The sequence below is a fragment of the Gilliamella sp. X-23 genome (genome assembly GCF_057063545.1).
In genome coordinates, this window is record NZ_JBXSQG010000009.1 from 1 (window position 1) to 57,671 (window position 57,671).

Here is a 57,671-nt window from a genome sequence, read left to right on the forward strand (position 1 = left end):
GAATTGTTTTTTGTTAAAAAGCAATGTAATTACATCCAAAAAGTGGTCAGGAAAGGTATTGATTTTATTGAAGTTTTTATTTTGCTGTTTTTAAGCTAAATCAATCACTTACACAACCTAAGCAAAGCGCCGACATACAACAAATCAACAAAACCACGAATAGCGCCCCAATAACAGCAATTTAACCGCTCCAAACCCTTTTTTTAACGACAATTTAAAATTAAATAAAATCAATATATTAAAAAATACCTCAAAAAAAGGGTTTTCAAAGACGAAATTGTTGTTTATCTTTATACAGCAAGATTTATCAAATCTTAAGCTCTACCTTAACGCCGTGTAGGCGGTTTAGAAATCTAAGCCCTTTATTTAATAAAGGGCCTTGTCCCTTAACGCCGTGTAGGCGGTTTAGAAATTCTCGCTGAAACCACATCAATGCCTAACGTTCCTTAACGCCGTGTAGGCGGTTTAGAAATTTTGCAGGTACGGGAACGGTGGCGCATGCGTGCCTTAACGCCGTGTAGGCGGTTTAGAAAAACAGTGGGGCGACTACCAAAAAAATCGTAACCCTTAACGCCGTGTAGGCGGTTTAGAAAAAGCTTTCACAAATAAAGTCTAATATTCGCTTCCTTAACGCCGTGTAGGCGGTTTAGAAAATATGCTATAGGGGCAAACTGATGAACTTCATCCTTAACGCCGTGTAGGCGGTTTAGAAATCGTGGTTCGCGTAAATATGATTATCATTATGCCTTAACGCCGTGTAGGCGGTTTAGAAATTTCCAGTTAAAACGCTCTAACAGAGACCACGCCTTAACGCGTGCAGGCGTTTAATTAAAATAAATCATATAATTATAAAAACATAATATCTTCCAAAAAAGATGGTTATGTTGTCTGTCTTATTCCGGCGTCAGAATGTGCCGACAACAGAGTGAGGTTAGCACGCCAAACAAGGATGTTTGGCGAGTTTGTGCTGCGTCTGGAACGCATCACAAACGGTGCGTTAAGACCGAGCGACGGCGGAGGGCAGCCGCAGGCCACATTCTGCAGCCAAGCGCGGGATTGCTAAGGGAATTCGCTCTAATTCCCTTAGCTCGGACGTGGTCACGATAGCTATTTTGTTGACCCAAGCTCAAAACGTCCGAAACCACCGCCCCCAATTTATTCTATTCACCAAAACAAAAAGGCCTGATTTTCCGCCCAAAAATCGGTCAGGAAAGGTATTGATTTTATTAAGTTTTTTTGGATGTTTTTAACAAAAAACGCCTTTTGCTCGGAATTAGTCACTACAGCTATTTTATTCACCCAGGTCAAAAAGTCCGAAACCACCACACCCAATCCATCCTATACACCAACCCAAACATCCCTAATCGTCACTTAAAAATAGTCTATTGATAATATTAATTTTTATGTTTTAGTCATTTTTGAAAATTACCAAACTTTACTAAACACGCTTTGCCAAAAAGTAAGGGGAGGTGCATAATATTATATAGTTAATAATGAATAAAAATAATCCACAATAGTGATTATGATAGATTATGATATATGAGGTATAATAAAAATGGGTTTAGTTAAACAGGCCGCTGTATTGAGTATGTTATTAGCATTAGCTGGCTGTGATAATAAAGATGTTAAGCAAACTGCAAATACTGAACAATCAACAACGCCATCGGCATCAGAATTTGTTGATAATAACCATACAACCGATCCCAATGATAACGAGAAAATAGATAACCAATCTAAGCCACTTTTTAAACCTACTCCAGAATTAGTCGAAAAATATCATGATAAAGAATTAAAGGTCATTGATAGTTCGGAAGTCATTCTTGATGGTTCAAGTACACTGGTTATTACCTTTTCGGTTCCTTTAAATCCTAATCTTAAATTTTCGAATTTGTTGCGTTTAGTCGATCGCCAAACGGGGAATGTTGATGGTGCATGGGAATTGTCTGACAATGGATTAGAATTAAGACATCGTTACCTTGAACCAAACCGCGATTTAGAACTCACTATCGATAAGATGTTAGCGGGCATTAATGGTAGTAATTTAGCCTCGGTCTATCAAGCTCATATTAAAACTCAAGATCGTAAGCCAATGGTTGGGTTTGCTAGCAGTGGTTATTTGTTGCCAAGCAAATCAATGAGTGGTTTGCCAGTGGTTACCCTTAACGTTGATAAGATTGATGTTAACTTTTTTAAAATTAAGCCTGAAAAGCTGTCCGATTTTATTGATAATTATGGCTTTATTAATCAATTATCATTTTGGGACTCTAAGGATTTACATCAGTTTGTTGATTTAGTTTATACGTCTCGATTTGACTTAAATCCAAAACGTAATTCGCAAGAAACCGTATTACTTAATTTGTCATCCGTTACACCATTACAACAAGAGGGTGTTTATTTTGCGGTGATGAATAAAGCTGGAAGTCATGATTATTCAAATTCTGTATCGATGTTTTCGATCAGTAATATCGGTTTTGCAGTGCATGCCTATGAAAACGGTAAATTATCAGTCATTACCCATGCATTAGATAATGGAAAACCTCTTTCCGATATCAATTTATCGGTTTTATGTAGCAAAAGTATTCGAGACAGTAATAAGAACTGTAAAACAGTTTCAGCCAAAACTGACGCTAATGGTTATGCCGATATAACTTTGCCCAAAGGTATGGAGTACTCTTTGTTGACAGCAAGCGATGGTAAGCAGATTTCTTTGGTTAATTTAGATCGTGGTGCGTTAAGTTTAAGTGAATATAATTTAATGGGTTCGGCTTTTTATCAAAAACAGTTGTTTGCCTTTGGCGCTCGCGACTTATATCGCCCGAAAGAGACGGTCTATTTTAATGCTCTTTTGCGTGATGCCGATGGTAAGCCGTTGCCTTTGCAGCCGATTGTGGTTGATGTTATGTCACCCGATAATTTAGTGGTTGAAAATTTTACAATCAAAGCGAAAACTGATTCAAACGGTTTATACCAATGGCAATATGCTATTCCAGCTAATGCAGAAACAGGCAAATGGGCTTTTCGTTTTAATTTAGGGGACGATAATTACCGTTATGCTTATTTCAATGTTGAGGAATTCTTGCCAGAGCGTATGGGGATGGAAATTACTACCACATCAAATAAACCCATCATGCTTGATAATGAAATTCGTTTTGATGTTAAAGGTTGGTATCTTTATGGTGCTCCTGCTTTGGGTAACCGTTTAGAAAGTTATGTTTATGTTAAGAAAATCGATACAATTCCGGAGCTTGCTGATTATAAAATTGGTAACGTGGTTGATAATGGGGTAGATCGTCAGCTTGATAATATTGATGCGCTTTTAGATAACAATGGTATTTCGCAAATTAAGATTAATACTAACGATTGGGGTAAGTTAAGTTCCCCTATTAATGTGGTTTTACAAGCCAGTTTGCTTGATTCTGGTGGTAAGCCAGTGACACGTTATGCCAGCCAAGCTATTTGGCCAAGTGAGCAAATGCCGGCTGTGCGTGCGTTGTTTTCTCAATCACCTTATTATGATTGGTCGTTAGATCGTTATCAAAGCAGTCCGACGGTTGATAAAGGCGCCAATGCTGAGTTTGAAGTAGCTTATGTTGACGTTGACGGCAATAAGCTGGCGGCAAGGCACTTGAAGGCAAGGGTTATTCGTGAGCGCCGCAATTATTATTGGAGTTGGTCTGACGATTCAGGATGGCATCAAGAGTACAATTCGAACGAATTTGTCGTGCAAGAGCAACCGCTTTCTATTGATGAAAATGGCACCGCTAAAGTAAGCTACCAAACCGATGATTATGGCTCTTACCGTATTGAGGTGATTGATACTAAAAATGGCGTGACCAGTAGCTTGCGTTTTAGAAGTGGTTACGATTGGGAAGATAATACTAATGGCACCCATTCTGTTCGCCCTGATCAGGTTAAATTAAGTCTTGATAAGACAGCTTATTCCGTTGGTGATACTGCTAAAATAAATGTTCAAGCTCCTGTTGCGGGTTCTGGCTATATTTCGCTCGAAACCAACGATGGTATGTTGTGGAAACAAGATATTACTGTTGATGAGCATGGTCTTGATGTCGAAATTCCAATTCAAGATTGGGGTCGTCATGATATTTATATTAATGCGATGATTATTCGACCATCAACCGATATCGAGCTGCAAACCATTAAGCGGGCTATTGGTTTACTTTATTTGCCAATTGATACGTCTGATCGTCAATTAAACGTAAGTATTGAAGCGCCCCAAAAGACAGAGCCTGAAAAGACTATTCCAATAAAAATCAAAATGGATAAAAATGCAATCCAGCAAGATCATAAGGTAACGGTATTGGTTTCGGCTGTGGATTCTGGTGTATTAAATATTACTAATTTTGTAACTCCTGATCCTTATAGTGCGTTTTTGGGTCGTAAACGTTATAACGTGGATCTTTATGATGTTTATGGTAAGTTGATTGAAGGTAAAGGGCGCAATGTCAATATGAGCTTTGGTGGTGATGCAATGCTTGGTGCTAGTGCTGGCGGTAAAAAGCCATCAAATGATGTTAATATTGTGGCTCAGCAATTGCAAACCATTCAGTTAAATGATGATGGCGAAGGTGTTGTTGACCTTGCTTTACCTGATTTTAATGGCGAATTGCGCATAATGACGCAAGCATGGGATGATACTCGTTTTGGTAAGGCTGAACAAACCATGCTTGTTGCATCACCAGTTGTGGCTGAACTATCGACACCACGCTTTTTATCGGGTGGTGATCAGGCTAATTTGGCGTTGGATTTGAATAATCTAACTGACAAAGCTCAAACGATGCAGATCGAGGTTTCTACTGATGGTTTGGTTTATCAAAATTCAGATAAGGTAGTAACATTAACGCTTGATAGCAAGCAAAGACAAATTATTCAAGTGCCAATAGCTGCTGATTATGGCTATGGGCAAGGCACGGTTACTGTTAATGTTAAGGGTATTTTGTTAGAAGATGGTTCTGATTACCAGATCAAACGATCTTGGAACATTGGCGTTAGACCTGCTTATGCCGCAACCACACGGTATTATTCTATAGCAATCAATGGTGGTGAAAGCTGGTCATTACCTGAAGGTAGTCTTGTTGATATGATTGACAATACCGTTGATGGTAAATTAATTGTATCAAATCAACCTCCGCTCAATATTGCTCAATATGTTAAAACGTTATTTGCCTATCCCTATGGCTGTTTGGAACAGACCATTAGTGGTTTAACACCGTTATTATATGCAAACCAAGAGCAGCTTTCTGCTTTAGGAATTAAAACCGAATCAGATGACAAACGACGTGAAAAAGTGCAATTAGGTATTTCGCGCATTTTATCGATGCAACGCAATAATGGTAGTTTTGGTTTATGGAGTAGAGATAGTTCTGAAGAACATTGGTTAACTGTGTATGCAACTGACTTTTTATTGCAAGCCAAAGAGCGGGGCTATAATGTCAATAATAATGCGCTTGATGCGGCCATTTCGCGTATTAGCCAATATGTTTACGATACTAATGCGTTTAATAGTTTACAAAATTACTATGACAATTCACAAGTGATTGATTATACAAATTTTGCTACTAAAGCTTATGCTTTAATGGTACTGACAAAGCAAAATAAAATCACGGTATCGGTGCGTAACGAAATTAATCGAATGTATCAACAGATTACGCAGGGTAATTTTAAGGTGTTTTCACCTCTGCCGATTGCTCAGCTGGCACTATCTGCGAAACTGGCTGGTTTTGATAATATCTATGATAGTTTAATGCCGCAGGTATTTACTACAAGTTATAATCATCAATATTCTTGGTTGGGTGAATATGGTAGTGCTATTCGTGATAACGCATTGGTACTATCTTTATTGGTTGACAACGGGCTCAGTGTTGATAAACAAGCGGATTATTTAATTCAGTTATCAGATTTACTCAATGATAGGCGTTATTTTTCAACGCAGGAACTCAATGCTTTATTTATGGCAGGTTGGTCGTTAGAACAACATAAATCCTCGCAAAAATTTGATGTTGTGATTAATAATCATACAAATAATGTTAATTCAGCACTATCGCGCTCTTTGGATTTTTCTGATTTGTCTAATGGCTTAACCATTTCAAATCCGGAAAATGCGCAGCCGCTTTATGTCAAATTCACTGTTTCAGGTTATGGCAAGAAGTCCCCAGCGCCAACAAGTGATAATAGTGAATTAACCATTAAACGTACTTATTATGATTTGAGCGGTAATAAAATCCAACCGAATCATATGAAAGTAGGCGATTTGATGGTGGTTTTATTAGAAGCTAATGCGCATAAAGAAGCTGTTCACGATGCATTAATTGTCGATTTTTTACCGGCTGGTATTGAGTTAGAAAATCAAAATCTAACTAATAGTAGCGTGAGCTTGCAGGCCATTCCTGAACTAGCCAATTTGCTGAAAGATGAAGACAGCAATGATGTTAAATATCAAGAATTCCGTGATGATAGATACGTCGCAGCTGTTGATATTAATCATTATGTGAGTGAGGGTACATATCGTACACGTGTTGCTTATTTAGCTCGGGCGGTAACGGCGGGGAATTATATGATTCCATATCCTTATGTCGAATCAATGTATCACCCTGAGCGGTTTGCCATTGGTCAATCCTTTGACTTGATATCTATTGTTGAGCGTAATGGTGAATCGAATATACCAGATCAGCAATAGCAGGTCTTAATTCGGTTTGATGATTAAAAATATAAACAAATAGATACCGCTAACATTCGTTAGCGGTATCTATTTTATATCAACTATAGCTTTTTGAAACTTTTGACAAAATGAAAAAGTGCCTGCGCAATATTCTGGCTTTCTTGTTTTTTTTCATCCTTGTATTATTAGGTGGCTTTTTTGTTGCCGATTATTTCTTTCCGCTCTCTATTACAAACAATAAAACCACACAAACCATTCTTGCTCAAGATGGTACACCACTTTGGCGCTTTGCTGATGAAAATGGTGTTTGGCGGTATCCGATCAAATTAGATGATGTGCCTAATGACTATCTTGATGTGTTATTGAATTATGAAGATCGTCACTTTTATGATCATGTCGGTATTAATTTTGCTTCGTTACTGCGAGCTGCTTGGCAAAATATTACTAATAAGCGCATTATTTCGGGTGGGAGCACTATTTCGATGCAGGTTGCAAGGCTGCTCGATCCACATGATCGTACAGTGATAGGTAAGTTGAAGCAAATATTTCGAACATTGCAACTTGAGTTGCATTTTACCAAAGACGAGATTTTAACTTTATATATTAACCGTGCACCATTTGGTGGCACTATCGAAGGCTTGGGAGCGGCGAGTTGGTCTTATTTTGGTAAAGCTCCAAAGGCGTTAACACGTAGCGAGGCGGTATTATTAGCGGTATTGCCACAAGCACCAAGCCGTTTGCGCCCTGATAGATATCCTAAGCGCGCCAAACAGGCTCGAGACAAAGTTTTAGCAAGGTTAGCCCAATACCAAGTATGGTCATCTGATATTATAGAGCAAGTCAAAAAAGAAGAGGTCTGGGTTTACCCACGTAAAAAGCCACAACTTGCGCCGCTGTTAGCTCGAAGATTAAATCAACAATACCCAAGTATTGATATTATTCATTCAACTATTGATCTATCTCTACAATATAGTCTTGAAGATATTGCCAATAATCGTAAAAACCAGCTACCCCAAAAAACTTCGCTGGCTATTTTAGTTGTCGATCATACCGATATGTCAGTAAAAGGTTATGTTGGTTCGGTTGATTTTAATGATAAAGAACGGTTTGGTCAGGTTGATATGATAAGTGCACTTCGCTCACCTGGATCGACATTAAAGCCTTTTATGTATGCACTCGCGATTGATGATGGTATGATTCATTCTGAATCGCTATTGCAAGATACACCTCGAATTAGTTCTGATTATCGGCCTACAAATTTTGATGAAGATTTTTATGGTCCAATCAGTGCTTCAGAAGCATTAAAAAATTCATTAAACTTACCTGCGGTTGAGTTAATTGAGCTTTATGGTCCTAAAAGGTTTGCTGGCAAGCTTGCTAGTATCGGCTTACCGCTTGAGTCTAACGGTAATAATCCTAATATATCGTATATATTAGGTGGTGCATCGTTAAGGATGGATAACTTGGTCAGCGCCTATAGTGCCTTTGCTCGTCATGGACAAGTCAGCCCTTTACGTTTTACACAAGATGAACCATTGTTAAATAGGCCATTTATTAGCGATGGCAGCGCATGGATCACAAGGCAGATGCTAATTAATAATCATCAACTTGTCTATAAAACAGGTACTAGTTATGGCTATCGTGATGCTTGGGCGGTTGGTATGAACCCTCGTTATTTAATTGGTGTTTGGGTTGGTCGTCCAGATGGAACCCCTGTTGTTGGACAATACGGCAGTATTACCGCGGTGCCGATTTTACAACAAGTTAACTCGTTATTATTAAATAAAGAGCGACGACTCAATCGACCATTACCTTTATTAACAAAACCGGCAACGGTGACTTCAGCAAAAATTTGTTGGCCATCAGGGCAAGTTCTGCCAGCAAACGATGAAAACTGTCACCGTCAGAAAAATGCTTGGATATTAAATAATATGATTCCTCCAACGCTTGATACGCTTACGGTGCTTAATAACAATATCTACCGCTCAGGGTGGGTCACTATTTGGGTTAATAATGAGGGCAAACGTGTATCTGCGGATTGTAACAATGCACACAAAAAACAGATTGCATTATGGCCAATAGCGTTAGAAAATTGGCTGTTACCGAAAGAACGCAGGCAATCGCTATTTCCTGAAATGGATAAAGATTGCCCCGTGTTTGGTAAAGATGTCTTTTCACCACTTAATATTATTGGCCTGCGAGATAAACAATGGGTAAAACGTTTACCTGGGCAACAAGATGTCACCATTGATGTAACACCTCAAGGCGGTTCAGGCGATAAATGGTGGTTTTTAGATGGTAAATTGATTGAGCAAACGCATGACGATCAAAAAGTTGCTTTAACGGTAACTCAAATAGGTTTACATCATCTATTACTATTAGATCAAAGTGGTCAAATTTTACGATTGTCATTTACCCTTGATTAACTAGGAGCAAGCATATGACTATTGAACGAACATTATCCATTATCAAGCCCAATGCCGTTAAAAAGCAATTGATTGGTGAAATTGAAACCTGTATCAGCCAAGCAAAACTTAACATTATTGCCCTAAAAATGCTTAGATTAACGAAAGAGCAAGCTGAGGGCTTTTATGCAGAGCATCAAGGTAAATCATTTTTTGATAAATTAGTTAACTTTATGATATCTGGCCCGATAGTTGTTCAGGTTCTTGAAGGCAATAATGCCATTAAACGTTATCGGGAATTGATGGGACCGACTGATCTATCTAAAGCAACCGCAGGCACTTTACGGGCTGACTTTGCTGATAGTATGACCGAAAATGCCGTACATGGTTCAGATTCTTTAACCTCGGCCGAAAAGGAAATTGCTTACTTTTTTGTTGATAGCGAGATAGTTGGGTAAATCAATTTTATAAAATAGCGGTTGTATTGCGTATTACCGTTATCCGAGGATTTTTTTTATAATGATTGATATAACTTTAAGTTATAACCATGTGAGTATTTGTTATTTATTCATTTGATTCTTTGTTGCTAGACTTTAACTGAAAATAACATAACCTTTATTAGGGAGAATCAGGATGAAATTGTTGACTAAATCACTAACAGTGGTCGCATTAATAAGTAGTTTGTTAGGTGCAAATTCAGCTTACGCAGACCGCCTTGATGACATCGAAAAACGCGGGGAAATCAAAATAGCCGTGTTTGATAGCAACCCGCCATTTGGATATGTTGACGAAAAAACCAATAAAATTGTTGGTCTTGATGTTGATTATGCAAATGAAATCGGTAAAGCACTCAATGTTAAAGTTGATCTTGTCCCAACCAATCCAGCTAATCGAATTCCATTATTAACATCTCAAAAAGCTGATTTAATTGTTGCGAATTTTACTGTTACAGATGAACGGGCAAAAACCGTTGATTTTAGTTTGCCTTATTTTGCGACTGGTCAAAAATTTATAGCAAAAAAAGGTGTTTTAAAATCAGTCGATGATTTAAAGAACCTTCGAATTGGTGCCGATAAAGGTACGGTCATGGAAATCACGCTGCGCGAAAAATACCCAACGGCTAAAGTGATTTCTTATGATGATACGCCATTTGCTTTTGCGGCATTACGTAATGGTGTGGTACAGGCAATTACTCAAGATGATGCCAAATTAATTGGTTTACTCGCTAATGTACCAGAAGAACAACGCGCAGCATTTGAAATTTCGCCATTTAGTATCACCCAAGAATATCAAGCAGTTGGTATACCAAAAGGGGAAGATCGCTTAAAAGAAAAAGTGAACCAAATTTTATTAACACTTGAAAAAGATGGTCAAGCGTTAACAATTTATAACCGTTGGTTTGGACCTGAAACCACATCAGCAATGCCTCGTGGTGACTTTAAAATAGGTAAAGGTCAGTAAGTTATGCACGAGCAATTACTTGAATCCCGTTATTGGTGGTGGTTATGGGATGGTTTTTTAGTTACGTTAGCTATCTCATTGCTTACTATTGTCTTTTCAACATTACTGGGTTTTTTATTAGTTATTGCTCAACAAAGTCGAATTAAGATTATTCAAGGGATTGTAATGGGGTATAACGCAATTTTTCGTTATTCCCCATTATTACCTCAACTCTTTTTTTGGTATTTTGGCGAATTTATTACCAGTTGAATTTAAGTTATGGCTATTTGATGAACCACAAATTTCGTTGTTCTTTTTTTCACTGAAAATGCCGTCCTTTGAATTTATAATTGGTTTAGTTGGTTTAACGTGTTATTCCAGTGCTTTTATTGCCGAAGAGTTTAGAGCCGGTATTGCTGGTGTAAGGCAAGGGCAAGGACAGGCTTCATTAGCATTAGGGTTAACTTGGTGGCAAAGTATGCGATTTATTATTTTACCGCAAAGCTTTCGTATTGCCTTTCCGCCTTTAATTGGGCAGTATATGAATATTATCAAAAATTCGTCATTAACAATGGCTATTGGTGTACTAGAGCTTTCTTATGTATCACGCCAAGTCGAAACCGAATCATTAAAAACCTTTCAAGATTTTGCCATTGCGACTTTATTATATATTTTGGCAATAGTGATGGTTGGAACTTTAGGTAATATTTATCAAGCAAAACGATTACAAATAGGTAAGGTGTAATCAATTATGGAACTTAAAGGTTTAGAGGTTATTTATAACAATTTAAGTTATATGATGTGGGGAAACTTTCCCGGAGGCATTTTTTTAACGTTGTTAATGAGTTTTGCTGCAATTATCGTTTCAACGCTGTTAGGTATTTTGGCCGGTGTAGGGCTGACAGTCTTAAAAGGAACAGTACGCTATTTATTAGTTGGTATACTTGGTTTTTTAAGAGCAATCCCTGTTATTATGCTTATTTTTTGGACTTACTTCTTATTACCTGTATTGCTTAATGTTGATGTGCCAGCTATTGCAACGGTGATATGTGCACTATCTTTAATTGGTGCTGCATATATTGGTCACTCAGTGCATGCCGGCATGATTGCAGTGGCTAAAGATCAATGGCAAGCAGCATTTTCATTAGGATTGACTAAAAAGCAAGTTATTCTATTTATCATTTTACCACAAGCTCTTAAAATGATGTTGCCGTCTTTTGTCAATCAGTGGGTATCACTTATTAAAGATACGTCTTTGGCTTATATTGTTGGGGTGGCGGAATTTACTTTTATAGCTACTCAAGTTAATAATCGTAGTATGGTTTATCCAACTGAGATTTTTTTATTTGTAATTATTGTTTATTTTATTATTTGCGCATCGCTTGATTTTGCTGTTTCGATTTTGCCAAAATGCCGATTATTTCATTCTAAATAATTTTCTATCTATCTGTATTAGCCTGTTTAGTAAATAAGAATTTTATTAAGGTTCTTTTAAGGTTTATGCGTTAAATTATTAATAATTTAAATAAATATAGGTAAATAGGTTATGTGGTGCGATTTTAATACCCAACTATTTCTATTAATTAACGCTTCGGATAAAGCGTCGAGCCTGTTTATTTATTTTGCTATTTTTTGTGCTAAATATTTAGTTTATATCCCTATTATTATTATGGCAGTATGCTGGTTTATCCGGCCTTTTTATCGGCAATTAGTACTAAAAACGGTAATTAGTTTAGGTGTGGCGTTGTTTGTCACTTTTATTATTCGTCATTGTTTTTATTCGCCACGTCCTTTTGCTGTTGAAGTTGGAACCCATTATTTTTTCCACGACAACACAAGCTCGTTACCAAGCCAACATGCGGTATTTGTATGGACAATTTTTTTCACTGTTTTATTCAATGACAAATGCCGCTTTAAAAGATTTTTATATTTATTTGCTCTAATTGCAGTACTTGTTAGCTGGAGTCGAGTTTATCTTGGTATTCATTGGCCATTAGATATTGCTGTTGGATTTCTTGTGAGTATTATTTCGGTGTATTTAATTAAAAAATTTTGGATAATCATTAATAAATTGCTCAATCGATGGTTTTCTTAGTAGAGACAATTTTCTGCTTTAGATATACCGAACACTGTATATAATGAGAAGTTGAGCATTTTGAGTAGTTTTAATATCCACATTAAGGTAGTCAACAATGAAGATATTAATTGTCGAAGATGATAGCTTGCTACAAAAAGGGTTATACGATGGTATAACATCAAATGGTTATGTCTGTGAAGTTGCATCAAATGGAAAGCAAGCTGAACAGTATATCCAATTTGGACAATTTAGTTTGATTATTCTGGATTTAGGGCTGCCTGATTGTGATGGACTCGAATTGCTGATCCGCTGGCGGAAAAATCATATCTCAACCCCTGTGCTGATTTTAACTGCTCGCGATACTATCGAAGATAGAGTCGATGGTTTAGATAATGGTGCTGATGATTATTTAATTAAACCTTTTGCCTTAACTGAATTATTAGCTAGAGTAAGAGCGCTAATTCGTCGAGATCAAGGTACCGCTGATAACCTTATTAGTTATGGCTCCATTACTATTGATATTAAACAGAAAAAAGTGACTCTTAAAAACCAAGAAGTGGTTTTAACGCCAAAAGAGTTTATTGTATTGTCTCGATTGATGTTAAAAGCTGGCGAAAAGGTGCATCGCGATTTATTGCAAAATGATCTTTATGATTGGCAAAGTGATCCTAGTTCTAATGTTCTTGAAGTTTATATACATGGATTACGCAATAAATTAGGTAAAAATTTGATTCGTACAGTACGAGGCTATGGTTATCAACTTAATCATGACTGTTGATAAGTCGATTAGTTTAAATTAGATAATTAAATTATGATTTCAAAATCACTGAGTAATATACGCCATAGTATTCGTTGGAACCTTTTTTTTACTTTGGGCTTTATTATGTTGGTTTGCCAAATTATAACTGTACTTTGGTTATGGCATGAAAGCAAAGAGCAAATTGATGTTCTAGTTAACTTAACGTTAAGTCAAAATAAAATCAATGAAGTCGTTGAGCATGAAGAACTTGAAGCTATTTTTGCTTTATTTTGTTCAGCTTTTTCAATGATGTTAGTGACACTATTTTTAGCATACCAAGCCATCAAGCGGATCACAAAACCGCTTGAAATTTTAGAGCAAGATCTCAATCAACGTACCGAAGAGAACCTCAAACCCATTATACCCATAAGTAATATGCGTGAAATTAAATCTATTACATCAGTATTGAATAATCTTTTTATTAGGCTCAATGCAACATTATCTCAAGAACGGCTTTTTACTGCTGATGTCGCGCACGAAATGAGAACACCTTTAGCAGGGATTCGTTTGCATTTAGAATTGTTAGAAAATAAAAATAAGATTGATTGTAGTGAATTAATCAGTCGTATAGATCGTTTAGTCAATACCGTCGAACAGCTATTAATGCTTGCACGAGCCAGTCAAAAATTTACAGTTGGACAATATCAACATATTAATTTTTATAATGATATTGTGATACCGTTGTCTGATGAGCTAACAGAATTGACTTCCCAAAAACAGCAAAAGCTTGAGTGGTATATGGCGAATAAAGATTTGATCTTTAATGGTGATGCAACTTTGATAAAACTTTTAGTACGTAATTTAGTCGAAAATAGTTATCGTTACAGTCCAGATAATACCAAAATCTTGGTAAGTTGTTATCAAGATAAAAAAGACATAGTTATTACGGTTGAAGATGAAGGAAACGGCATTGATGAATCTAAGAGCGAACAACTGACTCAAGCCTTCTTTCGCATGGATCGTAAGCATAATGGTATTGGGCTTGGCTTAAGTATTGTTAATCGTATTGCTAAATTACATCAAGGTCTATTTACCTTAAAAAATAGACCTAATAATGCGAAAGGTGCTATTGCACAATTTCGGATTACTGATTCACCTCGTCAACTAAACGAGTGATTAAATTATTGTGGCTATTTTCTTTAATAATTGAGGCTAAAAAACGTTGCCAAGTTCGTTCAATTTTAGCTTTCGCAAAAAAAGAAATATAATTAGCGATGGGAATAAGGGTTGAATTACCGATATTGTCGATAATAATCAAGCGGCTTTTATCTGCATTTAAATGCTGAAATAAGATATTCTTGCTTTTGATTGTCATTGTAATAATGCGGTCTTTTAATAAAGCTAATTTTAAATTTTTTAATGAGATAACTAAATCATCATAATATTGTTTAGTTAATTTATTATCAGCAAGATATTTTTCAAGCGGTATGGCTATTTCACCATTATAATCTCGAATAAGCTCGAAAACATGGCCTTTACCGTAATTGGTTGAAACTGAGCCATAATATTTTGCTAATGCATCAAATGCAATATTACGTCTAATAAGGTGTTTATAATAAGCTATTTCGCGGTTTGTTTCTTCTTCTGCACCGTCATTGTAATTAACTTTAATGCATTTATTAGGATCTATTGGATGATGATAGCATTTGCGGTGTAATCCTTTGCCTATATAATCATCTTTAGAAAGTAGAATTTTATTGTCCATTTATACCAATGTGTCGTTATTTAATGTTAAACCAAATTTTAACAGTAAGCGTTTCTTCTCGCCATGATTTTTTCTTTTTAACTCTAGCGCTTTTGTATTATTTCTGTATAATACTGCCACCCACGTTACGACAATGTTCTTCCCAACGTTGTTTGCGATTGTCGACATTAATATGGCCACTCGAAGGGGTGAGTTGATTAATAGAAACAATTAAAAAGTGTAAATAAATCAAAATGATTTATTAACGTGAGATTAATTACAAATTGGATAATTACGAATGAGTACTTTTTCAGCTAAACCAGAAACAGTTAAACGCGACTGGTATGTTGTTGATGCAGCAGGTAAAACGTTAGGTCGTTTAGCTACTGAAATCGCAAGCCGTTTGCGTGGTAAACACAAAGCAGAATATACACCACATGTTGATACAGGTGATTATATTATCGTTATCAATGCAGAAAAAGTTGCTGTAACAGGCAAAAAACGCACTGATAAGATCTATTATCGTCATACTGGTTACATCGGTGGACTTAAAGAAGCGACTTTTAAAGAAATGATTGAACGTCATCCTGAACAAGTCATCGAAATTGCTGTAAAAGGCATGTTACCGAAAGGTCCTCTTGGTCGTGCAATGTACCGTAAACTAAAAGTTTATGCTGGTAATGAGCACAATCATGCGGCACAACAACCGCAAGTATTAGATATTTAAGGGGATAAAAGATGGCTGATAATCAATATTACGGTACAGGTCGCCGCAAAAGTTCTGCTGCTCGTGTATTTATCAAACCAGGTAGTGGTAACATCGTTATTAACAAACGTTCATTAGAGCAATACTTTGGTCGTGATACTGCTCGTATGGTTGTTATGCAACCGTTAGAGTTAGTTGAAATGACTGACAAACTTGATCTTTACATCACGGTTAAAGGTGGTGGTATTTCAGGTCAAGCTGGTGCAATTCGTCACGGTATTACTCGTGCATTAATGGAATATGACGAAACTTTACGTTCTGCATTACGTCAAGCAGGTTTCGTTACTCGTGATGCACGTCAAGTTGAACGTAAAAAAGTGGGTCTACGCAAAGCACGTCGTCGTCCACAATTCAGCAAACGATAATTGTAACGTCGAAGAAACATTACAATTATATTTCAAAAAACCCAGCATTAGCTGGGTTTTTTTTATGCTAATTTTGAGTATTAGAAAAAATAATTTGTCGGTTTTCTGAATAAATTTAAATGAAAAATGGTTATTTATAAAAAAAATATTATTTAACTTAATGAATATAAATAATTTTATTTTATTCTATGTTCAAATATATGCTGTTTTGTGTTTTTTGCCAATATTTGATCTTTATGAAAAGAATGCAATAAAATTCATTTTTTTTAACAAATTTGTTATCTAATTTGTTAGAATAGTAATAATAAAAACTTATTTTAATTTTTGTATATTTGGAGTGGATATGGTTGTTGCTGTTAATAAGCGTTCTGTGATGACATTATTTTGTGATACAACAGATATTTACGGGCATCAGATCCGTTTTGTTCTGGCAGAAAAAGGGGTAACGGCCGAAATAGAGTTTGTAACGGCAGATAATTTACCTCAGGAATTGTTGGATCTTAATCCATATGCTTCAATTCCAACATTAATTGACCGAGATCTTACGTTATATGAGCCACACATTGCATTAGAATATCTTGACGAACGCTTTCCACACCCTCCATTAATGCCTGTTTATCCAATTGTGCGTGCTAATTCTCGGTTAACAATGTATCGTGTAAAAAAAGAGTGGTACAGTGCTTACGAAACAATTATTGCTGCGCCTAATAGTGATGAAGCTAAAATAGCACGAAAAAATCTTCTTGATGATCTTGTTTCAATTTCAATCATGTTTAAAGAAAAAGATTATTTTATGAGTGATGATTTTACATTATGTGATTGTTATTTTGCCCCATTACTTTGGCGTTTACCATTAATTGGTATTGAATTACCAAAAGTGGCTGAAAAGAATTATTTAGCTTATATGGCGCGAATTTTTGAACGTCCAGCTTTTGTTAGTTCATTAACCGAAGAAGAAAAAAGAATAAGAGCATAATCAATTAAATTTATCTTTATTTACGATAACTTTAGACAAGGTAGCCTTAATGGAACTCGAGCAAATGACTCCACGTCGTCCTTATATATTTAGGGCTTTTTATGATTGGATACTAGATAACGACTTAACGCCTTATATTGTCGTTAATACATCGGTATGCGGTGTATTAGTACCGCAAGAATTTATCCAAAACAATCAAATTATATTAAATATTGCTCCACAGTCGGTTGGTCAATATTTAGCGACTAATGAGCAAATTGAATTCAATGCTCGCTTTTCTGGTGTGCCTCAACATATTGTGGTGCCAATGGCAGCAATTGAAGCAATTTATGCTCGTGAAAATGGTGTTGGAATGGGATTTGAGGATGAACCACAATATCACGCACAGCGTGAAGCCTCATCTCAACAAACTGAACAAGTTAAGCCAAAAACCAACCCATTTCGTGTTGTAAAATAGTTATTTTTTGTTATCTAAAATTTTACGAAATCCAACAAACTATAAATATTATCGTTGTGCACTATTAGTGAGCAACGGTAATGTTTGTGTATAAAATTTAGTTGGCTAAAACAGTACGATAAGTAATAAAATATACATTGATATTTAGGTATAAAGTATTTTTAAATTGATATCTTTTTTAAGCTATTGAGTAGTGTATAAGCATAGACATAATGGTAGTATTTTGTTATCTCGGAGCTTGTTGTTGTAAGTATATACAGGCTAATTATATTAGTTACAACTAAAGGAAAGAATTAATTATGATAAATTTAAATCAAATCACGGTATTGCTTAGGGGATCATTAGGCATACTACCTATGATTCCTATGCTGGCTAATGCCACAGTGAATATTAATGATACTAATATTAGTAATTACCGTACTACAGGAATTAGCACTCTCCGTAGTAATGACGATATTTTGATAGAGACCTCTTCTGCCACTGGACCACATATTAACATAAGTACTAATGGAGGAATAGGACTTGAATCGAATAGAAGAAGCATAACTGTTGGAGCACCAGGTAGCACTGATAAATTTATTATTAAAGGAAATGTTGTTGGTAACCCGAATTCTTTTTATGGTATTGCTGTAAGACAATTGGGTCGAATAGTTTCTAATAGTGAACTCGAATTCAATATAGTTGATGGTACAGGTATTTATATCTCTAGTGGCTCGGAAGGATTATTCCAAAAAAAGGTCAGTATCACAGGTACAGGAACAGGTGGTTTCTACGGTATACGTAGTCACAATACATTATCAACATCCGAATCTAAAAGTGAGTTTAATGATAAAGTGTATATCACTTCTTCAGGTCAAAATAGTTCGGGCATTATTTCTATTAAGTCTAATAATCCTAATGCACTAGCCTCTCATTTAATTTTTAATGATAATGTTACTATTCATATGACGGGGCAAAATGGTATTGGTATTAACTCGGGATTCGAACCTGGAAGACCAAATGCTAATGTAAGCTCTACTGTTAATTTTAATAATGGATTAGATGTTATTACTGAACATGGTACAACGATTTATTCTAGTCAACAAAACGGTAAAGTGAACATTAGAAGTGGTTCAAATATAAATAATATTATTTCTCGTGATAATCAGCAATACAATTCAGTACAAGCCGATACTGGTGAAATAAATATCGATGGCAAAACAAATCTTGAAGGTGATATTTATGCAAGGACTACTGCAAATGGCAGGGGAATTATTAATTTCAACCTTACCGATGGTTCAACGCTATTAACTGCGATGGAAAATAATGTATTAACACCGTCAAGTAAAGGTGATATCAATTTATCTCTTCTAGGTAATCAAAGCCAATGGAAGATGACTGACAATTCATTCCTAGATTCATTAACGTTAGGCAATGATGCTAAAATTAGCTTTGGTTACAGCTATGCAACGCCAAGCTCAGTGGATGTTCTTAATAGCACTAATGCGATGAGATTAGTGACAAATTCATTAGCTGGTAACGGTGTGTTTGAAATGCGAACTGGGATTGGCCAAAACATAGCCAATGATTTACTTAAAGTAATTGGTACTGGCTTGGCTACAGGTAATCATAAAATTACGCTTATTGATGATAAAACAGGTGCAAGCTCGGTAACAGGAAATGAAAGAATAACACTTGTTGAGACCGAAGGTGGTAGTGCTGTTTTTGGTCTGTCATCACAGTCTTTTGATGTTGGTCCTTATCAGTTTAATACCTTAACTAAAGTTAATGGTACTCGTGGCGCAGGTACTGAAGATTGGGTTTTATCTGGAACACTACTTCCTCAAAATGGAAACAATAACAATAATAACAACAATAATAACAATAACAATAATGCTGGTGGTAATGGTAACAACCCTAACAAACCAATAGCTCAAAAACCGCTATTAACTCATACCGCGCAAAATGCCGCCAATATTCTAAATTCAAGCTATTTAATGAATTATGTTGAAACCCAAACATTATTGCAACGAATGGGTCAACTTAATATGAATAATGGCGCCAGTGGTGATACATGGGGGCGAGTCTATACAGGTAAATTAAGTTCATTTAATGATAGCCGTTTGTCTAATTTTGATATGAACTATTATGGTTTGCAACTAGGTGTTGATCGACAACTTGATAATGATAACTACGATATCTATTACGGTATTATGGGAGGCTTTAGCCGAGGTAACATTGATCATAACGTGGGCGATGGCAACACTAAAAGTTATTCTGCTGCATTATATTCTACAATGCAAACGCATAGTGGCTTATATGTCGATAGTTTAGTGAAGTATATGCGAATGGCAAATAAATTTAATAGTCGTACTGGTGGTGGTTATAACGTTAAAGGTGATGGCGATACAGACGGATTTTCAGTTGGCGCCGAAGTTGGACAACGCTTTTACTCGTCTGAATGGTATATTGAGCCACAAGCACAGCTAACGTATTCTCGCCAAAATAACACAACAATTAAAGCAACTAATGGATTAAAAACCAAATTAAGTAGCTATAACTCATTAATTGGTAGAACTAGTGTTATTTTAGGTTACGAAATACAAGACGCTGATAACCCAGCAAATATCTACTTTAAAACTGGTTATCTAAAAGAATTTGATGGCGAAACAGCTTACACCTTTAATCATGTAGCTAAAGAAAAATATGATTTTGGTGGTAATTGGTGGGATAACGGTATTGGTATCAATATGCAATTTAACAAAAATCACCAAATTTATGGTGATATCGTTTATTCACTTGGTAACAAGTTTGATCAAAAACAAGCAAATGTAGGATACCGTTACAGCTTTTAAATAAATCAACATGACTTTGTTTTGTTTGTATAACAAAATAAAACGTTCATAAAAATAACAATAAAACCCATTGATCATCTAGGTTAATGGGTTTTATGGTATTTAAATATCATAAAGTTTTTACTTAAAAAATCTTTCAAGAAACACATTTATTTCACTAATATTTTTCTATCATTTTTCTATTTTCATTCAAAATCAACAGATTATACAACATTGATAAAGTTCCGTTCTTCCAGCAAAACTATAAATAAGTGCTTTAATAACAGCTATTTATCCGCCCAAAATTAGTCAGGGAAAGTATTGATTTTATTTAGTTGTTTTAAATCTAAAGCGACTAAATAAAACTTTTACTAAAGCATTGCTTGGCAAGTAAATCTTTACAAAAGTTAACAAAAAAAGACTGAGTCTTTATTTCCTTGTAGAATATAATTTTTGTCACCAGACAAATGTCCGCATCATTAAACGAGCAAACAATCCTAAAATTCCCATAAAAATTTATTTAATAGGTAGATTGTTATGTATTTTAATTACTCAGTGTATTTTTTTTGTTATCAAGGTTATTGTAGTCATCAAGATTCATCACGAGCTTTATTTTTACCACTTAATTTAGTGAAATTATTAGCAATTTCACTGCGGTCGATATTTTTATTAAAATCACCATTGGTCTTTTCAACCTTGTTATTCTTTTCTTCGTTTAATGCACAGGCGTTATCGGTTTATACATCAAAAGCTATTGAGGGGAGTGCGCCATATTTAACGTTTGATGGGGGGCAAACTAGGGCGACTTCAACGGATAGTTTATTGTCTATTAAGTTGCAGGATGGACGAATTATCACACCATCGACTAATACATCAAGTGCAACAAATCCAATAATATTACCTGCAGGAAGTACTTTGGGTAATATAGATATGTTAGTTCCGTCATCAACTAATTCAGTGAGTTTAAATGACTTAATTACTCAAGGTAACTGGGGGGATGATGATGGTGATGGTCTGGGTACAAGTGGTGTAACGGCTACTGGGAGTATATCGGTATTATTTACGGATAAAGAAGATCGAACAGTAAGTCGTAGTGATACATTAAGTATATGTAGTGCTCCTTATAAGGTAATATTAACTAGTACTGCTGGTAGCTTAACCACACGTTATGGTGTGCCAAATAGTAGTACTTTTGTTGGAGGTACTGCGACTTATTATATCAAGCCGGATTCTTCTGGTAGTTGTTACTCTGTGCAATCAGTCAGGCCGAATTTGTTATTGGGTGGCACTACAGGCATCGATTCTTACGACAACCCTCGTTATGCAGGCCCATCTAACATATGGAGTTCAACAAAGGGTTTCTTCACTCAATCTACAAATTCGTCATCTTATGGTCTAAATTTTCCGACAACGGGTGCTGATGGATTGTATTTTGATTTACTCATAGATGGAGTCGATGCAAGTCAATTGACATGGTCTCCGGTCACGCGTGGTGGGATAACGGCTACTGTGACAAGTGTAACAGCTAATGATAGATGGATCCCTAGTGCTGATAGTGGAAAAATTGTCGCACGTGTTAAGTTAAATGGTCCTAGGGCGAGTGATGCTCAGATAAACGTAGCTAATCCTAGTCCTTTAATACCGCCATCTTTGCCGCAGACCTTTGAGTTGGTCGGTAGGGATAGTTATGGTAGGGAGGTGAGGTACGGATTTGTCTTAAAGCAGTGGTTCGTCAATCGGGGTAATCAACTGGGTTATCAGTCTGACCAAATATCTTGGTGTAGTCGTTTAGGTTATCGTGTACCACAGGTTAGGGAGTTAACTAACGCGAAGTGTGGTGTTAATACAGACTTTCCATGTATAAACGGCATAGATGGCTCTATGCCTAGCTCATCTGATAATTGGTACCAGCGACGAATAGGAGCAGGATTTTTCACAGAATGGGGCCACATGTATCACTATGCTGATGCAGGTTTCGTCAACGGCAATGCCTGGGCAAGCGACTCTACAGGTAGCAATGGCCTCTCTGTCTACTCGGGCAACGGCGCCGTCTACAACGGCATTGCTAGCTACAATCGTTATGCCCTTTGCATCGCACCTTAGCTTTTATTTCTGGGTTATTAATCCTGAGGTCGCAGGGTGGTTATGGTGCAAATAGAGGATAATCTAATAAAGAATAAAGCCCCCGCGTAAGTTGGGGCTTTTTCAGTTAGAGCTGCGCTGTTGCGGTTTAAATTGGTATTCTATTTTAGCGCGGTAAGATTTCGGACGTGGTCACGGTAGCTATTTTGAACACTAAACTGCAAACGTCCGAAACCACTGCATCTAATTCATTCTATCCACCAACCAAAAAAGGCCTTATTCCCACCAAAAATTAGTCAGAAAAGGTATTGATTTTATTGAAATTTTTATTTGGGTTTTTATTCAAAAAACACTACAAAACCATTCTCCAAAGTACGCCAACTCAGGCTTTAACAAAACTTTAAAATTTTTAACAAAAAACTAGCGCATTATTAATCAACCGGTTATAATTTCAGCGCTTTCAAAGCAAGGGAACGCTCATTAGTTGAGCGGACAATTATAAAAAATGTAAATAAAACAAAAAATTACTTGACAGGATAATCGAAATGCGTTACCATGCATGGCATCTGGCATCTGGCCTGCCAAACCTATGCCCTAAATCTTTTTCAATATTATCGTAGTCTAAAACAGACTCAATTCTTATTATTATCATCGAAGTTATCGCGCTTGACGTCCTCGCTGAGGTTATTGGCTAGATTGTTGCCAAATCCAAGGTACTTACCTTTCTTATTTAAATTATCTAAGTCGCCATTGGTCTTCACATCGTTGTTGTTATTGTCGTATTCGCAAAAATCGCAGGCGTTATCGGCGCAAACCACAAAGGTAATTGAGGGTAGTGGGCCGTATTTAACGTTTGATGGGGGTCGAACTAAGGTAATTTCAGCGGATAGTTTATTGACTATTGAGTTGCCTAATGGTATTACCATCAGTCCATCAACCAATACTTCAAGTCCGACAAATCCGATAAGATTAGTTAATGGAAGTACCTTTAATGATATACACATGTTGGTGCCGTCTGGGGCGAATACCGTGAATTTAAGTAACTTAATTACTCAAGGTAATTGGGGTGATGATGATGGAGATGGTCAGGGTGCTAATGGTGTAATGGCATCAGGGAATATATCGGTAAATTTTACCGATAGGGATGGTAATACTGTCAGTCGTAGCGATTCATTAAGTATATGTAGTGCCCCTTATAAAGTAACATTAAGTAATACAGATGGATATTTACAAACACAGTACGGAGTTCCGAATACAAGCAGTTTTAGTGGTCAAACAGCGACATATTATATCAATCCGTATGATAGTGTTGTTCGTGTTTGTTACGCAAGGCCGAATTTATATTTTGGCGGCACTGGTGCTATTGTTTATGGTCTTAATGACGATTCTATCTTCTCCGGTCCATCTAACATATGGAGCCCTACAAAGGGTTTTTTAACTCAGTCAACGAGCTCATCATCTTATGACCGAAATTTTCCGACAACGGGTGCTGATGGGGTGTATTTTGATTTAGAGTTGCCTGTTGGGGTTGATGGAAGTCAGTTGACGTGGTCTGTTGTCACGAATGGTAGCATAAGGGCAACGGTGAGTTGGATAAGGCCAAACCAATCCAACAATTACGACATTTGGATTAGAGATAAATCCCAGTATGTGACACGGGTAACGTTAAGAGGTCCTAGGGCGGATAGCACTCAAATACAATCAGATAATCCTAGTCCGCTTACTCCGTTGCCATCTTTGCCGCAGACCTTTGAGTTGGTGGGTAGGGATAGTCGAGGTAATGAGGTGAGGTATGGATTTGTCTTACAGAAGTGGTTCGTCAATAGGGGTAATAACACGGGTAATCCGTCTGAACAAATGTCTTGGTGTAGTCGTTTGGGGTATCGTCTTGCTAAGGTCAAGGATTTAACTAATGCGGTTTGTTCTGGTTTGAATGTTGATCCAAATTATCCTTGTACTGGTGCTATCGGAGCCACGCCTAGTTCATCTGTTAATCGTTACAAGCGTCACATAGGTGCAGGTTTTTTTACGGAGTGGGGCATCATGTACAACTACGCTGATGTGGGCTTCATCGACTACAACTACTGGACAAGCGACGTGTCAGGTAGCAATAGCTTCTATGTCTACTCGGTCAGCGGCTTCGTTGGCAGTAGCAGCGTATCCTTCAACAATTACGCTGTTTGCACCGTACCTTAACTAGTCCTTAAACCTTGGACCGCGGGGGTGGTTATGGTGCAAATAGAGGATAATCTAACAAAGAATAAAGCCCCCGCGTTGGGGCATTCCCTTATGGTTGCGCCGTTGTGGAGAAGCCACAATCGCGCCGCCTCCGCCGCCGATGACGCTGAAAGTGTCGATGGGGTGGCTCAGGGGTAAAATCAAATAAATAAAGAGAAGTCATGTAATGGAAATAGAACAAAAATTAGCATTAAGTGAAAATCCGATACATTTTTTGAAAGAAGGTCTTTTTTTAAAGGCTTATAACCAGTCATTTTATGTCATGAGTCAATTATTAGGATTTAATCTAAAGCCGATAATCAAACACATAAAAAAACTCGACCAAATTATTGTATGTGGTGGATTTCCGGCTAATGTTATTAATAAACGTTACCCTAACGCAGTGCCAACTATTCACGGCTACTAGTTATTAGATGATTACGATTTAAGTGGTTACCAAACTTGGTACCAACAGCAGTGTCGGTTATACCAAAAAAGAAAAGCCCAACAAAACCAACTGCAACAAACACAGCAAACTACCAGCCATGCAAACGAAGTCACTGCACCGGAATCATCCATTTTTACTGACTCAGAGCCAATAGCAGAAACAGCACTAACATAAACAAACCCTTAACATTACAACATTTACTGTTTTTATCGTCATGGCAACCTAATAAATATCCGCCTATGAATGATAGTGCATTTATTCAAGAGTTAAAAAACTATTTCGGTCAATAACAGAGCACACTGTGCCGGATGGGGCTATTGCTTAGTGTTGTGTTTTTGCTAAAAAAACACCAAATAAAAACTTCAATAAAATCAATACTTTTTCTGACTGATTTTTGGGCGGAAAATCAAGCCTTTTTTTGTTTTGGTGAATAGAATAAATTAGGTGTGCAGGTTTCGGACGTTTGGGCCTTGTATGAATAAAATAGCTTCAGTGACCACGTCCGAGCAAAGGGAATTAAAGCGAATTCCCTTTGCAATCCCGCGCTTTGGCTGCAGAATGTGGCCTACGGCTACCCTCCGCCGTTGCTCGGTCTTAACGTACCGGCTATGATTACTCGTATCATCCTGATACTCGCCTTTTCGAGGCCATCTTCGCTTTGCTCAGATGTTCAAATTTATTCCAGACAAATTTGTCGTTCCAGACGGAGAATAGCCACGCCAAACATCCCTGTTTGGCGTGCTAACCTCACTCTGTTGTCGGCACATTCTGACGCCGGAATAAGACAGACAACATAATCTTAGGTGTTTTTTGGTGAATTGTTTTTTGTTAAAAAACAATGTAATTGCATCCAAAAAGTGGTCAGGAAAGGTATTGATTTTATTGAAGTTTTTATTTTGATGTTTTAAGATAAATCAATCACTTACACAATCTAAGTAAAGCGCCGGTAACTAACAAATCAACAAAACTACGAATAGAGCGCTTTAATAACAACTATTTAATCACCTAAAAACCGGTCAGAAAAGGTACTGATTTTATTGAATTTTCATGTGTTGCTTTTTAAAGCAACACTCTTATATCCAGATTATTTCCCTTTGAATTTTATTACTTTTACGCTGACTTTAAGTATATAATCAACAAAAACTCATCTATGGATTGTTTTATGGCTAATGTTTCTTCCTTTCGCCGACGTCAAGGTGTTATCTTCGTCGCTTTTTTATTCACTACTTTTATTGTTGGTATTGCCGGTGCTTTACAATCCCCCACATTAAGTCGGTTTTTGACTTTTGAAGTAAAGGCTGATCCCCGTTTAGTTGGGCTCTTTTTTTCAGTGAATGCATTAGCAAGTATCATTGGAAGTTTTTTATTGGCTAAATATTCAGACAAAAAAGGTGATAGGCGGAATATTGTTATATTTTGTTGTTTGATGGGGGTTGTTAATAGTGTGATATTTGCTTTTTCTAGGCACTATTATATTTTAATTACGCTTGGTGTTTTGTTTGCCGCTTTATCATCTGCCGCTATGCCACAAGTTTTTGCACTTGCCCGTGAATATGCGGTCAAAACGGGGCGTAATGTTGTAGCATTTAATTCGTTAATCCGAGCACAACTTTCTTTAGCATGGGTGATTGGTCCACCTCTTTCATTTGGTTTAGCTATCCACTATGGTTTTACCGTCATGTATCTAAGTGCGATGTCTATGTTTTTTGTTGCGATGTTGTTTGCAGCCTTTTTTTTGCCTTCGGTTGAAAAAAATCCCATCTTACAACTTGATAATACGATTGATATAAAATCAGCTAACCAGCCACTATTTAAAAATAGGAATGTCGTTTATTTATTGCTTTCGACTGTATTTATGTGGACTGCTAATATGATGTATATCATCGATATGCCACTTTATGTGAATTCCGTATTACATTTATCCGATTCATTACCCGGGCAATTAATGGGATTAGCGGCAGGCATTGAAATTCCAGCTATGCTTATTGCCGGTTATTTAGTGCCTGTTTTGGGGAAGAGAAATTTGTTTTTCATCGCTATCGTTTGTGGTTTGCTGTTTTATGTTGGTATGATTTTATTGACTGACGAATTTGCATTATTTGCTTTGCAACTTTTTAATGCACTTTTTATTGGTATTGTTGCAAACATTGGCATTATCTACTTTCAAGATCTATTACCAACAAGAATGGGCGTTGCCTCAACATTATTTAATAATGGTATTATTTGTAGCACTATTTTGGCGGGAATTATTCAGGGATTTGTTTCTGAATCTTATGGGCATGAAATTATTTATTGGATTGCATTTGCCATGGTTGCCATTTCATTACTGTTTTGTGCTTTGGTTAAGGATAAGCATTAATGATGGGGATTGGCTAAATTGTCTTCCAAATGGTGGAAGACAATTTGGGGCTTTTTGATGTTTATTCAGATTCTGCAAAAGTATTGCATTGACTAATCGAGCCGTTATCAAATCCTTGTTTAAACCATGTATAACGCTGTTTTGATGATCCATGGGTAAAACTATCGGGCATAACATAACCGCCACTTTGCTGTTGCAGTCGATCATCGCCAATGGCTTGTGCTGTTTTTAATGCTTGTTCTATATCGCCAACGTCAAGAATGTTCTTTTTTTGCATTGCGTTGCCCCACATACCAGCATAGCAATCTGCTTGTAATTCTAATTTTACCGATATTTGATTTTTGACGGTGTCTGATTGATCTTGCGTTAGCTCTGCAACTTGGTTAAATGTTCCAAGTAAATTTTGTACATGATGACCAATTTCGTGGGCGATGACATATCCTTGCGCAAAATCACCACCGCCACCAAGGCGTTGTTTCATCTCTTGATAAAAGGAGAGGTCTAAATATACTGTTTTATCTATATTACAATAAAACGGCCCCATAATGGCTTGGCCTGTGCCACACGATGTTTGGGTTGAGCGAGTATACAGCACTAATTTAGGTGGGACATAGGTTTTGCCTAAGTGTTGAAATTGCTCGCTCCAATAGTCTTCGGTACTGGCTAATATGATCGAGGTGAATTTGGCTGCTTCGCGGTCATCTGCTGTATATTCTGACGAGGTTTGTTGTGCACTGTCTGAGGTGGTTAGGTCGGAACTGAGTAACCCAGTTAAATCAACACCGTAATAACCCGCTACTAAAACGACAATAAATAAAGCAATTTTGTCTTTACCTTTAATGGGGATTCCGGTCCCCATTCCACTGCTTGATTGTGAGCGGCGATCTTCAATATTGTCGCTTTCTCTTTGGTCTTTCCAGCGCATAAGAGGGCACCTTGTCAGTTTTTATTTTGTTATTTTAATGGATAATGATGAAGGATACTAGATTAAGTCAATGCTATCGCTGTAATTTAGAAAAATTATGATGGGTCAAAATGATATCAGTAGGTAAAGAGTGTGGTTAAATCGGTTATTTTCTTGCTCTATTTTAGGTATATAATGTTGGTAAATTTCACCGTATCTTCATTCTAATGTCAGGGTCTTGTTATGCCATATCTATTACTTACGTTAGCTGCTTGTTTTTGGGGTGGGAACTATGTTGTTGGGCGTATTTTGGTGACACACGCTGATCCCATGGTGATATCAGAAGGTCGTTGGGTTATCACTGCGGTGTTATTGTTGTGTTTGTATCACCATCAAGTGCGCAATGATTGGGTTAAGATTAAAAAGTCGGTTGGGTCAATTTGTTTGCTGGCGATTTTTGGTCAGATTTTGTTCCCTTTAACGTTGTATGTGGGATTGCAATATACCTCGTCACTTAATGCGTCAATTTACCTTTCTGCAACGCCTGGCATGGTTTTAGTTATGAATAAATTGTTATTTAATGATTCAATTTCAAAAAATAACATCTTAGGTGTGTTGTTTAGTACGATGGGGGTTATTTACCTTATTTTACAAGGGAATCTAACTAATTTAAATTCATTGAGCAATATTAACCAAGGCGATTTATGGGCAATGGCATCGGCAATGAGCTGGGCTTGTTATAGTGCCTTTTTACGTTTAAAGGATAAATCTATTGCTGGTAATGCTTTTGTAACAGTTAGTGCGGTATTAGGTTCTTTGATGTTACTACCTATTGCTTTAGTGTATTTCTATTTTTATCCTGTTGAAAACCTAGCGCATTATACTGATGCTAGCTTTTTACTTGGGTTATTGTATATTGCCATTTTTGCTTCTTGGCTGTCTTATCTATTTTGGAATAGAGGCATTGCTGAAATTGGCGCAAGTCGTGGGCAGATTTATACCCATGTTATTCCTTTATCAGGTGGCGTTTTTAGTATTTTATTTTTGCATACTGAAATAGCTAATTTTCATATTATCAGTACATTGTTTATTGTCATTGGTATTTACCTTTGTTCGAAAAAGTCGACGGTTCGTAATTGCAGTTAGCAAAAGTAGCATTGGCTGTTTAGTCGTTGCGTTTTACTAAAGTGGGATATTTTGTTATACTTGGTACACAATTTTCATGAAAAGGAATTGTTTCACAGCTATCAAGTCGCAATATGGCTAGCCGAAATCACTTACCCGTTTTTGCTTTTTATTGTCCTCTTTTTATTTTGTTTTATTGGATTTTGCATCAATTTTTATTAGCTCTTTAGCATATTTTTCTGTGTAATATCGCTGATATTAGTCTTACATTACACAATTATATCATTGATGTTACCTCTTTATTCCTTTTCTTTATTTGAGTTTAAATAGGCGGTATGTTATGAAAAAAGCAATAAGATTTAAAAGGAAGCCATTAAATATTAATGATATTACCATCATTGATGATCATAAATTAAGAAAGGCAATTATCGCAGCTGCACTAGGAAACGCTATGGAGTGGTTTGATTTTGGCGTTTATGGATTTTTAGCTTATGTTTTAGGGCAAGTATTTTTTCCTAGTGCATCGCCAAGTATTCAGGTGGTAGCTGCTTTGGCGACTTTTTCAGTTCCATTTTTAGTTCGCCCATTAGGTGGTTTGGTGTTTGGGGTTCTTGGTGATAAATTGGGGCGTCAAAAAATTCTTTCTGTCACAATTATTATCATGTCATTAAGTACGTTTTGTATTGGGTTGATTCCTTCTTATGCAACTATTGGTATTTTTGCACCGCTTTTATTATTGCTTGCTAAATTGGCTCAAGGGTTTTCAATTGGTGGGGAATATTCAGGTGCGGCGATTTTCGTTGCAGAATACTCGCCAGACCGTAAGCGTGGTTTTATGGGGAGTTGGTTAGATTTTGGTTCGATTGCCGGATTTTTAGTTGGCGCCGGCTTGGTTGTGCTATTATCAAGTATTCTTGGCGAAGTAAAATTCCAAGATTGGGGATGGCGAATTCCGTTTTTGTTTGCATTACCATTGGGTTTAATTGGCCTGTATTTACGTCATGCTCTAGATGAAACCCCTGCATTTCAGCAACACACCGATACATTGGATAACAATGAACGCACAAACATTGCTAATCCACCAAAAATGACCTTTAAAGAGATATTCACTAAATATTGGAAGAGTTTATTTGTTTGCGTTGGATTGGTGATTATTACCAATGTTACTTATTATATGTTACTTACTTATATGCCAAGTTATTTATCGCATAACTTACATTATCGGGCAGATCATGGTGTATTAATTATTATCGCCATTATGATTGGAATGTTATTTGTACAACCAATGATTGGTTTGATTAGTGATAAAATTGGGCGAAGACCTTTTATTGTTGGTGGTAGTTTTGGTTTACTTGTCCTTGCTTATCCTGCATTTATGATGATTAACAGTGATGTTATTGGACTTATTTTTATCGGATTATTGATTTTAGCTGTACTACTTAATTGCTTTACGGGTGTGATGGCTTCTATTTTACCGGCTATTTTTCCAACGAGCATTCGTTACAGCGCTTTAGCTATTTCCTTTAATATCTCCGTACTCATTGCTGGGGCAACGCCAACTGTCGCAGCGTGGTTGGTTGAGGCTAGTGGTGATTTGTATATGCCTGCTTATTACTTAATGGTGGTTGCAGTTGTTGGGTTAGTGACTGGCTTAAAAATGAATGAAACTGCGAATAAACCACTGCGAGGTGCAACACCTGCAGCATCGGATCGCTCAGAAGCCAAAGAGATTTTATCTGATCACTTTGATTCGATAGAGCAAAAAGTCGAAGATATAGAACAGCAAATCGATGCCTTACAAAAACAACGACAGGATTTGGTGGATCAGCATCCTAAGTTAGATTAATTTTTTTGATATCGATTGATTACGGACATTTTTAGAATGTAGGATTTTATGATCATTGATATTATGTCCAAGCAAGGGGAGGGAATCACTCTCCCTTTTTGATCGTTACTCAACATCAAGATTATTGTTTAATAGCGAATCAGCAGTTACCTGTTGCTTTTTTGCAAAGTCAATCAGCTTTAGAGAATGATCATCTACCAATATTGATTAATAATGATGAGCATTGTCCACTGCGAGCTAAAACGTTAGCTTGCGGTTATCCACCTGAAAAAATGATTACGGTGGACTCGTTAAGTCAATTATCAAATCTTGTTGAAAAAGGGCAAGGTATAGCACTTTTGCCAATCTTTTTAATAAAAGATAAATTTAAAACGATCAACAATAATCGTGACTTTATTCAATTTTATTGTTATCAACATTCTTCGGTTTAATCCCGATAATAATCACATTATTTTTGCAATAATTTACTGTGGTACTGACTTCGATATTCAGTGGGTGAACGCTCCGTCTTTTTTTTGAAAATCCGACAAAAATAGTTACTATCTTTAAAACCTGATGCTAGAGCAACTTCTTTTACATTCAAATCATAATCTTTCAATAACGATTTTGCATATTCTAAGCGAATATGGTTTAAATATTCGTTTAACCCTATTTTGCCTTCTCGTTGAAATAGATGCGATAAGTAATTGGGCGAAATGTAAAACATGTTAGCTAAAAAGCCGCGTGTAATATTTTCACGAAAGTGGGTATCAATGTATTGGCGAATAGCTTCAAATAAGCTGGTGGTTTTGGATGATGTTTCGATCTCAACATTAAGTAAATCTAGTGTATTGCTTAGCAAGCTTTGAATCAGAAAGTATGCTGTTTTGTTTTGTTCGAATGGTTGGTTTTGCCAATTTAGTTCTGTAAGTGCTTGAATGATAAATGCTCCTACTCTTGGCCCCCGCCTAGGTTTGTTTATTTGTCCATAGGGGATTAATTGAGTACCATCCCAGTGTAATAAGCTAATTCCAATTTGCTGTTTTCCAAACAAAATACTTAATGATGTAACTGGAGTTGTCCAAATGGATTTGTTCCAACTTTGAGCAGAAATATATAATAAATCATTAGCCAATAAGGTCTTTTCAATTACGTTACCATCTTTATCTGCCCATAGCATTTGTTGCTTTCCTTCTAATATGATTTCAATTCTAGGAAAGTTGACTTGGTAGGACATCAAAGGAGCGTTAGCGCTGTTGTTAGCAAAATAGATGTGGTTAATTGCCTGTTGATGATTCACTAGTTTGGCTAATGCGTTATTGATGGATTTGGTCATAAAATTGTATCGACGATAAGTTAATTAATGTGCAATTGTTTAGATTTTAGGTGAATATAAAAAATGAAAATTAGTTTAAATTGCTATTTTATTTAATAAGTTAATTTTAGTTTTTGATTATGTGATCTAAATCTCATTTTTTTGTTTAGCGTACAAAAATCCAGTAAAAGGCAAGATCGTCTTCTAGGCCATTAGGTTATTTTTTTTTACTATATTAGCTATGAAAATGGTGTTATATGTTAATTGATGATTGAACCGAATTAGGAGTTAATTATGGAATTATATTTAGATACAGCCGATATTGCTGCTATTAAACGTTTAGCTAAGGTGTTGCCGATTAGCGGCGTCACCACTAATCCGAGTATTGTGGCAAAGTCGGGTAAGCCTATTTTTCCGTTATTAGTTCAATTACAAGAGGTTTTAGGCCCAGATAAACTGCTTTTTGCACAAGTGCTTTCAAGTGATGCTGATGAGATGATAAAAGAAGCTCATCAACTTAGAAAAGCGGTACCTTCAATTGTGACTAAGATTCCTGTTAATGCCCAAGGATTGATTGCAATTAAAGAGTTAACTCAACAAGGTATTCCAACGTTGGGGACAGCCGTTTATGGGGCAGGGCAAGGTTTTTTAGGTGCGCTTGCTGGTGCTAAATATATTGCACCTTATGTCAATCGTATTGATGCTCAAGGTGGAAATAGCAAAGATACCGTGCTAGAGTTGCAAAAATTATTGGATTTGCATTGTCCGCAGTCGATGGTGTTGGCAGCCAGTTTTAAAACACCAAGACAAGCATTAGATTGCATGTTAGCAGGCTGTAAGGCAATTACGTTGCCTGTTGATGTTGCCGAGCTTTTTATTTCAGATCCTGCGGTTGATGCAGCCATTGCTAAGTTTGATCAAGATTGGCGTAGTACTTTTGGATCGTTAACTTTTTAAATTTAATTGTCAATTTTAGGTGAAATAAGTTTATCTGTTTTTTTCAATTGTAAAAATAGCATTACTCTAACATTTTTTATTGTATGATGCATTTGAATACAATAAATATAAGGATTGACGCGATGGATGAAAAAAAAGAAAAAATTAAAATAGACAAAAAAGTTATTGTCAATGCATTATTAACAGTATTGAGTGTTGAAAAAATATCGCCGAGTTTTATTCGTGTCCAGTTTAGTAGCAATAAACCTTTTAATGTCAATCCATTATGGATTTGTCCGTATTTAAAATTACTTTTTCCTGATCCTTTCACTGGCGAAATTACATTCCCTAAGCTTGATGATGATAATAAAATTGTGGTTGGTGATAAGTTACGTCAGCTTGTGCGCAGTTATAGTGTGCGGGAATTTGATCGTGTTACTAATCAGTTTTTTGTCGATTTTGCCATTCATGACGTGGGTTTGGCCTCTGTTTGGTCACAAAATGCTAAAGTTGGTGATCAAATTGGTTTGATTGGCGCTGCAGGTAAATTACAGTTTACTGATGATTGTTTGGTTTTAGTTGGCGATATTTCTTCTGTGCCAGCTATTTGTTACACACTTGAACATCTTCCTAAAAAACAAAAAGCGTTTGCCTTTATTCAGGTTAATGACAAAAGTGATATAGTGCCATTGGTTGATAGTGAAAATATTGAGGTTAACTGGTTTGTGCGAAATGAGAATAATCCCCATCAATTAGTCGATGGTGTAATGAGTGCAGATTTATCAGAACACGATAAACTGTTGTTTTGGGGAGGCATGGAATGTTCGTTAGCGCGACTTTTTCGACAATCCGTTAAGGAAAAATATACCCATTTGTCACCAGATGCTTTTCATATTACCAGCTATTGGCGTGAAGGTTTTGCTGAAGGCGAATTTAAGCATCGCGAATAATAAGTGTTGCTATTTTTATGAATATTTTGGCACATTTGCATTTGGCTACACTAGCGAGCAGTTCGTTAATTGGTAATACCGTTGCAGATTTTGTTAAAGGTGATCCTTATTTAACTTATGACTGCGATATTGCTGACGGCATTATGCTGCATCGCAAAATTGATAATTTGACCGATAGCCTATTTGAAGTTAGGCAAGCGAAGTTGTTGTTTCGAAAATCACATCAGCGCGTAGCCTCAATTGCATTAGATATTGTTTGGGATCACTTTTTGTCAAAACATTGGAGTGATTATGGGCTACTTCCAAGTGTGGCTCAATTTAATCAAGTAACAAAAATACATATCCAACCTTATATTAGCGCGTATCCTGCCGATTATCAGCATTTTATGAATGCAATGTGGCAAGGATTGTGGCTAGAAAATTATGCTTCTATCGATTTTGTTGGTGATGTACTTGGTGGCATGGCAAATCGACGACCAAAATTGTATTTGTTAAGAGAAACCATTGTTGATATTAAGCAACACTATGCGCAACTTGAGTCGTTGTTTTTTGTGTTATACCCCAAAATTTGTTTAGCGGTAAAAGATGGCATTGGCTAAAGTTGTTTTGGGGTATTAGTTGTTAATTTGGCAATATCAGTTTGCCATCATTTTTTTGGATGACATCATTGCGACTTGGGGATTGCATTATCGGTTTTAGGTTTTTGTTGGTTACTTGTGGCGCATAACCGCTTCTGCTTCCACGGGGAGTTGCATGCACCACTTGACTTACAGGTAGGGTGGCTTCGTTAGTTAAGTTAGCCCATAACCATTCGATAGCATCTTCACCATAATAATCAATCGGTAGTAGGGTGTTGTCAAATGGTGCTACGCCATCTAAGTAGCTTGCATTTTCAACTTCGATGTATCTTAGTTGTGATTGTTTGCCTTCAACCAAACTATTTAACGCGACATAAGGGCGTGATGTGTAGTTTGGTAGTTGTTTAACATTGTTACGCCCATGCACAATAAAGGTTTTTATACCATGCAAGTTACCCGATGCCATAACTTGTTTTATGCCTTGATTAACGCGATGCTCTTGTGACTTTTTATAAACACAAATTGACCCTTTAGTGCCATAGTCAATCGTGTCTTTTGTTTGTGAACTAGAGTAAAATTCGCGTCTCGGAGTATTAAGATCTTCATTTTCAACCAGATCCAAAATTGTTGCATTATGCCCATTCCACAAAGGTAAATGCCCATTCGCCATTCCCCATATTTGTTCGAACGAAATTTCTTCTAATGGCGCAACTTTACCACTGTAATATATTGGATTTTGCTGAGTACTTGCTACCGAAAAATCACACATGTTTTCGGTGACATCGTATTTGCCATAAGCGCTAATATATTGATAAGGTAGGCCAATGGATTCGGTATAGTAGAAGTATGGTAGTTGAATATCCATGTCTGGTGTCCAGCCATTTTTATGCAGTTTTTCTAGTGCTTCTTCGGGAGTGCCTTTTATGAGCAATTTTTCTTTTTTTAGAGCATTACAGCGTTCTTGTGAATAAAGAAAATAGTTTGCATAAGGCACATACGAATCGTTTTTATTAGGTTTTATTGCTGGAATCGCACACGGTATATATAATGCCCCATAAGCACTATAATTTGCAATAGACTTGGCTTCTAGTTTTTGTTGTGGAGTGTTGCCTATTTTTAGTGTAACCTGAGATTTATCTATATTTGGTTGAATTTGTGGATTGACTGCCACAATACCATCAATCATGTTTTGGTTATCCAATTCACCTGCTTTTAATGCGGCTCCTCCTCCATCGCTTGCACCATATACTAAAACAAGGGTGTTGTCTTTGTTAAATATGATTTTTTGATTGGTTGAAAACATACTATTGAGTTCATAAAAAGCAAATTCAATGGATTTTAATACATGTTCTCCCCAACGAGCTTCGGCATTTAGTTTTGAGTGCAGTTGTTTGATTGCATAGCGGTGGGGATATTTTTTGATGTATTGCTCTCTATTGTTAATCGATGAAGAAAATAAGATATTACTGTCGTTTACCTCGCCCCATACAGTAAAACCAACTTTGTGTTCAAGATCATAAATACCATTACCTAAACCTTTGTCGTTATATACCACTGCGCAGTTGTGGCGAAGTCCCCATAATCCACGAATTTGTACATCTTTGGCATTTAATATTCCGTCCGAATCGCTAGCTGGAACGGCAAGAATACAGGGTCTGTTTTTATTAAAATCAATTGGAATTTGTAATAACATGCCAACGCCGTCTTCTCGTTGTACGGCAGTTATTTCAGTACCTGTAACTTTACCATCAAATAAAGGCGTTAATTCTTGCTTTCTAAAGCCAAATAATGTTCCTTCGCCATTTTTTGTATCAATATAGCGATTGAGTTTGGCTTGTCGTCGTTCTTGAAAGTGTGGTTTGGTTGGAATTTCAACTTCTGGTGTCACAATAGTTGTGGACAATGGCGTAAAACCAAGCCCTGCGGTAACAAGGTCATTTTCATCACCATCGTAATAAGCCAAGGTATCACGAACTAGCCATTTTGGTTTTGTAATAGCACTGCCAATTTGAAGACTGCTATTGTTGTTTACATCGGTATTGGTTGTCGATGTTTGAGGTAAAATTGTGATTGTGTCGTCACGTTTATCGGTTTTTGAGCTGGTATTTGCTTTATTGTTAGTGTTTTTATTTTTGTTAGCATTGGTACTTTTTTTAGAAGTACTTGCTTTTGTGCTTTTGTCAGTTTTGGGCGTTTTTGTTGGATTGCTTTGCGCGGCTAATGGCATAGCGAAAGCGGGAAGAAGTATTAATGAGGCTAATGTTTTTATTGTTATCTTTTTCATTTTTAATTCCATCATAATGATGTCCGGATATAGTTGACAACTGGTTGGCTGATACACCTATTATTATAGTTTTAGTCTTTTAAGGGATGATTATACACTATATTTTTGTTATTCGTTATTGGGGTAAATTTAGATTACTAATTTCCCAGAAAGCGGCGATGATTTTTTCTGATAATCGTCTTTTTTGTACACAAATGCCGACATCGAACGGTTCCATTAAGTTGGTTGACCATTCGGTTATACGATCTTTTATCCGTTCTGGGCTGTTGTCCATCACGACTTTTGGTAATAAGGCTACGCCACAGCCTAAAGCAACCATTGATACAATGGCTTCGTGCCCAGCAACTGTTGCATAGATTTTTGGGTTGATGATTTTTCTTTGTTTGAACCATAAATCAATGCGGTGGCGGCTTGGTCCATGTTCTGGCAATATAAAGGGAACATTATTCCAGTCTGGTTGTTTTTGATGTAATTTGTCGCTAAATGAGCTATTAAGTTTAGGGATCAGCAAGACCATTTCAATTTCACCAAATTTTAAAAATTCAATGCCGTTTGGAAGTTGTTTGGGTTTTCCTGCAATGGCTAAATCGGCCGCATTTGATTGTATTTTTTCAACCGCATCAGCGGCATCGCCCGTTGATAGTTTGATTTCAACGAGTGGGTAGTGGATCCTAAAGCGATCAAGTATTTCAGGTAAGTGGCTATAGGCGGCAGTGACCGAGCAAAAAAGGGTCAATTCGCCAACAAGTTGTTGGTTCGATTGATCTAATTCGTGCTTTAGTTGTTGGTGTAGGTTTATGACCTGTTGAGCAAAGTGTTTGACCTTTTCGCCGACTTGAGTAATTTGTACTTGCCTATTGTCGCGAATAAATAGTGGATGTCCAAAGTGCTCTTCAAGCCGTTGGATTTGTCTTGATAAGGTTGATGGGCTAACATGCATGGCATTCGCGGTTATGCCAAAGTGGCAGGTTTCGCATAAATGTAAATACAGTTTTAAATCACGAATGTTCATAGTTATGGTTAGTTCCGGTTATTACGCTAAAATGCAGGATTTGTGTTTTTTTATTTAGAAACCGTAAGTCATGCATTACTCATTAGTGAAAATATTATGCATAGATAATCAAATAAGGCAAATGGCATTATGTGTAACATCAATGGCAAAATAGGCAGATACCTGTTAAAATGAGCGATTATTTTTTGTGAGTTAAAACAATTTATTTTATGACAGAACAAGCTTATTTAGACGAAGTCAATGCACGTCGCACTTTTGCGATTATTTCTCACCCTGATGCCGGTAAAACCACTATTACCGAAAAGGTGCTTTTATTTGGTCACGCAATCCAAACAGCTGGTACAGTTAAAGGCCGTGGCGCTAATGCCCAGCATGCTAAGTCAGACTGGATGGAAATGGAAAAACAACGTGGTATTTCAATTACCACCTCTGTTATGCAGTTTCCTTATAATGATTGTTTGGTTAATTTATTAGACACTCCCGGACACGAAGACTTTTCTGAAGATACTTACCGTACGTTAACAGCGGTTGATAGTTGTTTGATGGTGATTGATGCTGCAAAAGGGGTAGAGGATCGTACACGTAAATTGATGGAAGTGACGCGATTACGTAATACGCCAATTTTGACGTTTATGAATAAGTTAGACCGTGATATTCGCGACCCTATGGAATTGCTTGATGAAGTCGAAAACGAGCTAAATATAATGTGCGCACCAATTACTTGGCCGATTGGTTGTGGTAAGTTATTTAAGGGTGTCTATCATTTAGCGAAAGACGAAACATATCTTTACCAATCAGGCCAAGGTCATACAATACAAGAAGTCAGAATTATTAAAGGGTTAACTAACCCTGATTTGGATTTAGCTGTCGGTGATGATTTAGCACAGCAACTGCGTGAAGAACTTGAATTAGTACAAGGAGCATCAAATGAATTTGATTTAGATGCTTTTTTGTCGGGTGACTTAACGCCGGTCTTTTTTGGTACGGCATTAGGTAATTTTGGAGTTGATCATATGCTTGATGGTTTAACTGCTTGGGCACCAACTCCTCAACCTCGTCAAACTGATAAGCGTGAAGTTGAATCATCAGAAGAAAAATTTAGTGGTTTTGTTTTTAAAATTCAAGCTAATATGGATCCTAAACATCGTGACCGCGTGGCATTTATGCGCATTGTATCGGGTAAATATGAAAAAGGTATGAAGTTACGTCATGTGCGTATTGCCAAAGATATTAATATTTCTGATGCCTTAACATTTATGGCCGGCGATCGTGAACATGTTGAGGAAGCCTATGCTGGCGATATTATTGGTTTACATAATCACGGAACCATTCAAATTGGTGATACGTTTACTCAAGATGAAGATTTGAAATTTACTGGTATTCCTAACTTTGCGCCAGAACTATTTCGTCGAATTCGTCTTAAAGATCCACTTAAACAAAAGCAGTTACTAAAAGGATTAGTGCAATTGTCTGAAGAGGGCGCCGTTCAGGTGTTTCGTCCATTAACCAATAATGACTTAATTGTGGGTGCGGTTGGGGTGCTGCAATTTGATGTGGTGGTTGCGCGTTTAAAATCTGAATATAACGTTGAGGCGATTTATGAGGCCGTTAATGTTACAACTGCGCGTTGGGTTGAGTGTAGTGATGTGAAAAAACTGGAAGAATTTAAACGTAAATGCGAGCAAAACTTGGCTTTAGATGGGGGAGATAACCTTTCTTATATTGCGCCAAGTATGGTTAATTTGAATTTGACTGAAGAACGGTATCCTGATGTTGAATTTAGAAAAACTCGCGAACACTAATTTTTCATTGTTTATCATAAACTTTATTAAAATACAGTTGTATTTGGATAAAGTTACTTTTTGTTGTTACTTTTAAAACTGAGTTGAGCGAGCAGATATTATGGTTTATAAAAACAAAAAATTAATTAATTTTATTATTAGTGGGTTTATTGCGTTACTGCTTACTACTTCATCTTCATCTTTTGCTATCGCAAACAAGCTAACAACGCCTGTTTTGCTAGAAAAAGTACAACAAAGCGAACGCGATAAACGACAATATGAAGTTATTGAGCTGGCAAATAAAATGCGGGTATTACTCGTGTCAGATTCTAAAGCCGTAAAATCTCTGGCATCATTAGCATTGCCAGTGGGTTCTCTGCAAGATCCTAAAGATCAGCAAGGTTTGGCGCATTATACTGAACATATGGTGCTAATGGGCTCGACTAAGTATCCCGAACCAGCTAGCTTTTCTCAGTTTTTAAGTCTTCATTCTGGTAGCTATAATGCTAGTACTGCCACACATCGAACTGCGTTTTATTTTGAGGTCGAAAATAGCGCATTTGATAAAGCGCTAGACCATTTAGCTGATGCTATTGCTGAACCCAATTTAGATCCTAAATTTGCCGATAAAGAACGCAATGCTGTTAATGCCGAAATGACGATGGCTAGATCGAACGATGGTTTTCGTATTGAACAAGTTAATTCCGAAACTATTAACCCTAATCACCCATCGGCACAATTTTCGGGTGGCAATTTAGAAACATTAAGTGATAAGCCAAGTAGTAAATTACAAGATGCTTTAGTGACTTTTCATAAAGATTATTATTCGTCTAATATCATGGTGGGGGTAATTTATAGTAATCAGTCAATCAATAAATTAGCAAAATTAGCTGAAAACACCTTTGGTAAAATCCCTAATAAAAACATTAATGCTCCAATAGTTGATAAGCCAGCGATCACACCAAATGTGCTAAGCAAACAGATTGCAATGGTGCCAGCGCAACCTAAGAAATTGCTATTTTTACAATTTCCAATGGAAAACAATTTAGATAAATTTGCTGATAAAAGCGATGAATATATCACTTATTTAATTGATAATAGTAGTCCTAACACGTTGTCTGATCAGTTACAAAAGCAGGGACTTATTGAGGGTATTAGTTCATCTATCAACCCTATCCGTTATGGTAATAGCGGTATGTTGAGTATTAATGTGAGCTTAACCAACGATGGTCTCGCTCAAAAAGATAAAGTTATTGGGGCTATTTTTAATTATTTACAGTTAATTCAAAAGCAAGGAATTTCTGATGCTTATTATGAAGAACTTAAGAAAGTTTTAGCGTTAGAATTTAAGTATCAGGATGTTGAGCGTGATATGTCTTATGTGGAATGGCTATCTGATCAGATGTTGTTGTACCCCGTTAAAAATATATTAAATTCTGATTTTATTGCTAATAATTTTGATAAAACAGCGATCACCACTCGCTTAAAAAGCCTAACGCCCGATAACGTTAGAGTTTGGATTATTTCACCAAATCAAACAACTAATAAGACGGCTTATTTTGTAGACGCACCTTATAAAATCGATAATATTACTAGTGAGCAAAAAGCGAATTGGTTGGCTTTAGGCAAAAATTTCACATTTAGTTTACCTGAATTAAATCCTTATATTCCTGACGATTTTTCAATTGTGAAGCAAAACCGTGCTCAAGCTCAACCAGCTGGGTTTAGTAAACGTGGTAATCATCTTCATTTTGTTAGTCAATATTTCAAAACTGAACCTAAAGCGGTGATTGTGCTTTCGTTACGGAATAACGAGGCTTTTAGTGACGCTAAAGCAGAAGTCGCTTTTAATCTACTTGATTACATTGCAAGTCGTAATTTAGAACAATTACGATTTCAGGCTAGGGTTGCGGGTATTTCGTTATCAACGAATAATGATAATGGCCTGATGATTTCAGCTAGCGGCTTCAGTCAGCATCTACCTAAAATGGTGACAGCAATACTTAATAGTTATCGCAATGTGACGATTGATGAGCAAAGTTTAGTATTAGCTAAATCTTGGTATTTGCAAGAATTGGATAAATTTGAGCATGCTAAAAGTTATCGGTTGGCGGTTAATCCTGTTAATGAGTTGTCAGATTTACCGCATTATTTTGAACAGGATGAGAGACGTCAAATTATAGCAACCATGACTATTAATGACGTGTTAACTTATCGCGATAATTTATTAACCCACTCAGTACCTTATATGGTTAGCTTGGGTAATTTGTCTAACGAAGATTCTTTAGATCTTTATCATTCCATCCAGAAAACACTAGTACGTGATGTTGAATTTACTCCTGTTGATAATATTCAGATCAAAAAATCATTGGAGGCCAAAATGACTCAACATGCGAAAAGCACTGATAATGCTTTGATGATGAGCTATATTCCAACCGGTTATGATCGAATTAGTAGTAGCATGATAAGTTATACTCTGTCTAAAATCATATCGCCATGGTTTTTTGATCAATTGCGTACTAACGAGCAACTTGGTTACGCTGTATTTGCTGGCCCTGTTACAGTAGGGGATTCAGTAGGGATGAGTTTTATCATTCAAAGCAACCAATACGATCCAGCTTATTTATTTAAGCGTTATCAAGAATTCTATCCTGTTATATTAAATAAGCTTAAAGCATTATCTAAAGAAGATATAGAACAATATAAAAAAGCTGCACTTGATGAATTGAAAATGCCCCCGCAAACATTGGATGAAGAGTTTAGTCGTTATATGGCTGACTATCGGGATTCGCGTTTTGCGTTTGATTCACGGAACAAAAAAATTGAACAATTGAAAAAAATCACTCAACAAGATTTAGTTGATTTTTATAACCGTTCAGTTATGGATAAAAAAGGTTTTGTATTTGCATCGCAAGTTCTTGGTAAGCGTGAAGATAGTGCTAAACAACCAGAAGCAATTTCTGAGTTTACTGAATTTGAAAATGTATCGGCATTGCAAAATGAGTTATTAAAATAAGTATTATTTAAGTTGTTGATGAAAATATAGATTACATCTGAAACATTTTGCCAAAAATTGGCATTGCTATCACCTTGTGATACACTGCCAAAATCCCAATAGTTTGAGTATATTATGATTACTGGATCGATTGATTATTGTGCTATAGGTCAACGTTTACGTGCGTATCGGATTGCCGCTTCGCTGAAGGCTGAAGATGTTGCTGACAGTCTTAAAATTTCAAGAGCAGCAGTCTATCGGTTAGAAAAAGGCGAAATCGTTAAAATTGAAACTTTAGAACGGTTGGCCTTGTTACTCGATACTTCTTTTGCGAGTTTGCTTGGAATTGATACCGAATATTACTCGAGTGGTGACGGTTTTTTTGAGCGTATGCGCCAGTTAGAAGAACAATCAACCCATATCTATTCTCATTTCGACCCTTTTTCATTTTTATTAACTTCACCTGATTATTTGACTCATTTAGCTATGATGCTAAATGAATCAAACGAGTTGATTGATCATCAAAAATATTCAGTTATTTTGTCGATTTTAAAAGAACGTAAAAAGCAGTTTCATCAATCAGTTCCAAAGGTTATCAATTTAATTAGCTTACGTAATGTAGAGCGTTTTTTGCATATTGGCTTAGTAGGAAATCTGACAATTTCGCCAGGTAAGAAGTCTGAAAGAATGTTATTAGCACGTAAAGAAGTTTATCATTTAATTGAACTGATAGAACAACAATCCTTTGCTCCAACTATTGCTATTACACAAGAAGCTATTCCATCAATCGCTTTTCAGATTTTTTATCAGGATGGAAATCCTATTTCATTAGCAATGAGTCCGTTTCGATTAGGTGAGTTACCTAATGTTACTACTGGTATTGCGTCAATCACATCATCTTATGATGCTATTAAACGGTATCGTCATTTATTTGATAAGTTATGGCAAAATAGTGCTAAAGATAGGCAAGCAATTGATTTATTAAAAACGACACTAGAAAAATTTTAAAGAATATTAAAGAGAGTCATTATGTTATCCCTAACATTACAACCGATAAAAAGATTTAATGGTACTATTAATTTGCCAGGTTCAAAAAGTGTTTCTAATCGTGCGTTATTACTATCAGCATTGAGTAAAGGTAATACACGCTTAACTAATTTGCTTGATAGTGATGATGTGCGTTATATGCTTGATGCACTTGCGGCCTTGGGTGTTAAGTATCAGCTATCACATGATCGCACCATTTGTGATGTTCAAGGTGTGGGCGGAATTTTGCAATCGACCCATGCCTTAGAACTATTTTTAGGTAATGCAGGGACTGCTATGCGTCCTTTAGCTGCGGCATTATGCCTTGGTCATAATAACATTGTGTTAACCGGCGAGCCACGTATGAAGGAACGTCCGATTGGTCATTTAGTTGATGCTCTACGCCAAGGTGGTGCTAAAATTGATTATCTTGAAAATAAAGGTTATCCGCCGCTACATATTCAAGGTGGTTTTACTGGTGGTAACATTGATGTTGATGGCTCGGTATCTAGCCAGTTTTTAACTGCGTTATTAATGGCTTCGCCACTAGCCCAAAATGATACTCAAATTACCATAATTGGCGATTTGGTTTCTAAACCTTATATTGATATTACTATCAAAATGATGGCTATTTTTGGTGTTTCGGTGACAAATCATAACTATCAAAAATTTATTATTAAAGCTAATCAGTGTTATCAAGCGCCAGGTGATTATTTAGTTGAAGGCGATGCCTCTTCTGCTTCTTATTTTTTAGCAGCGGCTGCAATTAAAGGTGGCACAGTGAGAGTCACGGGTATTGGTAAAAAAAGTTTACAAGGTGATACACAATTTGCCCATGTGCTTGAAAAAATGGGCGCTAAAGTAACTTGGGCTGATGATTATATTGAATGTTCATGTGGTGAATTACACGGTATTGATATGGATATGAACCATATCCCTGATGCGGCAATGACCATTGCTACAACAGCACTGTTTGCTAAAACTCCTACTACCATTCGCAATATCTATAATTGGCGAGTTAAAGAAACTGATCGCTTACATGCAATGGCTACGGAGTTAAAAAAGGTTGGTGCAACCGTTGATGAAGGTCGCGATTATATTACTATTGTGCCACCCGCTAAATTAACCCATGCTGAAATTGAAACTTATAATGATCATCGTATCGCTATGTGTTTTTCATTGGTGGCACTTTCTGATACGTCTGTGACAATATTAGATCCTAAATGCACAATGAAGACTTTTCCTGATTATTTTGAACAATTTAAACGATTAAGCGAAGAATAAAATGAATAAATTTGTTCCCGTTGTTGCTGTTGATGGGCCAAGTGGTGTTGGTAAAGGCACTTTATGCCAAGCGTTAGCTAATCATTTTAAATGGCATCTTTTAGATTCTGGCGCTATCTATCGTGTACTAGCACTTAGCGCACTTAAGCAAGGCATTGCGTTGGATGATGAAAGTCAATTAGCCCAATTAGCCCTTAATTTGCCACTAACGTTTGATACTTATGGTTGTGACGTTAAAGTGTTATTAGATAATGTTGATGTCACTAACGAAATTCGTACAGAACAAACGGGTGGGGTAGCATCAAAAGTAGCCGCAATTAATTCTGTTAGAACAGCTTTATTACAGCGCCAACGTGACTTTAGGAAAGCTCCAGGCTTGATTGCTGATGGTCGTGATATGGGTAGCGTGGTGTTTAGTGATGCGCCAGTTAAAATTTTTCTTGATGCAAGTGCGCACTCTCGTGCAGAAAGGCGAATGAAACAGTTGCAACATAAGCAAAATCATGTTAAATTCGCCGAAATTTTGCAGGAGATAACTGCGCGTGATGAGCGTGATCGTAATCGGGCTGTTGCGCCGCTAAAACCTGCTGTTGATGCACTAATAATTGATACTACATCGCTTTCGATTCAAGATGTTTTTAATCAATCTATTACGTATATAAACAAAAGAATTGCGTTGTAAGTTTGTTTTACAGCGTGTGTTAACCAAGCTCTATTTCAAGGATGAGTGGAGTATCGTAAATAACCCCATAAGACAGGATGTAATGTGGACGTTAATATTAATTTAAGATATAAAAATATGACTGAATCTTTTGCTCAACTCTTTGAAGAGTCTTTAAATCAACTAGACACTCGTTCTGGTAATATGATCCGCGGTACTGTCGTTGCTATCGACAAAGATGTTGTTTTAGTTGATGCTGGTTTAAAATCTGAATCGGCAATTCCAGTAGAGCAGTTTAAAAATGCCCAAGGCGAATTAGAAGTTCAAGTCGGTGACGTTGTTGATGTTGTACTTGACTCAATTGAAGATGGTTTCGGTGAAACAATCTTATCTCGTGAAAAAGCTAAACGTCATGAAGCGTGGCTAGTTTTAGAAAAAGCAGTTGATGATGCTGCAACAGTTTTAGGTGTTATCAATGGTAAAGTTAAAGGTGGCTTTACGGTTGATCTTAATGGCGTTCGTGCGTTCCTTCCAGGTTCGCTTGTTGATGTTCGCCCATTACGCGATACTTCTCATATCGAAAACAGAGAAATTGAATTAAAAGTTATTAAATTAGATCAAAAACGCAATAACGTTGTTGTTTCACGTCGTGCAGTTATTGAATCAGAAAATAGCGCAGAAAGAGAACAACTTCTTGAAAATCTACAAGAAGGTTCTGAAGTTAAAGGTATTATCAAAAATCTTACTGATTACGGTGCATTTGTTGATCTTGGTGGCGTTGATGGTTTACTTCATATCACTGATATGGCTTGGAAACGCGTTAAACATCCAAGTGAAGTGGTTGAAGTGGGTCAAGAATTACTTGTTAAAGTACTTAAATTTGACAAAGACCGTTCACGTGTATCACTTGGCTTAAAACAATTAGGCGAAGATCCATGGGTTTCAATTGCTAAACGTTACCCTGAAGGTACTAAAGTAACAGGTAAGGTAACTAACTTAACTGACTACGGTTGTTTTGTTGAAATCGAAACAGGTGTCGAAGGTTTAGTTCACGTTTCTGAAATGGATTGGACAAACAAAAATATTCACCCATCTAAAGTGGTTAGCTTAGGTGATGAAGTTGAGGTAATTGTTCTTGAAATTGATGAAGAACGTCGTCGTATTTCTCTTGGTCTTAAACAATGTAAACCAAATCCATGGTTACAGTTTGCTGAATCACACAATAAAGGTGATAAAGTTAGCGGTAAGATCAAATCAATCACTGATTTTGGTATTTTCATTGGTTTAGATGGCGGTATTGATGGTTTAGTTCATCTTTCAGATATCTCTTGGAATATGCCTGGTGAAGAAGCGGTTAAAGCTTATAAGAAAGGCGATGATATTGAGGCGGTTGTGTTACAAGTTGATGCTGAACGTGAGCGTATCTCTTTAGGTATTAAACAACTAGAAGACGATCCATTCAGTAGTTTTGCTTCTAACTACAAAAAAGGTACAATTGTTAAAGGTGCTGTAACTGCAGTTGATGCTAAAGGTGCGACTATCGAAATCGCTGAAGGTATCGAAGGTTACTTAAAAGCACAAGATATCGCTCGTGAGCGTATTGAAGATGCGACAACTGTATTAAAAGTAGGTGATGAAGTTGAAGCTAAAATTGTGAATATTGACCGTAAAACTCGTGCAATTTCATTATCGGTACGTGCTAAAGATGAAGCTGACGAAAAAGAAGCACTTGCTGCGGTAAATAACACTGCAACTCAAGAAGATGCATCATTTACTAATGCGATGGCTGAAGCATTCAAAGCCGCATCAAAAACTGAGTAAAAAATATTGATGTAAAGAGTAAAGAGGGCTTGCCCTCTTTTTCTTTTATGGTATAGAATGAAAAAGTTACGTGCCACATAAATAAATTAGGAGTGATCATGAACAGATCAGATTTAGTAGAACGAATTGTTAACTGGCGGACACATCTTCCTATGCAACTAGTTGATGATTCAGTTAGAGATATCATTGAGCAGATCGCTTTAGCTATGGAAAGTAACGATCGTGTAGAAATTCGAGGCTTTGGTAGTTTTAGTTTAAACTATCGTGCACCACGTAAAGCAAGAAACCCAAGAACCGGTGGTAATGTTGAAGTTAAACATAAATATATTCCTCACTTTAAACCGGGTAAAGAGCTGCGTGAGAGAGTAAATAATGCAGCAAAAGCATAGTCTTTAAATTCTATACTTAGCTAAAAGCCTTTGAGTCAAATCAATGGCTTTTTTATTTTAAACAATTGAACTCCTCTTATTTTATCTAGGCCCCTCCATAATTAATTAGTTAAAACAAATCAACGTTTCTTTAGTTATCATCGTTAACAATCTCTGAATCGTTACATGTAATTTCAGTAAATCTTATCAAGATTAATGGTTAAAATGGAATTCAGATCGAAAGATTCAAATTCAGTTATTTTTTTATAATATCAATTGATAAGCTGACTTTTTATTTGAATGAATATAGCGAGCGCAGATGCGACAATTTTGTTCTCTTGATTTATTGGCGATCATGTTTTCATTAGGTTGTTTACCGTTATTGTTTTTGCCACATTTATTATCTGATCTTCAGTGGTATTTTATTGCCATTATCCTAGTCATTTTGACCTTGATTTTTCCGGCTAAATTGAGTTGGTATTTGTCTATTTTTGTTGTGTTTGGTTTAGGTGTTTTGTGGTCTACTGCTTATTCTAAGCAATATTTATCAAGTATTTCGCCTTATATCGATAAAACGCTAGTTGTTAAAGCCAAAGTCCAAAATATCAATACTAGACAAGCTACAACAGCTATTGAACCTTATTATATGTCATTTTCTGTTTTTTCTATTTCAGATGTTACGCTTTCTAATGATATTCTGATCTCAGTTTATTGGGATGATTTAGCTATACCAAAATCGGGTCAAATCTGGCAGTTAACACTAAAAACAAAAGTTGTGCATAGCTATTTAAATGAGGGGGGATTTGATAGCCAGCGCTTTTCGATAGCAAACCGAAGTCTATTATCTGCTAAAGTAATTGAAGCCAAACTGTTAGATGGTAAGTCTAATTTAAAACAATCTATTATTGACTTGGCATTACCTTACATTGATTTGTTTAGTTATCGAGGCATACTCCTTGCCCTTGCTTTTGGTGATCGTTCTCAATTAGATGATTCGCTTCGTACTGTGATGATGCAAACAGGTGTTGCTCATTTAATGGCAATATCTGGTATGCATATTTTATTAGTTTTTGGTCTTAGTTGTTTTTTTGTTAAGACTGTTCTGTTTTTTATTCCGAAACGTTTTATCTATTTTTTTGTACCGATTATCGTTGGTTGGTTATGTGCACTTTTTTATGCATGGTTAACTGGTTTCAGTCCACCTACATTGCGTGCTATATTGGCTTTATCAATTTGGATCTATTTACGTTATAAAAAGCATCAAATTAGTGCATGGCAAAAAGTTAATCGAATTATTGCGTTGTTATTGTTGTTTGATCCGTTGATGATTTTATCTGAGAGTTTTTGGTTATCTTGTTATGCGGTAATTAGCTTAATTTTTTTATTTGAATGGTTACCAATACCTCAAGAAATAAAGTATAAAAAGCGTTGGTATATGGTTAGGTTATTGCATCTGCAATTGGGGTTAACCTTGTTGTTATTGCCTATTGAACTTTTTGTTTTTCAGGGCGTTAGTGTGGTTTCTATTTTAACGAATTTAATTGCTATTCCTATTATTTCATTATGCACTTTTCCTGCTGTTTTATTTGCGTTGGCATTTAGTCTTATGGATTGTTTTTATATCGCATTATGGTGGTGGATGGTTGCTGATAAATCGTTGGAATGGTTATTTTTCAGTTTGAATTGGTTTAATTTATTGTGGCTTAATATTCCTTCATACTTTTATTTGTTAAGTTTTTTGGGCTGGCTAATTGTCATTATAATACGCACTGGAGCGTGGCGTTGTTTTGGAATTACTTTATTCGTCATTTTTATGCTATTAGTTACGCCACTTTTTAAACATCAGCATTATCGTTGGCGATTGGATATGCTCGATGTAGGTCATGGATTGGCGATTGTTATTCATGATGGAAAGTCAGCTATTTTGTATGATACGGGAGCCAACTGGGGAAAAAGTTCCGCTATGGAAAAGGTGATTATTCCTTTTTTGCAATGGCATAATTTGAATGTACAAGGCATTATTATTAGTCATCAACATAATGATCATGTTGGAGGTTTGAAATTGCTTCAAAAAATTTACCCTAAGGCATGGTTAATGAGTTCCTCTTTTGATTTAAATAATGACTATTCATGTTTAGCTGGTAATCGTGTTAATTGGAACGAGTTGACATTTAATATATTGTGGCCTAATAAATTGGTTGAATATGCCCAAAATGAGGACTCTTGTGTAATACAAGTAACTGATGGGAACTTTTCTGTATTATTAACTGGGGATTTAGAGCGAAATCAGGAATATCAGTTAGTGTCTAAGTATCGAAATCAGCTAGCTTCGACCATTTTGCAAACGCCACACCATGGTAGTAGTACGTCATCAAGTTATACTTTTTTAAGTCATGTTAAACCGCTAAGGTCGTTAGTTTCTACTTCCCGTTATAACCCTTGGAAATTGCCTTCCACTAAGGTAATGAAAAAATATCAAGATTTACAATTAGATTATTTTGTTACCGCGAAGAGTGGCCAAATAAGTCTATTTTTTGATAAACAAACCTGGCAATTAAAAACTATGCGGGGTGAAATTAAACCTCGATGGTATCATGATTGGTTTGGTAGTTTACCCATTTATGAGTAAAATAAGCTATTATTTGTTATAAGCAGCTATTTTAATAATTGTTATATAGACATTGGAATATAAAACAATTTTACAAAATTTAATTGAGTGATGTTAAAGTTATGATTGAAAAACTATGGTATGGTAAAAATCGTTTATTTTGGTTACTTATACCATTTTCTTTACTATATGGTTTGATTGTTTTTGTTCGTCGCTCTTTGTATCGGTTAGGTATTCTTAAATCTTGGCGTTCTCCTATACCTATTATCATTATCGGCAATTTATCTGTTGGCGGTAATGGCAAAACGCCACTGGTTGTTGGTTTAATTGAATCGTTAAAACAAAAAGGGTTACAAGTCGGAGTTGTTTCGAGAGGGTATGGTGGTAAGGCTGATAACTATCCGCTTATTTTAAATAATACAACCACAACCGAACAAGCTGGTGACGAGCCGGTACTTATTTTTCAACGTACTCATGTGCCTGTCGCGGTATCGCCCCATCGAGCTGAAGCTGTTCAATCATTATTAAAGCAGTATGATTTAGATGTTATTTTGACTGATGATGGTTTGCAACATTATGCATTAGCACGCGACATTGAAGTGGTAGTGGTTGATGGAAAACGTTTATTTGGTAATGGATGGTGGATGCCAGCCGGACCAATGAGAGAGCGAAAAAGACGATTAAAATCGGTTGATCTGATTATTATAAACGGTGATAGTGTAAATAATCTGGCTGAACAGTATCCAAATAAAACGTACACCATGCAATTAACACCACTATATGCAGTAAATTTGCTAACTAAAGAAAAAAAAGCATTATCTTCATTGCAAAATATTTGTGCTATTGCGGGTATTAGTAATCCAAAACGTTTTTTTGATATGCTCATCAACATGAAAATTGATGTGGTTAAAACAGCTTCTTTTGCTGATCATCAAAAATTTACTTTGCCACTATTAAATGATTTGGCAAGTTGTGAACAAACACTTTTAATGACTGAAAAAGATGCAGTTAAATGTAGGCAATTTGCCCAGAAAAATTGGTGGTATCTACCTATTGATGCGGTAATACCTCATGAGGCAATTGATCAAATCTGTTTGTTATTAGCTAAGACAAAATCTCAAAGAGAATAAAATATGAAAGAAATCCTATTAAGCGCACTTGCTTGTCCTAAGTGCCATGGCCAACTACAATATGATGCCAACAACCAGCAGTTGATTTGCCAAGCAGATAATCTGGTTTATGTAATAAAAGATAGCATTCCTGTTTTGCTTGAATGTGAAGCAAAACCACTAAATCAATCACCGTCTGTTCAAGAATAAAATATAAGGCATTAGTTATGAATTTTTCGGTTATTATTCCTGCTAGGTATGCTTCAAGCCGTTTACCTGCTAAGCCATTGGCGGATATTCACGGTAAACCTATGATTGTGCGTGTGATGGAGCAAGCAAAAAAATCGTCAGCTAATCGAGTGATTATTGCAACTGATCATCAACAAGTTTTTGATGTAGTCAAAGCGTATGGTGGTGAAGTCATTCTTACTAGTGACAAGCATAATTCTGGTACAGAAAGGTTGGCAGAAGTTATTAATGCTTTCCAATTTGCTGATGATGAAATCATTGTTAATGTGCAGGGGGATGAACCTTTAATTCCTCCTGTTATTATTGACCAAGTGGCTGAAAATTTGGTGCAATATAAAACGGGAATGGCAACATTAGCGGTGCCAATTGATTCTGTTGAAGAAGCATTTAATACCGGTGCGGTTAAAGTTGTGACCGACAAAAAGGGTTATGCGCTTTATTTTTCTCGTGCTACGATTCCTTGGGAACGCGATCGTTTTTCTAAATCGGTTGATCTATTAAAACAGTCCAGTATTGGTAATTTTTATCTTCGCCATATTGGTATTTATGCTTATCGCGCTGGTTTTATTCGCAAGTATATTAATTGGGCGCCATCTACACTTGAGCAAATTGAGATGTTAGAACAGCTTAGAGTACTTTGGTACGGCGAAAAAATACATGTTGCAGTTGCAAAGCAATCGCCAGCAATTGGCGTCGATACGCAAGAAGATTTAGAAAAAGTAAGGGCACTATTTAAGGATTGATCTATGGCTGATTTTACCGGCTTTACCCAAGCTGGTCTTAATTTTTTGCAAGACGTTTGGATAAATAACAGCAAACTATGGTTTGAAGAACATCGTGCTATTTATGATAATGATTTAGTCAAGCCGTTTAGACTTTTGGTTGAACAACTAACACCAGAAATGCTCAAAATTGATGAGTGGTTTGAAACTCGTCCTGCTATTGGTAAAACGATTTCACGTATATATCGCGATACCCGTTTTTCAAATGATAAATCACTTTATCGTAATCGGCTATGGTTAACGTTTAAACGACCTAATCTAGATTGGAAAGAAGCTCCCGCTTACTTTTTTTAAATTAATCCAAGTAGTTATCGATATGGTCTTGGTTATTATTGTTCATCAAAACAAACGATGGATATTTTTCGGAAAGAAATCCTTAATGATACTAAGAAATTTTTAGCGATGACGCATTGTGTTAAAAAACCATTTGAGCTTGTTGGTGAAAGTTATAAACGACCGTTAATCAAAGAGCAAGATGCAAAAATAGCTACATGGTATAACCGAAAAAACCTTGCGGTTATGGTGACAAGCAATCATATTGAAGACGTGTTAAATAGTGATTTACCCCAAAAATTGGCTAAAGGGTTTAAACAGCTAGTCCCGTTTTATGATTACTTAATGCGAGTGGAGATGATTAAAAACATACCAGCTCTTTAATTTTGTTAAATTGATTTTTTATATTAAATATTAGGCAAGCTTAATATAAGTTCTTTAACATCATTGATTATAAATTGTGTACCAACACAAACTAATAAAAATCCCATAATTCTTGAAGTGGCTTTAATGCTAATTTTCCCCATAAAACGTATTATGCTGCCGGCACTGTGCATACAAAACCAAAGAATAATACATAGCAATAAAGGCACTAATATTGAGGCAGTGTAAACAACCCAAGTGGAAACGTCATAGCCACCACTTTTTACTGTTGATGACATACTGATGATCATTGCTATGGTTCCTGGTCCAGCGGTACTTGGCATGGCGAGTGGAACAAAAGCGATATTATTTGAGATCTCTTTCTTTTTTGCCTCTGCTTCAAGGCTTTTATATGATGGCTGTTGTGGAAATAACATTCTAAAGCCAATAATGCCAACAATCATACCACCAGTAATGCGTAATCCAGAAATCGATATACCAAACGTAGTCATCACCAATTGCCCGCAATAAAACGACACTACCATAATCATAAATACATAAATACAGGTTAGTTTTGATTGGTAATTACGTTCTTCATTGGTCATATCACCGGATAGACCTAATAAAAGTACCACTGTGGTTAATGGATTTGTTAATGGAATAAATAAAATTAAACTAAAACCGATAGTTTGTATAAGTTCTAGTATAGATTTATTTAGGTCTGAAAAAAGTTCTGTTAAGTATAATTGAAATGGATAGAAAATGGTATGCGGGCGTAAGTTAACGCCCAATATTGTATGATAAATGAATGATGATTTTAGAATGGGATGTCGTCATCAAAATCCATTGGGGGTTCTGGTGTAGCTGCAGGTTGTGCCGGTGTGTTTTGTGTTGTCGGACGAGATTGAGACGCTGGTGCTGATGAAGTATTATTAGCACTTTGTCCCCAGTTTTGTGAACTACCATCCATATTTTCACCGCTATTACGTGATCCTAAAATTTGTAAAATACCGCCAATTGGATTGATCACAACTTCTGTCGTGTAACGATCTTGCCCTGATTGATCTTGCCATTTTCGCGTTTGTAGTTGTCCTTCAAGGTAGACTTGAGTGCCTTTTTTTATATACTCGCCTGCGATCTCAGCGAGTTTACCAAATACAACAACACGATGCCATTCAGTACGATCTCGGGTTTCACCTGTTTGTTTATCCTTCCATGATTCTGATGTTGCGACACTAAAATTAGCAACTGCATTACCATTGGGCATGTAACGAACTTCGGGATCTTGACCTAAATTACCAACTAAAATGACTTTATTTATTCCTCTATTGGCCATTATTAACTCCTAAAAATTGCATAAGTATTTAAGCCGCATATTGTAACATGAGACTGCAGTAATATCAGCGAATTTAATTCAATAATGGAATTTTGTCCTCATTTTGTAAAAATATAGAAAGATTGGCTTAGACATAGGAATTTATTGTTATAACGGGTATAATGCCAAACATTTGTTAATGTTGTGTTCTAAAAGATTATTCCCCTACAGGAGGCCTTATGATTAATGCGTTTGGGCTAAAAAACAAACAATTAGTAAAAATTAATGAAGGCGATATAAATAATGCAACCTGGGTTGATTTAATTGAACCAGAAGAAGCCGATCGCGATTTTGTTTTAACACATTTAGGACAAAACTTAGCAACGAGTATCGAGCTAGATGATATCGAAGCGTCAGCTCGTTTTTTTGAAGATAATGAAGGGCTACATGTTCACTCTTTTTTCTTTTATGAAGATGCAGAAGATCGTGCAGGTAACTCGACTGTGGCTTTTACAGTGCATAATGGACGTTTATTTACACTACGTGAACGTGATTTACCTGCATTTCGGTTGTATCGCATGCGATCGCGCTATCAAAGTATGAGTGATGGTAATCCTTATGAAGTGTTACTTGACTTATTTGAAGTCAAAGTTGAGCAGTTAGCAGATCAAATCGAAAATATTTATAGTGAATTAGAAGAATTAAGTTTAATTATTATGGATCGTTCTGCACAAGAACATTATGATGAAGCAATCACTTCATTGGCAGAGCTTGAAGATACCGCGTGGAAGGTAAGGCTTTGTTTAATGGATAGTCAACGTGCAGTTAACTATTTAGTTCGTCGTGCAAAAATGCCTGTAGATCAGCTAGAACAAGCTCGCGAAGTTATTCGCGATATTGAATCACTTGTTCCCCATAATGAGTCATTATTTCAGAAAGTGAACTTCTTAATGCAAGCGGCAACCAGTTTCATTAATATTGAACAAAGCCGAATTATTAAAATTTTCTCGGTTGTTTCGGTTGTGTTTCTACCTCCAACTGTGGTTGCTTCTGCTTATGGTATGAACTTTGAATTTATGCCCGAATTAAAATGGGAATATGGTTACCCGTTTTCATTACTATTAATGTTACTAGCAGGTGTTGCTCCTTATATTTATTTTAAATTGAAAAAATGGTTATAGATTATTTACTTAACCCTTTTGTCTTTATCCGTGAATACTTTGATAGTTTAGCGGAAATCATCTTTGTCTTATTCATGTAAGGTAATTAAAAGAGTTTAATATAACTATTTAATAATAGTTGCCATTATGTTTTCTTCTAGCTTGTTATTTGAATAAAATTAATTTGTCACCAAAGGAAATAGCATGAATCAATATGCACTAGTCACCGATATTGGTGGAACCAATGCACGATTTGCACTTTATAATTTAGAGACCAATGAGTTAACTGCAATTACTAAAGTACTTATTGCAAAAGATGATGTGTTATTAACATTAATTAAAAACTATTTAGCATCCCAATCAATAATCGTTGAAATGGCATGTATTGCTATTGCTTGTCCGATTGATGATAGTGATGTGATCAAAATGACCAATAACAATTTGTCATTTTCACGCTCTGAGCTTGTTAAAGAATTAAATCTGATTAAGCTTGAGGTAATTAATGATTTTACTGCTGTATCAACGTCAATTCCTAAATTACCAAAACAGGATCTTGTAAAAATTGGTGGCGATGAACCTGATTTAAATTATCCCATTGCAATTTATGGAGCAGGCACAGGGCTTGGTGTATCACATTTGATTAAAGTCAATGAACGTTGGATTAGCTTGTCTGGAGAAGGGGGACATACTGAACTTCCGATGATAAGTGACGATGAATACCGTATTTTAGCACAACTACGCAAAAAATTTGGAAGAGTTTCGACTGAGCGTTTTTTATCCGGTAATGGTATTGTTAATATTTATCAAGCGTTGTTACATATTAACAGTCAACCAGTAGAGGAGGTTACACCAGATATTATTGTTAAGAATGCTTTATCACATAGTTGTCCACTTTGCTTGCAAACTTTAACCTATTTTTGTACTTTTATGGGGCGTTTTGGCGGTAACTTAGTATTAACGCTTAATACGCAGGGTGGTGTTTATATTGCTGGGGGCATAGTGCCTCGCTTTATTGAGTTTTTTAAGGCATCACCATTTAGACAGGCTTTTGAACATAAAGGTCGTATGTCATATTTAGTCAAAAAAGTTCCTGTTTATGTGATAACTCATGAAGATCCTGGTTTGTTGGGTGCTGGTGTTTATTTGCAAAATTGTCTTACATAATATTGATAAGTAAAGGTTTTTTATGATGTGGTGTTATATTTATCGAAGTACTAAAAAAGAAAATTGTTATTTATATATAGGAAAGGAAAACGATTTTTCCGCTATTCCTGAAAAAATAATGTCTCTTTTTGGTATCCCAGTGTTTACAATGAAGGTATTACTTGACGGAAAACGCCGTTTTGTTGTTGGTACCTCTGATGAAATAGAAGAAAAAATTAA

Annotated in this window: 44 protein-coding genes, 2 pseudogenes and 1 CRISPR repeat array (1 of these 47 running past the window's edge); of the genes and pseudogenes, 39 read left to right on the forward strand and 7 right to left on the reverse strand. The window is 36.3% G+C overall.

Translation table 11 applies throughout. The features are described 5' to 3' along the window. Positions 1-324 precede the first annotated feature (324 nt). Positions 325-774: direct repeats of the CRISPR family, unit length 29 nt; unit sequence CCTTAACGCCGTGTAGGCGGTTTAGAAAT. 781 nt (positions 775-1,555) lie between these two features. From ACYH9I_RS07185 to pmrB, 9 genes and pseudogenes are all read left to right on the forward strand, one after another. After that, on the forward strand, positions 1,556-6,694 hold the full coding sequence (locus tag ACYH9I_RS07185; RefSeq protein ID WP_483559961.1) for an alpha-2-macroglobulin family protein: 5,139 nt from the start codon (positions 1,556-1,558) through the stop codon (positions 6,692-6,694). Positions 6,695-6,804: 110 nt separating this feature from the next. Then, positions 6,805-9,102: a penicillin-binding protein 1C gene (gene pbpC, locus ACYH9I_RS07190; protein WP_483559962.1), complete on the forward strand. Its 2,298-nt coding sequence runs from the start codon at positions 6,805-6,807 to the stop codon at positions 9,100-9,102. Positions 9,103-9,116: 14 nt separating this feature from the next. Continuing rightward, positions 9,117-9,539, forward strand: a complete 423-nt coding sequence (gene ndk / locus ACYH9I_RS07195; RefSeq protein WP_483559964.1) for a nucleoside-diphosphate kinase — start codon at positions 9,117-9,119, stop codon at positions 9,537-9,539. Positions 9,540-9,708: 169 nt separating this feature from the next. Beyond that, a complete protein-coding gene (locus ACYH9I_RS07200) occupies positions 9,709-10,542 on the forward strand; it encodes an ABC transporter substrate-binding protein (protein WP_446718913.1) in 834 nt (277 codons plus the stop codon). A gap of 3 nt (positions 10,543-10,545) precedes the next feature. Next, positions 10,546-11,266 (forward strand): annotated as a pseudogene (locus ACYH9I_RS07205) (amino acid ABC transporter permease). Between the two features lie 6 nt (positions 11,267-11,272). After that, a complete protein-coding gene (locus ACYH9I_RS07210; RefSeq protein WP_483559966.1) occupies positions 11,273-11,956 on the forward strand; it encodes an amino acid ABC transporter permease in 684 nt (227 codons plus the stop codon). 111 nt (positions 11,957-12,067) lie between these two features. Then, on the forward strand, positions 12,068-12,616 hold the full coding sequence (locus ACYH9I_RS07215; RefSeq protein WP_483559968.1) for an undecaprenyl-diphosphatase: 549 nt from the start codon (positions 12,068-12,070) through the stop codon (positions 12,614-12,616). A gap of 97 nt (positions 12,617-12,713) precedes the next feature. Then, entirely contained in the window at positions 12,714-13,376 is a 663-nt protein-coding gene (gene pmrA, locus ACYH9I_RS07220) for a two-component system response regulator PmrA (protein ID WP_483559970.1), read from the forward strand. Positions 13,377-13,409: 33 nt separating this feature from the next. Continuing rightward, complete coding sequence (pmrB, locus tag ACYH9I_RS07225) at positions 13,410-14,513, forward strand: two-component system sensor histidine kinase PmrB (protein WP_483559972.1); 1,104 nt, start codon at positions 13,410-13,412, stop codon at positions 14,511-14,513. Here pmrB and ACYH9I_RS07230 read toward each other — a convergent pair. Further along, a complete protein-coding gene (locus tag ACYH9I_RS07230) occupies positions 14,482-15,102 on the reverse strand; it encodes a YrbL family protein (RefSeq protein ID WP_483559974.1) in 621 nt (206 codons plus the stop codon). The two genes, pmrB and ACYH9I_RS07230, sit on opposite strands and share 32 nt — an antisense overlap. Positions 15,103-15,379: 277 nt before the next feature. Between ACYH9I_RS07230 and rplM the strand changes: the two genes are divergently transcribed. From rplM to ACYH9I_RS07275, 9 genes are all read left to right on the forward strand, one after another. Then, on the forward strand, positions 15,380-15,808 hold the full coding sequence (gene rplM / locus ACYH9I_RS07235) for a 50S ribosomal protein L13 (RefSeq protein ID WP_065566227.1): 429 nt from the start codon (positions 15,380-15,382) through the stop codon (positions 15,806-15,808). Between the two features lie 11 nt (positions 15,809-15,819). Then, positions 15,820-16,212: a 30S ribosomal protein S9 gene (rpsI, locus tag ACYH9I_RS07240; RefSeq protein ID WP_034915459.1), complete on the forward strand. Its 393-nt coding sequence runs from the start codon at positions 15,820-15,822 to the stop codon at positions 16,210-16,212. Between the two features lie 343 nt (positions 16,213-16,555). Continuing rightward, positions 16,556-17,188 (forward strand): glutathione S-transferase N-terminal domain-containing protein, encoded by a 633-nt coding sequence (locus ACYH9I_RS07245; RefSeq protein WP_091350867.1) that lies wholly within the window; start codon positions 16,556-16,558, stop codon positions 17,186-17,188. A 49-nt stretch (positions 17,189-17,237) separates the two neighbouring features. Then, positions 17,238-17,645: a ClpXP protease specificity-enhancing factor gene (locus ACYH9I_RS07250; RefSeq protein ID WP_483559977.1), complete on the forward strand. Its 408-nt coding sequence runs from the start codon at positions 17,238-17,240 to the stop codon at positions 17,643-17,645. A 299-nt stretch (positions 17,646-17,944) separates the two neighbouring features. Next, positions 17,945-20,479: an autotransporter outer membrane beta-barrel domain-containing protein gene (locus ACYH9I_RS07255; RefSeq protein WP_483559979.1), complete on the forward strand. Its 2,535-nt coding sequence runs from the start codon at positions 17,945-17,947 to the stop codon at positions 20,477-20,479. A 516-nt stretch (positions 20,480-20,995) separates the two neighbouring features. Beyond that, positions 20,996-22,561, forward strand: a complete 1,566-nt coding sequence (locus tag ACYH9I_RS07260; protein ID WP_483559981.1) for a hypothetical protein — start codon at positions 20,996-20,998, stop codon at positions 22,559-22,561. Positions 22,562-23,095: 534 nt separating this feature from the next. Next, on the forward strand, positions 23,096-24,736 hold the full coding sequence (locus ACYH9I_RS07265) for a hypothetical protein (protein ID WP_483559983.1): 1,641 nt from the start codon (positions 23,096-23,098) through the stop codon (positions 24,734-24,736). 208 nt (positions 24,737-24,944) lie between these two features. After that, on the forward strand, positions 24,945-25,184 hold the full coding sequence (locus ACYH9I_RS07270) for a hypothetical protein (RefSeq protein ID WP_483559985.1): 240 nt from the start codon (positions 24,945-24,947) through the stop codon (positions 25,182-25,184). Between the two features lie 1,183 nt (positions 25,185-26,367). After that, a complete protein-coding gene (locus ACYH9I_RS07275) occupies positions 26,368-27,564 on the forward strand; it encodes an MFS transporter (protein ID WP_483559987.1) in 1,197 nt (398 codons plus the stop codon). A 61-nt stretch (positions 27,565-27,625) separates the two neighbouring features. Here ACYH9I_RS07275 and ypfJ read toward each other — a convergent pair whose 3' ends face one another. Then, positions 27,626-28,489 (reverse strand): KPN_02809 family neutral zinc metallopeptidase, encoded by an 864-nt coding sequence (gene ypfJ, locus ACYH9I_RS07280; RefSeq protein ID WP_483559988.1) that lies wholly within the window; start codon positions 28,487-28,489, stop codon positions 27,626-27,628. A 222-nt stretch (positions 28,490-28,711) separates the two neighbouring features. Here ypfJ and ACYH9I_RS07285 point away from each other — a divergent pair, with 222 nt between their 5' ends. The 3 genes from ACYH9I_RS07285 (at position 28,712) to ACYH9I_RS07295 (ending at position 31,870) form a co-directional block, all read left to right on the forward strand. Next, complete coding sequence (locus ACYH9I_RS07285; RefSeq protein ID WP_483559990.1) at positions 28,712-29,614, forward strand: DMT family transporter; 903 nt, start codon at positions 28,712-28,714, stop codon at positions 29,612-29,614. A gap of 319 nt (positions 29,615-29,933) precedes the next feature. Next, positions 29,934-31,439, forward strand: a complete 1,506-nt coding sequence (gene proP, locus ACYH9I_RS07290) for a glycine betaine/L-proline transporter ProP (RefSeq protein ID WP_483559992.1) — start codon at positions 29,934-29,936, stop codon at positions 31,437-31,439. Between the two features lie 98 nt (positions 31,440-31,537). Continuing rightward, a complete protein-coding gene (locus ACYH9I_RS07295) occupies positions 31,538-31,870 on the forward strand; it encodes a hypothetical protein (RefSeq protein ID WP_483559994.1) in 333 nt (110 codons plus the stop codon). A gap of 17 nt (positions 31,871-31,887) precedes the next feature. On the opposite strand, the gene ACYH9I_RS07300 is transcribed toward ACYH9I_RS07295, so the two are convergent. After that, on the reverse strand, positions 31,888-32,754 hold the full coding sequence (locus ACYH9I_RS07300) for a helix-turn-helix domain-containing protein (protein WP_483559995.1): 867 nt from the start codon (positions 32,752-32,754) through the stop codon (positions 31,888-31,890). Positions 32,755-33,027: 273 nt separating this feature from the next. Here ACYH9I_RS07300 and fsa point away from each other — a divergent pair, with 273 nt between their 5' ends. The 3 genes from fsa to ACYH9I_RS07315 all read left to right on the forward strand — a co-directional run bounded on the left by fsa (position 33,028) and on the right by ACYH9I_RS07315 (position 35,218). After that, positions 33,028-33,690 (forward strand): fructose-6-phosphate aldolase, encoded by a 663-nt coding sequence (gene fsa, locus ACYH9I_RS07305; protein WP_483559997.1) that lies wholly within the window; start codon positions 33,028-33,030, stop codon positions 33,688-33,690. A gap of 122 nt (positions 33,691-33,812) precedes the next feature. Continuing rightward, the gene (locus ACYH9I_RS07310; protein WP_483559999.1) at positions 33,813-34,619 is read left to right on the forward strand and encodes a siderophore-interacting protein; all 807 of its coding nucleotides are present in this window, start codon (positions 33,813-33,815) and stop codon (positions 34,617-34,619) included. Between the two features lie 17 nt (positions 34,620-34,636). Continuing rightward, the gene (locus ACYH9I_RS07315) at positions 34,637-35,218 is read left to right on the forward strand and encodes an acyl carrier protein phosphodiesterase (protein ID WP_483560001.1); all 582 of its coding nucleotides are present in this window, start codon (positions 34,637-34,639) and stop codon (positions 35,216-35,218) included. Between the two features lie 22 nt (positions 35,219-35,240). On the opposite strand, the gene ACYH9I_RS07320 is transcribed toward ACYH9I_RS07315, so the two are convergent. Together ACYH9I_RS07320 and ilvY are read right to left on the reverse strand one after the other, a co-directional pair. After that, positions 35,241-37,481, reverse strand: a complete 2,241-nt coding sequence (locus ACYH9I_RS07320; protein WP_483560003.1) for a 3-hydroxybutyrate oligomer hydrolase family protein — start codon at positions 37,479-37,481, stop codon at positions 35,241-35,243. A 115-nt stretch (positions 37,482-37,596) separates the two neighbouring features. Continuing rightward, complete coding sequence (ilvY, locus tag ACYH9I_RS07325) at positions 37,597-38,493, reverse strand: HTH-type transcriptional activator IlvY (RefSeq protein WP_483560005.1); 897 nt, start codon at positions 38,491-38,493, stop codon at positions 37,597-37,599. A gap of 209 nt (positions 38,494-38,702) precedes the next feature. Here ilvY and prfC point away from each other — a divergent pair, with 209 nt between their 5' ends. From prfC to ACYH9I_RS07385, 12 genes and pseudogenes are all read left to right on the forward strand, one after another. Further along, on the forward strand, positions 38,703-40,295 hold the full coding sequence (gene prfC, locus ACYH9I_RS07330; RefSeq protein ID WP_483560006.1) for a peptide chain release factor 3: 1,593 nt from the start codon (positions 38,703-38,705) through the stop codon (positions 40,293-40,295). Positions 40,296-40,395: 100 nt separating this feature from the next. Then, positions 40,396-43,290 (forward strand): pitrilysin, encoded by a 2,895-nt coding sequence (ptrA, locus tag ACYH9I_RS07335; protein WP_483560007.1) that lies wholly within the window; start codon positions 40,396-40,398, stop codon positions 43,288-43,290. Between the two features lie 114 nt (positions 43,291-43,404). Continuing rightward, positions 43,405-44,277 (forward strand): helix-turn-helix domain-containing protein, encoded by an 873-nt coding sequence (locus tag ACYH9I_RS07340; protein ID WP_483560009.1) that lies wholly within the window; start codon positions 43,405-43,407, stop codon positions 44,275-44,277. An 18-nt stretch (positions 44,278-44,295) separates the two neighbouring features. Beyond that, entirely contained in the window at positions 44,296-45,579 is a 1,284-nt protein-coding gene (gene aroA, locus ACYH9I_RS07345) for a 3-phosphoshikimate 1-carboxyvinyltransferase (RefSeq protein WP_483560101.1), read from the forward strand. 1 nt (position 45,580) lies between these two features. Next, complete coding sequence (gene cmk, locus ACYH9I_RS07350) at positions 45,581-46,261, forward strand: (d)CMP kinase (RefSeq protein ID WP_483560011.1); 681 nt, start codon at positions 45,581-45,583, stop codon at positions 46,259-46,261. A 117-nt stretch (positions 46,262-46,378) separates the two neighbouring features. After that, entirely contained in the window at positions 46,379-48,061 is a 1,683-nt protein-coding gene (gene rpsA, locus ACYH9I_RS07355; protein WP_483560013.1) for a 30S ribosomal protein S1, read from the forward strand. Between the two features lie 98 nt (positions 48,062-48,159). Then, positions 48,160-48,450: an integration host factor subunit beta gene (ihfB, locus tag ACYH9I_RS07360; RefSeq protein WP_091349902.1), complete on the forward strand. Its 291-nt coding sequence runs from the start codon at positions 48,160-48,162 to the stop codon at positions 48,448-48,450. A gap of 298 nt (positions 48,451-48,748) precedes the next feature. Next, complete coding sequence (locus tag ACYH9I_RS07365) at positions 48,749-51,058, forward strand: DNA internalization-related competence protein ComEC/Rec2 (protein ID WP_483560014.1); 2,310 nt, start codon at positions 48,749-48,751, stop codon at positions 51,056-51,058. A 101-nt stretch (positions 51,059-51,159) separates the two neighbouring features. Beyond that, the gene (lpxK, locus tag ACYH9I_RS07370; RefSeq protein WP_483560016.1) at positions 51,160-52,167 is read left to right on the forward strand and encodes a tetraacyldisaccharide 4'-kinase; all 1,008 of its coding nucleotides are present in this window, start codon (positions 51,160-51,162) and stop codon (positions 52,165-52,167) included. Positions 52,168-52,170: 3 nt separating this feature from the next. Beyond that, positions 52,171-52,356, forward strand: coding sequence for a Trm112 family protein (locus tag ACYH9I_RS07375; protein ID WP_483560018.1), 186 nt, complete (start codon positions 52,171-52,173; stop codon positions 52,354-52,356). 17 nt (positions 52,357-52,373) lie between these two features. After that, complete coding sequence (kdsB, locus tag ACYH9I_RS07380; RefSeq protein WP_483560020.1) at positions 52,374-53,138, forward strand: 3-deoxy-manno-octulosonate cytidylyltransferase; 765 nt, start codon at positions 52,374-52,376, stop codon at positions 53,136-53,138. A 3-nt stretch (positions 53,139-53,141) separates the two neighbouring features. Then, positions 53,142-53,834: pseudogene (locus ACYH9I_RS07385) on the forward strand (DUF2461 domain-containing protein). A 23-nt stretch (positions 53,835-53,857) separates the two neighbouring features. On the opposite strand, the gene ACYH9I_RS07390 reads toward ACYH9I_RS07385, so the two are convergent. Together ACYH9I_RS07390 and ACYH9I_RS07395 are read right to left on the reverse strand one after the other, a co-directional pair. Beyond that, entirely contained in the window at positions 53,858-54,520 is a 663-nt protein-coding gene (locus ACYH9I_RS07390) for a MarC family NAAT transporter (protein WP_483560103.1), read from the reverse strand. Positions 54,521-54,630: 110 nt separating this feature from the next. Next, positions 54,631-55,149 carry a single-stranded DNA-binding protein gene (locus ACYH9I_RS07395; RefSeq protein ID WP_483560022.1) on the reverse strand — a complete coding sequence of 173 codons (519 nt, stop codon included), beginning with the start codon at positions 55,147-55,149 and terminating at the stop codon, positions 54,631-54,633. 218 nt (positions 55,150-55,367) lie between these two features. On the opposite strand from ACYH9I_RS07395, the gene corA reads away from it, so the two are divergent. The 3 genes from corA to ACYH9I_RS07410 form a co-directional block, all read left to right on the forward strand. After that, the gene (gene corA / locus ACYH9I_RS07400) at positions 55,368-56,309 is read left to right on the forward strand and encodes a magnesium/cobalt transporter CorA (RefSeq protein WP_483560023.1); all 942 of its coding nucleotides are present in this window, start codon (positions 55,368-55,370) and stop codon (positions 56,307-56,309) included. 183 nt (positions 56,310-56,492) lie between these two features. Next, positions 56,493-57,452 carry a glucokinase gene (gene glk, locus ACYH9I_RS07405; RefSeq protein ID WP_483560025.1) on the forward strand — a complete coding sequence of 320 codons (960 nt, stop codon included), beginning with the start codon at positions 56,493-56,495 and terminating at the stop codon, positions 57,450-57,452. A 22-nt stretch (positions 57,453-57,474) separates the two neighbouring features. Continuing rightward, positions 57,475-57,671: the 5' portion of a YcgL domain-containing protein gene (locus ACYH9I_RS07410; protein WP_483560026.1), read on the forward strand. It continues 52 nt past the right edge of the window; only the first 197 of its 249 coding nucleotides appear in the window; the start codon lies at positions 57,475-57,477; the stop codon falls past the right edge of the window.

Excerpts from the sequence above, each read along its gene's own strand:
- ndk (WP_483559964.1), top strand. The coding sequence starts at position 9,117 with ATGACTATTGAACGAACATTATCCATTATCAAGCCCAATGCCGTTAAA.
- ACYH9I_RS07255 (WP_483559979.1), top strand. The coding sequence starts at position 17,945 with ATGATAAATTTAAATCAAATCACGGTATTGCTTAGGGGATCATTAGGC.
- ACYH9I_RS07245 (WP_091350867.1), top strand. The coding sequence starts at position 16,556 with ATGGTTGTTGCTGTTAATAAGCGTTCTGTGATGACATTATTTTGTGAT.
- ACYH9I_RS07300 (WP_483559995.1), bottom strand. The coding sequence starts at position 32,754 with ATGACCAAATCCATCAATAACGCATTAGCCAAACTAGTGAATCATCAA.
- glk (WP_483560025.1), top strand. The coding sequence starts at position 56,493 with ATGAATCAATATGCACTAGTCACCGATATTGGTGGAACCAATGCACGA.
- ACYH9I_RS07285 (WP_483559990.1), top strand. The coding sequence starts at position 28,712 with ATGCCATATCTATTACTTACGTTAGCTGCTTGTTTTTGGGGTGGGAAC.
- pbpC (WP_483559962.1), top strand. The coding sequence starts at position 6,805 with ATGAAAAAGTGCCTGCGCAATATTCTGGCTTTCTTGTTTTTTTTCATC.
- ACYH9I_RS07215 (WP_483559968.1), top strand. The coding sequence starts at position 12,068 with ATGTGGTGCGATTTTAATACCCAACTATTTCTATTAATTAACGCTTCG.
- lpxK (WP_483560016.1), top strand. The coding sequence starts at position 51,160 with ATGATTGAAAAACTATGGTATGGTAAAAATCGTTTATTTTGGTTACTT.
- pmrA (WP_483559970.1), top strand. The coding sequence starts at position 12,714 with ATGAAGATATTAATTGTCGAAGATGATAGCTTGCTACAAAAAGGGTTA.
- ACYH9I_RS07275 (WP_483559987.1), top strand. The coding sequence starts at position 26,368 with ATGGCTAATGTTTCTTCCTTTCGCCGACGTCAAGGTGTTATCTTCGTC.
- ACYH9I_RS07230 (WP_483559974.1), bottom strand. The coding sequence starts at position 15,102 with ATGGACAATAAAATTCTACTTTCTAAAGATGATTATATAGGCAAAGGA.
- ACYH9I_RS07250 (WP_483559977.1), top strand. The coding sequence starts at position 17,238 with ATGGAACTCGAGCAAATGACTCCACGTCGTCCTTATATATTTAGGGCT.
- fsa (WP_483559997.1), top strand. The coding sequence starts at position 33,028 with ATGGAATTATATTTAGATACAGCCGATATTGCTGCTATTAAACGTTTA.
- ACYH9I_RS07310 (WP_483559999.1), top strand. The coding sequence starts at position 33,813 with ATGGATGAAAAAAAAGAAAAAATTAAAATAGACAAAAAAGTTATTGTC.
- ACYH9I_RS07210 (WP_483559966.1), top strand. The coding sequence starts at position 11,273 with ATGGAACTTAAAGGTTTAGAGGTTATTTATAACAATTTAAGTTATATG.
- ACYH9I_RS07270 (WP_483559985.1), top strand. The coding sequence starts at position 24,945 with ATGGAAATAGAACAAAAATTAGCATTAAGTGAAAATCCGATACATTTT.
- prfC (WP_483560006.1), top strand. The coding sequence starts at position 38,703 with ATGACAGAACAAGCTTATTTAGACGAAGTCAATGCACGTCGCACTTTT.
- ACYH9I_RS07260 (WP_483559981.1), top strand. The coding sequence starts at position 20,996 with ATGTATTTTAATTACTCAGTGTATTTTTTTTGTTATCAAGGTTATTGT.
- ihfB (WP_091349902.1), top strand. The coding sequence starts at position 48,160 with ATGAACAGATCAGATTTAGTAGAACGAATTGTTAACTGGCGGACACAT.
- rpsA (WP_483560013.1), top strand. The coding sequence starts at position 46,379 with ATGACTGAATCTTTTGCTCAACTCTTTGAAGAGTCTTTAAATCAACTA.
- proP (WP_483559992.1), top strand. The coding sequence starts at position 29,934 with ATGAAAAAAGCAATAAGATTTAAAAGGAAGCCATTAAATATTAATGAT.
- ptrA (WP_483560007.1), top strand. The coding sequence starts at position 40,396 with ATGGTTTATAAAAACAAAAAATTAATTAATTTTATTATTAGTGGGTTT.
- ypfJ (WP_483559988.1), bottom strand. The coding sequence starts at position 28,489 with ATGCGCTGGAAAGACCAAAGAGAAAGCGACAATATTGAAGATCGCCGC.
- ilvY (WP_483560005.1), bottom strand. The coding sequence starts at position 38,493 with ATGAACATTCGTGATTTAAAACTGTATTTACATTTATGCGAAACCTGC.
- kdsB (WP_483560020.1), top strand. The coding sequence starts at position 52,374 with ATGAATTTTTCGGTTATTATTCCTGCTAGGTATGCTTCAAGCCGTTTA.
- ACYH9I_RS07265 (WP_483559983.1), top strand. The coding sequence starts at position 23,096 with ATGCATGGCATCTGGCATCTGGCCTGCCAAACCTATGCCCTAAATCTT.
- ACYH9I_RS07365 (WP_483560014.1), top strand. The coding sequence starts at position 48,749 with ATGCGACAATTTTGTTCTCTTGATTTATTGGCGATCATGTTTTCATTA.
- rpsI (WP_034915459.1), top strand. The coding sequence starts at position 15,820 with ATGGCTGATAATCAATATTACGGTACAGGTCGCCGCAAAAGTTCTGCT.
- corA (WP_483560023.1), top strand. The coding sequence starts at position 55,368 with ATGATTAATGCGTTTGGGCTAAAAAACAAACAATTAGTAAAAATTAAT.
- rplM (WP_065566227.1), top strand. The coding sequence starts at position 15,380 with ATGAGTACTTTTTCAGCTAAACCAGAAACAGTTAAACGCGACTGGTAT.
- pmrB (WP_483559972.1), top strand. The coding sequence starts at position 13,410 with ATGATTTCAAAATCACTGAGTAATATACGCCATAGTATTCGTTGGAAC.
- ACYH9I_RS07315 (WP_483560001.1), top strand. The coding sequence starts at position 34,637 with ATGAATATTTTGGCACATTTGCATTTGGCTACACTAGCGAGCAGTTCG.
- ACYH9I_RS07185 (WP_483559961.1), top strand. The coding sequence starts at position 1,556 with ATGGGTTTAGTTAAACAGGCCGCTGTATTGAGTATGTTATTAGCATTA.
- ACYH9I_RS07395 (WP_483560022.1), bottom strand. The coding sequence starts at position 55,149 with ATGGCCAATAGAGGAATAAATAAAGTCATTTTAGTTGGTAATTTAGGT.
- ACYH9I_RS07340 (WP_483560009.1), top strand. The coding sequence starts at position 43,405 with ATGATTACTGGATCGATTGATTATTGTGCTATAGGTCAACGTTTACGT.
- ACYH9I_RS07320 (WP_483560003.1), bottom strand. The coding sequence starts at position 37,481 with ATGAAAAAGATAACAATAAAAACATTAGCCTCATTAATACTTCTTCCC.
- cmk (WP_483560011.1), top strand. The coding sequence starts at position 45,581 with ATGAATAAATTTGTTCCCGTTGTTGCTGTTGATGGGCCAAGTGGTGTT.
- ACYH9I_RS07375 (WP_483560018.1), top strand. The coding sequence starts at position 52,171 with ATGAAAGAAATCCTATTAAGCGCACTTGCTTGTCCTAAGTGCCATGGC.